At 63.8% G+C, this 45,259-nt stretch carries 47 protein-coding genes and 1 tRNA gene (1 of these 48 running past the window's edge); 14 read left to right on the forward strand and 34 right to left on the reverse strand.

Going from position 1 to position 45,259, the window contains the following annotated elements:
* The 4 genes in view from AC0L3A_RS20770 to AC0L3A_RS20785 are tightly spaced (at most 56 nt apart) and all read right to left on the reverse strand, a layout consistent with a single transcriptional unit that may run on beyond the window.
* Positions 1 to 432: the beginning of a saccharopine dehydrogenase family protein gene (locus tag AC0L3A_RS20770; RefSeq protein WP_473255097.1), read on the reverse strand. The gene continues 744 nt to the left of window position 1, outside the view; 432 of the gene's 1,176 nt are visible here — the first part of the coding sequence; it begins with the start codon at positions 430 to 432; its stop codon lies beyond the left edge, outside the window.
* A 27-nt stretch (positions 433 to 459) separates the two neighbouring features.
* Positions 460 to 1,638, reverse strand: coding sequence for a saccharopine dehydrogenase family protein (locus tag AC0L3A_RS20775; protein WP_473255098.1), 1,179 nt, complete (start codon positions 1,636 to 1,638; stop codon positions 460 to 462).
* Positions 1,639 to 1,652: 14 nt separating this feature from the next.
* The gene (locus AC0L3A_RS20780; RefSeq protein WP_007603460.1) at positions 1,653 to 2,435 is read right to left on the reverse strand and encodes a DUF169 domain-containing protein; all 783 of its coding nucleotides are present in this window, start codon (positions 2,433 to 2,435) and stop codon (positions 1,653 to 1,655) included.
* A gap of 56 nt (positions 2,436 to 2,491) precedes the next feature.
* Positions 2,492 to 3,241 carry a YdcF family protein gene (locus AC0L3A_RS20785; RefSeq protein WP_245286059.1) on the reverse strand — a complete coding sequence of 250 codons (750 nt, stop codon included), beginning with the start codon at positions 3,239 to 3,241 and terminating at the stop codon, positions 2,492 to 2,494.
* 182 nt (positions 3,242 to 3,423) lie between these two features.
* Here AC0L3A_RS20785 and AC0L3A_RS20790 point away from each other — a divergent pair, with 182 nt between their 5' ends.
* The 3 genes from AC0L3A_RS20790 to AC0L3A_RS20800 all read left to right on the forward strand — a co-directional run bounded on the left by AC0L3A_RS20790 (position 3,424) and on the right by AC0L3A_RS20800 (position 5,315).
* Positions 3,424 to 4,365: an acetamidase/formamidase family protein gene (locus tag AC0L3A_RS20790; RefSeq protein WP_473255099.1), complete on the forward strand. Its 942-nt coding sequence runs from the start codon at positions 3,424 to 3,426 to the stop codon at positions 4,363 to 4,365.
* Positions 4,366 to 4,564: 199 nt separating this feature from the next.
* Entirely contained in the window at positions 4,565 to 4,762 is a 198-nt protein-coding gene (locus tag AC0L3A_RS20795) for a hypothetical protein (RefSeq protein ID WP_007603456.1), read from the forward strand.
* Positions 4,763 to 4,835: 73 nt separating this feature from the next.
* Complete coding sequence (locus AC0L3A_RS20800; protein WP_473255100.1) at positions 4,836 to 5,315, forward strand: GcrA family cell cycle regulator; 480 nt, start codon at positions 4,836 to 4,838, stop codon at positions 5,313 to 5,315.
* 295 nt (positions 5,316 to 5,610) lie between these two features.
* Here the strand turns inward: AC0L3A_RS20800 and AC0L3A_RS20805 are convergent, their stop codons facing one another.
* Positions 5,611 to 7,167: a porin gene (locus tag AC0L3A_RS20805; protein WP_473255101.1), complete on the reverse strand. Its 1,557-nt coding sequence runs from the start codon at positions 7,165 to 7,167 to the stop codon at positions 5,611 to 5,613.
* Positions 7,168 to 7,567: 400 nt separating this feature from the next.
* On the opposite strand from AC0L3A_RS20805, the gene AC0L3A_RS20810 reads away from it, so the two are divergent.
* On the forward strand, positions 7,568 to 8,074 hold the full coding sequence (locus tag AC0L3A_RS20810) for a MarR family winged helix-turn-helix transcriptional regulator (RefSeq protein ID WP_027518311.1): 507 nt from the start codon (positions 7,568 to 7,570) through the stop codon (positions 8,072 to 8,074).
* A gap of 10 nt (positions 8,075 to 8,084) precedes the next feature.
* On the opposite strand, the gene AC0L3A_RS20815 is transcribed toward AC0L3A_RS20810, so the two are convergent.
* The 3 genes from AC0L3A_RS20815 to AC0L3A_RS20825 all read right to left on the reverse strand — a co-directional run bounded on the left by AC0L3A_RS20815 (position 8,085) and on the right by AC0L3A_RS20825 (position 11,510).
* Positions 8,085 to 9,197, reverse strand: a complete 1,113-nt coding sequence (locus tag AC0L3A_RS20815) for an alpha/beta hydrolase family protein (protein ID WP_473255102.1) — start codon at positions 9,195 to 9,197, stop codon at positions 8,085 to 8,087.
* Positions 9,198 to 9,484: 287 nt separating this feature from the next.
* On the reverse strand, positions 9,485 to 10,456 hold the full coding sequence (locus AC0L3A_RS20820) for an SDR family NAD(P)-dependent oxidoreductase (protein ID WP_473255103.1): 972 nt from the start codon (positions 10,454 to 10,456) through the stop codon (positions 9,485 to 9,487).
* Positions 10,457 to 10,601: 145 nt separating this feature from the next.
* A complete protein-coding gene (locus AC0L3A_RS20825; protein WP_473255104.1) occupies positions 10,602 to 11,510 on the reverse strand; it encodes a dihydrodipicolinate synthase family protein in 909 nt (302 codons plus the stop codon).
* Between the two features lie 330 nt (positions 11,511 to 11,840).
* On the opposite strand from AC0L3A_RS20825, the gene AC0L3A_RS20830 reads away from it, so the two are divergent.
* Positions 11,841 to 12,080, forward strand: coding sequence for a hypothetical protein (locus AC0L3A_RS20830; protein ID WP_007603449.1), 240 nt, complete (start codon positions 11,841 to 11,843; stop codon positions 12,078 to 12,080).
* 127 nt (positions 12,081 to 12,207) lie between these two features.
* Here the strand turns inward: AC0L3A_RS20830 and AC0L3A_RS20835 are convergent, their stop codons facing one another.
* Positions 12,208 to 13,182: an alpha/beta fold hydrolase gene (locus tag AC0L3A_RS20835; RefSeq protein WP_473255105.1), complete on the reverse strand. Its 975-nt coding sequence runs from the start codon at positions 13,180 to 13,182 to the stop codon at positions 12,208 to 12,210.
* Positions 13,183 to 13,317: 135 nt separating this feature from the next.
* On the opposite strand from AC0L3A_RS20835, the gene AC0L3A_RS20840 reads away from it, so the two are divergent.
* Positions 13,318 to 13,941 carry a TetR/AcrR family transcriptional regulator gene (locus AC0L3A_RS20840; RefSeq protein ID WP_473255106.1) on the forward strand — a complete coding sequence of 208 codons (624 nt, stop codon included), beginning with the start codon at positions 13,318 to 13,320 and terminating at the stop codon, positions 13,939 to 13,941.
* A gap of 271 nt (positions 13,942 to 14,212) precedes the next feature.
* On the opposite strand, the gene AC0L3A_RS20845 is transcribed toward AC0L3A_RS20840, so the two are convergent.
* Positions 14,213 to 15,142 carry a GntR family transcriptional regulator gene (locus AC0L3A_RS20845; RefSeq protein WP_354164018.1) on the reverse strand — a complete coding sequence of 310 codons (930 nt, stop codon included), beginning with the start codon at positions 15,140 to 15,142 and terminating at the stop codon, positions 14,213 to 14,215.
* A gap of 264 nt (positions 15,143 to 15,406) precedes the next feature.
* On the opposite strand from AC0L3A_RS20845, the gene AC0L3A_RS20850 reads away from it, so the two are divergent.
* From AC0L3A_RS20850 to AC0L3A_RS20870, 5 genes are read left to right on the forward strand one after another with little or no spacing between them, the layout of a single operon-like run.
* Complete coding sequence (locus AC0L3A_RS20850) at positions 15,407 to 16,336, forward strand: amidohydrolase family protein (RefSeq protein WP_473255120.1); 930 nt, start codon at positions 15,407 to 15,409, stop codon at positions 16,334 to 16,336.
* A 12-nt stretch (positions 16,337 to 16,348) separates the two neighbouring features.
* Positions 16,349 to 17,704, forward strand: coding sequence for a 2-hydroxycarboxylate transporter family protein (locus tag AC0L3A_RS20855; protein WP_473255107.1), 1,356 nt, complete (start codon positions 16,349 to 16,351; stop codon positions 17,702 to 17,704).
* A 24-nt stretch (positions 17,705 to 17,728) separates the two neighbouring features.
* Positions 17,729 to 18,814 (forward strand): isocitrate/isopropylmalate dehydrogenase family protein, encoded by a 1,086-nt coding sequence (locus tag AC0L3A_RS20860; protein ID WP_473255108.1) that lies wholly within the window; start codon positions 17,729 to 17,731, stop codon positions 18,812 to 18,814.
* A gap of 26 nt (positions 18,815 to 18,840) precedes the next feature.
* The gene (locus AC0L3A_RS20865) at positions 18,841 to 20,217 is read left to right on the forward strand and encodes an NAD-dependent succinate-semialdehyde dehydrogenase (protein WP_473255109.1); all 1,377 of its coding nucleotides are present in this window, start codon (positions 18,841 to 18,843) and stop codon (positions 20,215 to 20,217) included.
* A gap of 35 nt (positions 20,218 to 20,252) precedes the next feature.
* Positions 20,253 to 20,672, forward strand: coding sequence for a cupin domain-containing protein (locus AC0L3A_RS20870; RefSeq protein ID WP_473255110.1), 420 nt, complete (start codon positions 20,253 to 20,255; stop codon positions 20,670 to 20,672).
* 546 nt (positions 20,673 to 21,218) lie between these two features.
* Here the strand turns inward: AC0L3A_RS20870 and AC0L3A_RS20875 are convergent.
* The 7 genes from AC0L3A_RS20875 to AC0L3A_RS20905 all read right to left on the reverse strand — a co-directional run bounded on the left by AC0L3A_RS20875 (position 21,219) and on the right by AC0L3A_RS20905 (position 25,936).
* Positions 21,219 to 21,296, reverse strand: a tRNA-Pro gene (locus AC0L3A_RS20875).
* A 110-nt stretch (positions 21,297 to 21,406) separates the two neighbouring features.
* Positions 21,407 to 21,985, reverse strand: coding sequence for a MerR family transcriptional regulator (locus tag AC0L3A_RS20880; protein WP_007603446.1), 579 nt, complete (start codon positions 21,983 to 21,985; stop codon positions 21,407 to 21,409).
* Between the two features lie 27 nt (positions 21,986 to 22,012).
* Complete coding sequence (locus AC0L3A_RS20885; protein ID WP_018456841.1) at positions 22,013 to 22,354, reverse strand: integration host factor subunit alpha; 342 nt, start codon at positions 22,352 to 22,354, stop codon at positions 22,013 to 22,015.
* Positions 22,355 to 22,487: 133 nt separating this feature from the next.
* A complete protein-coding gene (locus AC0L3A_RS20890; RefSeq protein ID WP_007603444.1) occupies positions 22,488 to 23,468 on the reverse strand; it encodes a beta-ketoacyl-ACP synthase III in 981 nt (326 codons plus the stop codon).
* Positions 23,465 to 24,526: a phosphate acyltransferase PlsX gene (plsX, locus tag AC0L3A_RS20895; protein ID WP_354164003.1), complete on the reverse strand. Its 1,062-nt coding sequence runs from the start codon at positions 24,524 to 24,526 to the stop codon at positions 23,465 to 23,467. Before plsX ends, AC0L3A_RS20890 begins: the two co-directional genes overlap by 4 nt.
* Before the next feature lie 298 nt (positions 24,527 to 24,824).
* On the reverse strand, positions 24,825 to 25,388 hold the full coding sequence (locus AC0L3A_RS20900; protein ID WP_219685261.1) for a YceD family protein: 564 nt from the start codon (positions 25,386 to 25,388) through the stop codon (positions 24,825 to 24,827).
* On the reverse strand, positions 25,385 to 25,936 hold the full coding sequence (locus AC0L3A_RS20905; RefSeq protein WP_007603440.1) for a ubiquinol-cytochrome C chaperone family protein: 552 nt from the start codon (positions 25,934 to 25,936) through the stop codon (positions 25,385 to 25,387). Before AC0L3A_RS20905 ends, AC0L3A_RS20900 begins: the two co-directional genes overlap by 4 nt.
* 98 nt (positions 25,937 to 26,034) lie before the next feature.
* On the opposite strand from AC0L3A_RS20905, the gene AC0L3A_RS20910 reads away from it, so the two are divergent.
* Both AC0L3A_RS20910 and AC0L3A_RS20915 read left to right on the forward strand, forming a co-directional pair.
* Positions 26,035 to 26,520 carry an outer membrane protein assembly factor BamE gene (locus tag AC0L3A_RS20910; protein WP_007603438.1) on the forward strand — a complete coding sequence of 162 codons (486 nt, stop codon included), beginning with the start codon at positions 26,035 to 26,037 and terminating at the stop codon, positions 26,518 to 26,520.
* 86 nt (positions 26,521 to 26,606) lie between these two features.
* Positions 26,607 to 27,608 (forward strand): Bug family tripartite tricarboxylate transporter substrate binding protein, encoded by a 1,002-nt coding sequence (locus AC0L3A_RS20915; RefSeq protein WP_219685262.1) that lies wholly within the window; start codon positions 26,607 to 26,609, stop codon positions 27,606 to 27,608.
* 79 nt (positions 27,609 to 27,687) lie between these two features.
* On the opposite strand, the gene AC0L3A_RS20920 is transcribed toward AC0L3A_RS20915, so the two are convergent.
* The 17 genes from AC0L3A_RS20920 to AC0L3A_RS21000 all read right to left on the reverse strand — a co-directional run bounded on the left by AC0L3A_RS20920 (position 27,688) and on the right by AC0L3A_RS21000 (position 43,833).
* Positions 27,688 to 27,960: an acyl carrier protein gene (locus tag AC0L3A_RS20920; RefSeq protein ID WP_007603436.1), complete on the reverse strand. Its 273-nt coding sequence runs from the start codon at positions 27,958 to 27,960 to the stop codon at positions 27,688 to 27,690.
* Positions 27,957 to 29,435, reverse strand: a complete 1,479-nt coding sequence (locus AC0L3A_RS20925; protein ID WP_473255111.1) for a hypothetical protein — start codon at positions 29,433 to 29,435, stop codon at positions 27,957 to 27,959. Before AC0L3A_RS20925 ends, AC0L3A_RS20920 begins: the two co-directional genes overlap by 4 nt.
* 35 nt (positions 29,436 to 29,470) lie before the next feature.
* Positions 29,471 to 31,021 carry an amino acid adenylation domain-containing protein gene (locus tag AC0L3A_RS20930; protein ID WP_473255112.1) on the reverse strand — a complete coding sequence of 517 codons (1,551 nt, stop codon included), beginning with the start codon at positions 31,019 to 31,021 and terminating at the stop codon, positions 29,471 to 29,473.
* A complete protein-coding gene (locus AC0L3A_RS20935; RefSeq protein WP_473255113.1) occupies positions 31,018 to 32,226 on the reverse strand; it encodes a class I SAM-dependent methyltransferase in 1,209 nt (402 codons plus the stop codon). Before AC0L3A_RS20935 ends, AC0L3A_RS20930 begins: the two co-directional genes overlap by 4 nt.
* A gap of 355 nt (positions 32,227 to 32,581) precedes the next feature.
* A complete protein-coding gene (locus AC0L3A_RS20940; RefSeq protein ID WP_219685265.1) occupies positions 32,582 to 34,702 on the reverse strand; it encodes a sodium-translocating pyrophosphatase in 2,121 nt (706 codons plus the stop codon).
* Between the two features lie 235 nt (positions 34,703 to 34,937).
* Positions 34,938 to 35,936, reverse strand: a complete 999-nt coding sequence (gene thiL / locus AC0L3A_RS20945) for a thiamine-phosphate kinase (protein ID WP_473255114.1) — start codon at positions 35,934 to 35,936, stop codon at positions 34,938 to 34,940.
* Positions 35,937 to 36,112: 176 nt separating this feature from the next.
* Positions 36,113 to 36,610 (reverse strand): transcription antitermination factor NusB, encoded by a 498-nt coding sequence (gene nusB, locus AC0L3A_RS20950; RefSeq protein WP_007603430.1) that lies wholly within the window; start codon positions 36,608 to 36,610, stop codon positions 36,113 to 36,115.
* A gap of 2 nt (positions 36,611 to 36,612) precedes the next feature.
* The gene (gene ribH, locus AC0L3A_RS20955) at positions 36,613 to 37,104 is read right to left on the reverse strand and encodes a 6,7-dimethyl-8-ribityllumazine synthase (protein WP_219685266.1); all 492 of its coding nucleotides are present in this window, start codon (positions 37,102 to 37,104) and stop codon (positions 36,613 to 36,615) included.
* A gap of 122 nt (positions 37,105 to 37,226) precedes the next feature.
* The gene (locus AC0L3A_RS20960; RefSeq protein WP_473255115.1) at positions 37,227 to 37,853 is read right to left on the reverse strand and encodes a demethoxyubiquinone hydroxylase family protein; all 627 of its coding nucleotides are present in this window, start codon (positions 37,851 to 37,853) and stop codon (positions 37,227 to 37,229) included.
* A gap of 14 nt (positions 37,854 to 37,867) precedes the next feature.
* Positions 37,868 to 38,491 (reverse strand): riboflavin synthase, encoded by a 624-nt coding sequence (locus AC0L3A_RS20965; RefSeq protein WP_473255116.1) that lies wholly within the window; start codon positions 38,489 to 38,491, stop codon positions 37,868 to 37,870.
* A complete protein-coding gene (ribD, locus tag AC0L3A_RS20970) occupies positions 38,491 to 39,639 on the reverse strand; it encodes a bifunctional diaminohydroxyphosphoribosylaminopyrimidine deaminase/5-amino-6-(5-phosphoribosylamino)uracil reductase RibD (protein ID WP_473255117.1) in 1,149 nt (382 codons plus the stop codon). The genes AC0L3A_RS20965 and ribD overlap by 1 nt, the downstream gene beginning before the upstream one ends.
* A complete protein-coding gene (gene nrdR / locus AC0L3A_RS20975; RefSeq protein ID WP_007603426.1) occupies positions 39,636 to 40,118 on the reverse strand; it encodes a transcriptional regulator NrdR in 483 nt (160 codons plus the stop codon). Before nrdR ends, ribD begins: the two co-directional genes overlap by 4 nt.
* 29 nt (positions 40,119 to 40,147) lie before the next feature.
* Entirely contained in the window at positions 40,148 to 41,446 is a 1,299-nt protein-coding gene (gene glyA / locus AC0L3A_RS20980) for a serine hydroxymethyltransferase (protein WP_007603425.1), read from the reverse strand.
* Between the two features lie 269 nt (positions 41,447 to 41,715).
* On the reverse strand, positions 41,716 to 41,937 hold the full coding sequence (locus AC0L3A_RS20985) for a hypothetical protein (protein ID WP_473255118.1): 222 nt from the start codon (positions 41,935 to 41,937) through the stop codon (positions 41,716 to 41,718).
* 37 nt (positions 41,938 to 41,974) lie between these two features.
* Positions 41,975 to 42,211, reverse strand: coding sequence for a hypothetical protein (locus AC0L3A_RS20990; RefSeq protein WP_007603422.1), 237 nt, complete (start codon positions 42,209 to 42,211; stop codon positions 41,975 to 41,977).
* A gap of 199 nt (positions 42,212 to 42,410) precedes the next feature.
* On the reverse strand, positions 42,411 to 42,929 hold the full coding sequence (gene ldtR / locus AC0L3A_RS20995; protein WP_007603420.1) for a transcriptional regulator LdtR: 519 nt from the start codon (positions 42,927 to 42,929) through the stop codon (positions 42,411 to 42,413).
* A gap of 406 nt (positions 42,930 to 43,335) precedes the next feature.
* On the reverse strand, positions 43,336 to 43,833 hold the full coding sequence (locus tag AC0L3A_RS21000) for a DUF6163 family protein (RefSeq protein ID WP_007603419.1): 498 nt from the start codon (positions 43,831 to 43,833) through the stop codon (positions 43,336 to 43,338).
* Between the two features lie 122 nt (positions 43,834 to 43,955).
* Here AC0L3A_RS21000 and hemB point away from each other — a divergent pair, with 122 nt between their 5' ends.
* Positions 43,956 to 45,017, forward strand: coding sequence for a porphobilinogen synthase (hemB, locus tag AC0L3A_RS21005; protein WP_007603418.1), 1,062 nt, complete (start codon positions 43,956 to 43,958; stop codon positions 45,015 to 45,017).
* The last annotated feature ends 242 nt before the right edge of the window (positions 45,018 to 45,259 follow it).

Genomic DNA, 45,259 nt, shown 5'->3' on the forward strand with positions numbered 1-45,259 from the left:
CACCGAGTCGAATCCGCAGGAGAACAGGATCCGGGCGCCGCTCGCTTTCGCTGCGGCTTCATGCTTGTCGATCATCTGCTTCAGCCAGATCGGCTCGCCGCAGAGATCCATGTAGTCGGTGCCCGACGCGACGCAGGCGGCAAGCAGATCGGAGCCATAGAGCTGGTATGGACCGACCGTGGTGACGACCAGCTTCGCCTGATCGACCATCGCCCGCAATGACGTAGAATCGGCTGCGTCCGCAACGATGAGCGGCGTGTCGGCAGGCGCGCCGATCGCATCGCGGACCAATGCGAGCTTGTCACTGCTGCGCCCCGCCATCGCCCATGTCGGCGCGCCGTCACCGACGTAATGTGCGGCCAGGTACTCGGCGACGAGCTGGCCGGTATATCCGGTTGCGCCGTAGACGACGATGTCGAATTTTGCGGGCACGGATCGGCTTCCTGGGGATCGTGGGCTTTAAGCTTCCACAGCGAAGGTCAGCCCAGCATTCTCCTGCAGCCGCTTGATCAGCTTGTGCTGCATCGCCGCGCCCGGGGTCCAGAAGCCGGCTGCGACGTCGGTCGTGTCACGCAGCATGCAGATCGCGCATTCGGAGATCATCTTCGAGGTCGACCCGTAGCCGGGATCGCGGTCGCCGGTGACGCCGGCGCGAACCATGCGGCCATCGGGCGCGATCGCGATATAGAGCAGATCGAACAGACCGTTGTCGCGCTCTTCTTTCGACGGCCCCTCGCCGGGCTTCGGTGCGTCGGGGCCGGTCTTGCCCGCATTGGCAGCCATCACGAGCTTGGCGTTGGCCTCGCCCTTCTCGCCGGGACCGGTCAGGACCATCTCGTCGTAGACGAAGTCCTGGCCGTAGGGAAATCCCATCAGCATGTTGGAGCGGTGAACGTTGCGCGTGTTGATCAGCGCCATCATGAACGGCGCCGCCCAGGATTGCAGGTCCTCCTCGAAGGCGGCCCTGTTGCCTTTCGGCTGCTTCGGGCCGGTGAAGCCGGGCGTCAGCGCAAAATGATCGTTGAGAATGGCGACAAGGCTGAGATCCTTGGCCACCGCATCGAAGGTCGCCTTCGCGCTCGCGGCGGTGCCGCCCGAGAGCGTGCCGCGCATGTCGCGCACACGCCCTTTCACCCGCGAGGCCGGCGCGTCGAACACACGTTTGGCTTCTTCCTGGACGAAGAACGTGCCGAGCTCGAACGGCACGGAATCGTAGCCGCAGGAAAACACGATCCGCGCGCCGCTCTCTTTTGCAGCCGCCTCGTACTTGTCGATCATCTGGCGCATCCAGATCGGCTCGCCGCAGAGATCGAAATAATCCGTGCCCGTGGCCACGCAGGCCGCGAGCAGTTCCTCGCCGTAGAGCTGGTACGGCCCGACGGTGGTGATCACCGACATCGTCCGTTCCGCCATCGCCTTCAGCGAGGCCGCATCCCACGCATCAGCGACAATAAGCTCTGTATTCCCGGGCGCGCCGATCGCATCGCGGACCGATTTCAGCTTGCCGAGGCTGCGGCCCGCCATCGCCCATTTGAGCGAATGGTCGCTCTTGTAATGCTGGGTCAGGTATTCGGCGACGAGCTGGCCGGTAAAACCGGTCGCGCCATAGACGACGATGTCGAATTTCGCAGAGCTCATGGTCGGCCTTTGCTTTACTTCTTCGCGTAGCTCACGCCCATGCCGGCACGGACGTCGCTTTGGATACCATAGGGCGGGATCGGATAACGCAGTCCGTTCTTGGCCAACGCCTTCATGCCCACAACCGCCTTGGCGAGATGCTCGGGCTTCAAGGCCATCAGCATCTCCTCGTCCGGCACGCCGCCATAGCGCCGTTCGGCATAGCATGGCAAGGACAGGCTGGGCTCGCCGCTCTTGAGCGCCCTGCCCCAGGAGTCGGCGCAGGCGGTCTCGCCGACCACGCCCCATTCGAACTTCTTGTAGCCGGTATATTGCAGCCCGTTGATCAGGATGATCATCTGCCCCGGCGTCGCATAGACGAGACAGATGTCCGGCGGATCGAGCCGGCCGCTCGCCAGCGGGCTGACCGCAAGCGCCTGATATTGCCCGAACGGAACCACATCCAACGCCTCCTGGCGCTTGCGTGCGTCCTCGGCCGTGCCGTGCCAGACCCCGACATAGTTTTCGCCGGCGAGCCATTTCTCATCCTGCGGTGCAAGACCGATCACGGCGCGGCATTGCGCGCCGACGAGATCGTCGGCGGTGATGCCGACGGTCCAGCCCAGACGCGCCGCCATGCTGACGATCTGGTCGGTGGTGTGGACCGCGTTCGGCCGCCGGATCTTCGGGATTGCCTCCATGTCCGCGGTCCGCGCGAACAGCTTCATGCCGATCACCGTGGTCTTCAGCCGCAACAGGCTGTTGAGATCGGTGACGAGGCCGGCAAGATCGATGCTGTCTGCACTCTGCTGTTGCATGGCGTCCTCCCGGCCGGCCGTCGCGCGCCGGCGCTGTTATTGCTTGTTGAACGGTTCTAGTCCTTCGCCGGTCCCGGGAGCAACTCGCCAGTCCGGCCCATCAGGCGGTAGGCGACGAGCCCGATCCATTCGCGCACGGCGACCTCGGTTCGGCCGAGCCCGTCCGTGCCGACATTGGTGAAAGAGAAGAGATCGTCACGCCCGCCCATTCGCCAGTCTACGGGATAGGCTTCGACGTCAAATCCCGCCTTGCGAAAGATCCCCATCGAACGCGGCATGTGAAAGGCCGAGGTGACCAGGAGCCAGCGTTCGCCCGGTTTCGGTGATACCAATTGCCTGGTGAAGATCGCATTCTCGTAGGTGTTGCGAGAGTCCCGCTCGAGGATCAGGCGCTGCTTCGCGATGCCCAGATTCTCCAGGATCGGCGCGGAGTAGTCGGCCTCCCGGGAGTCCGTCGAAACCAGGTTCGCGGTGCCCCCGGTGAAAACAACGCGCGTGTTCGGATAGCGGCGCGCGAGCTCGGCCGGCGCAAACAGGCGATCGGCCGCGTGCGCCACGACCGGCGTGCGGTGTGCCGCCGACAGATCGGTGTCGACCGAGCCGCCGAGCACGATGATGCCGTCGGGCGCGCCGCGCGACGGATCCCACGGCGGAAAACGCGACTCCAGCGGATAGAGCAAGAGGTTGCCGAGCGGCGAAAACGCGGCGAGCGCCAGCATGATCAGCGTGGCCGCGGCGAGCTTGCGGCCGAAGGCGGCAAAGCGCGTCGCCATCAGGACGACCGAGACGATTCCGAGCTCGATCATCAAGTTGATCGGCAGCACCGCGGCGCCGAGGGTCTTGGACAGGACAAAAAGCAGGGGAGCCTCGCTGGAATGGTCGTGCCTGTTGCGCGCGGGCTTGACCCGCCCGTCGATCTTCAGAAAGCTTCTTGGAAGAGGATCAATTGCCTGGTCAAGCCCGGGCCTGTGAAACGGACGGACGCCACATGACCCATCACCACCTGCATTCCAGCCCCGAGACCTGTCATTGGGGCTTCTTCGAGGCTGCGCTCAAGCCCGTCCTCACCATCGCGAGCGGCGACGAGGTCACGGTCGACACCATCAGCGGCGGTCCGGATATGCTGCCCGACCGCAGCAAGTTTCACATTCCGCCCGAGATGCACGAGGTTCATGCCAAGAACGAGCGCATGCTGCCGGGCCACATCCTCACCGGCCCGATCGCAGTCGAGGGCGCCGAGCCCGGCGATGTGCTCGCGGTCGAGATCCTCGACGTCCAGCTCCGGCAGGATTGGGGCTGGAACATGATCAAGCCGCTGTCCGGCACCCTGCCCGACGATTTCCACGAGACGCGCATCCTGAACATCCCGCTCGACCGGTCGCGGATGGTCGCCCGCATGCCGTGGGGGCTCGACCTGCCGCTCAAGCCGTTCTTCGGCGTCATGGGCGTTTCACCGCCTCCCGCCTGGGGCCGCATCTCCTCGCTGGTCCCGCGCGCCATGGGCGGCAATCTCGACAACAAGGAGCTTGGCGTCGGGGCGACGCTGTATCTGCCGGTGTTCGTCCCGGGCGCGCTGTTCTCCTGCGGCGATGGCCACGGCGTGCAGGGCGACGGCGAGGTCTGCGTCACCGCGATCGAGACCGCGCTCCAGGGCCGCTTCCGTCTGACGCTGCGCAAGGACCTCAGGCTCGACTATCCCCGTGGCGAGACGGCGACGCACTACATGACCATGGCCATGGACCCCGACCTCGACCAGTGCGTGGTGCGGGCACTGCGCGACATGATCGTGCTGCTCGGCGAAAGGCGCAATTTGTCGCGCGAGGACGCCTATACGCTGTGCAGCCTGGCGGCCGATCTGCGGGTGACCCAAACCGTCAACGGCTCCAAAGGCATCCATTGCATGATCGAAAAGGCGATCGTGCACGGCTGAGCCGACCCGCCCACGCCTGACCGGTCGAAGCTACGCCGCCGCCTGCCTGCCGCGCGGCGTGCCTTGTCATGCCTAATTTCCCTCGCGATTCCAACAGGCTGAACACGGGCCGCAGCCTGCATTTGACTTCTGCCTCTAAACCTAAATAGAGTCTTAATCGTAACTTTTATGTACCCGCGTATGAGGCTAGCGTTCGTCCATGGCCACCGAAAAAGCCGAGACTGACCGCATTCCCGTAACCTTGGCGCTCTCGACCATCACCTATCTGGAGAAGCTGGTGAGACAGGGCACCCACGGCACCAGCGTTCCCGGCGTCGCACGTACCTTGATCGAGGAAGGCATCCGTCTCGCCATCAAGGACGGGCTTTTGTCGATCCGCGACAATGGCAGGACGTGAGCGCGCGCCGAACGTGAGGCGGACGGATCTCGAGAGGCGGATTGGCCGACATCTGCAACCTGGGACCGCACCAATGCCTGTTCTCTCACCAACCTGGACCGACGAACGACTTGAACTTTTGAAGCAGCATTTCGAGGCCGGCCTCTCCTGCCGCGAGATCGCCGCCGACATCGGCGTCAGCCGCAATGCCGTGATCGGCAAGCTGTCTCGCCTCAATCTGACGCGCGGCCGGACCATCGACGACCGCAAGGTTCAGGACAGGGGCTTGGCGCCTTCGCGCACGCAGCGGACCGTGCCGCGGCTGCAATACGAGATGCTCGCCACGATCTATGGCGAGACCAGTGCGCCGATGGTCGCCGCTCCGATCGACGACGCCAATCGCTGCTCGCTACTCGAACTTGCCGAGAACCGCTGCCGTTGGCCGATCTCGACGCCCGGCGCAGACGATTTCTGCTTCTGCGGCAACTCCGCGCCCGACGGCCAGTCCTATTGCGCCGGCCACAGCCGCCTCGCCTACCGGCCGAATTCCCGCGCGCGCGTCATGCGCGCTTAGAACCGTATCCTAGAGCCGTGTCCCCGAACGAAAAACCTCCGGCAGGGCATTGCCGGAGGTTTCTGGAGGTTTAGCATCAAGTCAGAGCCGCAACTTTCGTCATCGGCTTCGAGTTATATAGCTTAGTAACTCAGGTAAGTAAATAAATTTGGGGCCGATTGAATCGCATGGCTCGTCTTCGTCGCCCGCACAGGCTGCCGGATTTTCCGAAAGCCATCTTTCGTAAAAGCGCTCATCTCATAACAAAGCCCCGGCGGTGTCCCGCCGGGGCTGCGTCATATCCGAAGACCAAGGCTTACCAGTTGCGCTGGGCGCGAACCAACAGGCTGTAGGTGTCCTGGTCCTTCAGCTCATAGGCCGCCGCAGGCTTGGCAACGCTGGTGAGCGCCGGCGTCGTGATCACGCCCGAGTACTTCTGGTCAAGATGGCTGTAGGTGAAGTCAGCCGAGAAGGTCAGGTTCTTGACCGGGGTCCAGCGGGTGATGACACCGATCTGGCCGATGTTGAAGTCGGGGTTGCAGGTGCCGGTCAGGGTCGCGAACGCGGCGCTGCCGCAGATCATGCCCTTGGCCGTGCCGCTGTAGTTGACGGCAGCCCACGCACCATAGAGCGCCGAGTTCCAGTACGGGCTCCAGTTGTGGGTGTAGGCACCACGGAAGCCGTAGGTCTTGGTCAGCTCGAGGCCGCTGCCGGGTGCGAACACCGCGTCAGACACGCCGGCGAAGCCGATGCTCTGATACGCGCCGCCCGAACCGCCGAACATCGAGTAGCTGGTCGCTGCCAGCTCCTGGAAGTTGTAGCGGCTCGCGCCGTCGGTGTAGACGCCCGAGATGTTGATCACGTCGCCGGCGCCGGTCGGGATGTTCTTGATCGACAGAGCCAGCTGGACAGCCCAGCCCCACTTGTCTTCAGGATGACCGGTGGCTTCGCTCGCGCCGTAATAGCCGACGTGGTTGTCGTGCGCCGCGACCGAGGCCTGGAACAGGCCCCAGGCCTGGTCGACCCGAAGCGTGCCGACGAGATCGGGGGAGCGGGTGCCGCCGAGATCGTTGGAGCCGTAGGCACCGCCGAGAACGCCGGTGGTGGACATGCCGGCCGTGTTCCAGAGCGCGGTCTGGAACACCTGCGTCTGGTCCTGGGCCGAGACGATCGCCGTCACGCCCTGGCCCAAATCGGCGGTGTAGGTGAACTGGGCAACACCGTTGGTGCTGCCGCTGCCGCCGACGAGCTGGTCGAAGTTGTTGCCGGGATAGTTGATCCAGGGCGCGTCGAACTGCGACACGGCTTTACCCATGGTGAAGCCGGCGAACTGGATGAAGGCGTAGTAGACGCCGAGCGCACCGCCCGAGGTGGTGCCGTCGGTGCCGTTGACGGCGCCGCTGGTCGAGCCGATCAGGCCCGTGCCTGCGGCGTTGAGGCCGAGCGTGCCGCTGTACTGGGTGGCACCCGTTCCCGAACCGGCGCCGACATAGTTGCCGGTCGTCCAGGTGAAGACCGCATCGAAATAGGTGCGGACAACGCCGTACTCGGTCGCGGTGCGGGTGTCGATGTTGAGATCTTCACGGGCGCGCATCGAGTAATAGTTCGTCAGGCGGTTGTTCGCCGCGAAGACGTTGTTGTACTGGGCGCTGTAGTTGCCGCCGGCATTGAGCGCCACTTCGGCACGCAGATAGCCGCCCAGCTTGATGCAGGTGTCGCTGCCCGGGATGTAGTAGAAACCCGCGCCGTAGAGCGAGCAGACCTTCACGTACTCGACCGCCTTGGCCTTGACCGGAAGATCAGCCGCCTGAGCTCCACTGACGGCGATCAGACCCGCCGCAGTGCCGAGCAAAAGGCTCTTCACCACTTTCATATTAAAAACCTCCAAGTTGCTCATGTTACGAAGACCGGACCATGAGGTCCCCCAGATCCCCGTCTTTCAAATCCGCTCGGCCGCTTTGCGCACACACCCGCTTTCGACGCGAGGGACGTGGGCGAACCAGCTGCAACGGGACGATCGAGTACCCCCCACCGTCACGACGCAATATGCCCGCGCCGTTCACTAATCAAAATACCTTATTTGGTAAGCTTTGTGGTTTCGCTAAACCTGTGCCCCGCACGCAACACCATTGCGAAGCGATTCCGTGAGCTGATCATCTTTGTAGTTTTAGTGACAAAATTACCCTGCTCTGCACTTGCGTCAGAGCAGGCTTGCGTGGACTATGGCTTGCACGACACCGGCCGCATACAAATCAGATCACGGGAGTGACGCTGTGTCAGCGACGAGGAAAGAAGGGGCGCGCCTCCGCTCCATCGGCAATCTGGATATCATCAGGCGCTTCACCTGGGAGATATCGTCGATCAACATGTACCTGGAGGAGCTGCGTCAGTTCTGGGCGAGAACGCTCGGCATCAGCGGCCCGCAATGGCTGATCCTGATGGCGATCTCCGACCTCGACAAGGACGACGGCATTCCGGTCAACGTCGTCTCGAAACTCCTCCACGTCGATCCGTCGTTCGTCACCACCCAGTCCAAGCTGCTCGAGAAGAAGGCCCTGTTGCGCCGTCGCCCCTCGCCGACCGACGCAAGGGTGGTGCGGCTGTCCCTGACCGAGAAGACGCAGAAGCACCTGGCGAGCCTCAACGAGCAGTACAAGACGATCAGGGAATTCGTCTTCCAGGAGTTCGACGAGAAAGAACTCACCGAATTCACCACCAAGCTCGCGATGCTGAAGACCCGTCTCGAAAAGGCCTGCGTCCGCCTGACCCTCGACTTCTGACGCAGACGCTCTAGATGCGCCCCGCGGCGCCGAGCCGCGATTCCAGCCAGTCGAAGATGTATTCGTTGGCGAGGCTCGGATTGTCCGCATGGGCCTGCGCCGCGCCGGTTTCGGCCGCGGTGAACACCTTCAACATGACATCCGAACTGCCGAGCCGGGACGTCTGGACGATCTGACGCGCCCGATCGGCCTTGAGCCAGCCGTCCTCACCGAGCGTGATCAGCACCGGACAATCGGCGCTGGCGGCCATCAGCGGAGCGTGCGGCACCGGAACGATGCTGACGTCGCTCATCGCGAATCGGCTGGCAAAGAAGGCCCGCTCGTGCAGGTCCCACAGGCCGCCGTCGCAGACGGCGGCGGCAAGCCGCGGCTCCTGCAGCACCGCGCGCGCCACGAAGGAAGAACCCCAGCCATCGGCGACGATCGCGACGCGCTCGAAATCGACCTCGTTGCGCGTCTCCAGATAGTCCATGACGCACGGAATCGCACTCTCGAGATCCCGGCGCCGCAACAGCGCGTCGAGATGATCGTCGCGCTGGTCGCCGAACAGGTCCAGCGCCAGCAGCGAGAAGCCGCGCTCGCGCGCATGCGGCGCGAGCTTGAACAGAAACTCTTCCTTGCGGTGGCCGGGCTCGCCGATGCAGATCACGGTCGGGGCTCGCAGACGTCCCGATGGCGCGGGCAGGAAATAGCCCTGCAACGAATGGCCGTCGAGCCAGGGGATCGTCATGACTTCGCCGGCAGGCTCGCGCGCGGCGAGGAAGCGGCGGGCGCAATCCTGCATCGCGAGGACCGCGACCCAGCGGCGCTCGTCCGCCTGATCGAGCGGCATTGCGGCCGCACTGTAGTAATTCATGGCGCGGAGCCAGTTGCGCTGCGCAGTCGCCCTGTGACCTTCCGCGAACGCGGCCTCGGCACGAAGTCGATTGGCTTGCGCCAGATTCTTCCACTCACGATGCCAGGACTGGTCTTCGCCCCGCTTCAGCCGCCGCGCGATCATCAGGCATTCCGCGATCGTGGCGCCGCCCTCCTGGGCCGCGGTGAGGAGCCGCGTGAACTCAGCGGAGATGTCCTCTCGCTCCGGGCAAAGGATCCAGTCGTCGGAGAGGCATGCGGGTATCATCGGGAGCTACGCTCTGGTCATCGCCTTACAGATGACTGACTAAACTATTTTGGTTCCCTGACCAAGCTGCGGTGCGCCGAATGAGAGCCGTTCGAGATCACCATCGCTTGAACGCAGGGACGTCTCGCATGCGTGACATTCCAATTCGTCATGAGTGACTGAACACTGGCAGGAAGAATGGCGGCGAACTGGCAAGAGAACTGGCAAGAGGTGGCACGCGAAATTGCCTGCGCGCCTCTTGCCATGATGCTCATCATACCTATATCCGCGCTCGCTCGGCGGCCGCCTCAGCCGAGCCGCCAGCCGACCTCCTGCGTAAAACTTTCGTAGAACGCGCGGTCGTAGGCCTGCTCCGGCGTGGCGCGCACGCGCTGGTCGAGGCGCTTTGCGTCCTCGCCCACGAGAATGCGCCATTGCTCCGCCTTGACCCCGTCGAGGATGATCCTGGCGGCCTGCGCCGCCGTCGTCGGCGCATCCTCGAGGAAGCTGCGGGCGCGCTCAGCGAACGCCGCCTGGATGTCCTCGTCCGACATCTTGTCGGCATCCGGCACGCCGGCCGCGACCATGCGCTTGCGGGTCAGCGCAACCTCGTCGGCATTGAGCCGCTCCGAGCCGTCGGCGCTCTGCACCTTGCGCGAGTTGGAGACGATCGAGGTGCCGATATGGCCGGGCATCACCACCGAGCATTTGACGTGCGGCGCGTGCAGGCGGAGGTCATTGATCAGCGCTTCGGTAAATCCCTTCACGGCGAACTTCGCCGAGCTGTAGGCGGTGTGGGACTGGGTCATGCCGATCGAGGCCCAGAAGCCGTTGACGCTCGCGGTGTTGACGATGTGGGCCTCGTCGGCTGCGACCAGCATCGGCAGGAAGGTGCGGACGCCGAGATAGACCCCGCCCCAGCAGATGTTGAAGGTGCGCTCCCACTGCTCGCGCGTGTTGGTGAACAGGCTGCCGCCGCCGCCGATGCCGGCGTTGTTGAACAGAAGGTGGATCCGGTCGGTCTTCTGCTGCTCGGCGAGCTCGTCGCGGAATCGCTTGAGATGATCCTCGATCGAGACGTCGGCGACGTGGGTCGTGACGCGCAGGCCCTGCGGCAGCTTCTCGACCTCGCACAGCCGCTTGGTCTCGGCCATCGCGGCTTCCGAGACGTCGCACATCGCGACATTGCAGCCCTCGGCGACGAGCTGCCGCGCGAGCTCGCGTCCCATTCCCGTGCCGCCGCCGGTGATGACGGCGATCTTTCCTGCAAAATCCTTCATGGGACTTTCGGCCCCTCCCTTGTCGGTATGTTTCTTCACAGCTCGCGCCGCGCGCATCTGAGCGCGCGCAAAATGTAGCAGCGCCGCATCCGCAGGTAAAAGCGGATCGGCGCTGCCATGGTCATCAGTTATTTCGGGGCGTGGACTATTCGGCCGCCTCGACGCGCCGCCCGTTCAACGCGCCGAGCCCGTCCAGCGCCTTGCGGATCGCCGCCTGCTGCGCGCTTGATGCCTCCGGCATCGGCGCGCGCGGATAAGTCCTGGGCAGGCCCTGCAGCGTCTGCGCATAGCGCGTGCAGGCCGGTAGATTGTCGGCAATGACGGCGTTCCACAGCGTCAGCAACTTCTTGTGCAGGTCGAGCGCGCGCGGATGGTCGCCCGCCTTCACCGCATCCCACAGCGCGACGGAGGCATGCGGCGCCGCGGTCAGGATCGCGGCGATCGAGCCATGGGCCCCCAATGTGTAGGACGGATACATCAGGGCATCGACCGCGCTGTAGATCAGCTTGTCGGGAGCCATCATCATGAGGTCCGCGAACAGTTTCAGGTCCCCCGCGCTCTGCTTGACGCCGACCACCAGCGGCACCTCGGTCATGATCCGCGTCAGCAGCGCCGGCGAAAGATAGGACCACGGCACCACATTGTAGATGATGATGGGCATGCCGGTCTCGTCAGCCATGGCGCGGAAATGCGCCACCATCGCCTCGTCGTCCGGCTTGAACAGATAGTGCACCGGCGTGACCTGGAGTGCCGCGACATTCATGTCGCGCACCAGCTTGCCGCGGCGGATCGCATCGCGCGTGGAATCGACGATGATGCCCGCGATCACGGGAATGCGTCCCTTCACCGCCGCAACGGTCGCCTCCATCAGGTCGCGATATTCTTCGTGATCGAGCGTGTGCCCCTCGCCGGTCGAGCCGCCCGCCGCGACGCCATGCGCGCCGGCGCCGATCATCCAGTCGACCTGTGGCGCCACAAGAGTGTAGTCGATCTCGCCATCCTTGCGGAACGGCGTCGTCATCGGCGGAATCACGCCGGTCGGTCGTGTCTTCATGGTGTGCCCTCGCGTTTCCATATCCCTTGTGGCGGCCCCGCTCTTTTGGGGGTGGTCACGGTCCTTCCGAGCCTACTGGCTGCGCGCGGCCTGTGAAGCGCCACCGGCGCGGCACTGCCCCCACAATCGATCATCCCTGCGCCTCACCCCCGCCGGTTCCCCGTATTTGTCCGGCTTCGGTTTAAGGGGAATTTTTTTACAATCCGAATCGCTAAAGGGAGTCCAGGCGCTGGGTCGAGTCGGCCAGGCCAGCGTGTTGTTTGCGTCACAGGCTCTGGCACTCCGCTTGCATCCTCTTCGTGGTCAGAAACTACCGATGAGGTGACTGGAATGTTCGTGACCGTCGTTGCCGTGCTCTGCCGGCTGAGTGCAGCCAGCTCAGGCAGTTGCATCGAGGAAATCGTGACCGACAGCAACATGACGCCCGAGATGTCGATGATGCAGTGCGCGATCGGCGCACAGGCCCCCCTGGCGAAGTGGATGGGCGAGCATCCGATCTACCACGCCAACTGGCGGCTCGATCGCTACAAATGCGTTCCGGGTCGCTACGAGATCAAGGGCCACGCCTAAGGCCCCGCAAAACTACGTCTATCGAGGAAACGCCCGGGGGCCCTGCCTTGTCGCTCCGCATGGGCACCGTTAGCGCCAGCCCCCATCGTGGTGCCGCCGCGTCCTGTGACAACCGTCACGCTTCCCCTCAAGCCACTGCACGAAGAATCATCGCACGCGCTTTGCGCCCCTCCGGTGTCGGCATCAGCGCATAATTGTGCGGCTGGTCGCGCAAGAGATGCAGCTCCGCCGGCACGTTGACCGCCCTTGCCCTCTCCGCGAGACCGACACTGTCGGGATAGAGCAGATCGCGCGTCCCGGAGAAGATGAGCATCGGCGCGAACGCGCGAAACCCGCCGTTGAGCGGGCTGACGAAGGGATGGTCGATATCGAGCTCGCCGGCATAGAGCCGCCCTGCTTCGAGAATCCCGGGAATGTCCTGGATCGGATCGCGCGCGGCGATCTCGACCTGCTCCGGACGGCTGACCGACGCATCCGCCGCGGGAGAGATCAGCACGAGCCGGTTCGGCTGCCGATGCCTGCGATCACGCAGCCACTGGCAGGCGGCGAGCGCAAGGCCCGCCCCGGCCGAATTGCCGACCACCGTGACCTTTGCGGGACCCGCATCCTCCAGCAGCATCCGCAACAGCTCGGCTGTCGCCGGCACGACGTCCTTCGCGGTCGCGCGCGGCGCAAGCGGATAGATCGGCACCACGCAGACGATGCCCGCCTTGCGAGTCATCTGGCCAACGAAGCGCCAATGCGCCGGCACGATCTCGTTGATGTAGCCGCCGCCATGCAGGAACATGACGTAGTTGCAGCCCTCATGGCCCGATGACGGCGCCGTGTAATAGACCGGCCACCCTCCCATCTTGGTCAACGTCGCCTCGACGCCGCGCCCGAGCCCCGTCGGCTCAAACGAGGCCGGCTCCAGCGCGAGCTTCTGCACGTGCGCCTGCACCGCCTCGGCGGACGCGAGCTGCTCCTTGTACGGAAGCTGCCTCAGCAGCATGTTGAAGGCGCGGCTTTGCAGGCTTGGTGCGGGTTCGCGCCGGGACGGCGCACTGAAGACGCAACCGCCCGGACAGAACTGCAAGGCCGACACAAGTCTTGCAACGCTCATCTTGCAACGCTCATGGCCACATCCCCATCTGGCACTTTCGACAGGGCGACAAAGAGGCTTGCCGGCCCGCCGCCATTTGCCGCTATATTGCGAGCATTCACTCGCTTTTCCTACTCGCATTCAGATCACAAGGCCGTGGCCCGTAAACCACCCACAAAGCCGCGGAAGAACGCCTCGCAGGAGCGATCCCGCGTCACCGTCGACGCCCTAGTCGAGGCAACCGCTCGCATTCTGGCCAAGGAAGGCTTTGAGAAGGCCAGCACCAACCGCATCGCCGAAGTCGCCGGCGTCAGCGTCGGCTCGCTCTACCAGTATTTTCCGGGCAAGGAGGCGCTCGTCGCCGCCGTGATCGACCGTCACAACGAGGAGATCATGCAGGTCGTGCGCGCCGCGCTGACTGAGGTCGCCGAGATGCCGATCGAAAAGGCCGTGCGTCGCCTCGTCACGGTCGCACTCGAAGCTCACCGTATCGACCCAAAACTGCACCGCGTGCTCGCCGAGCAGATTCCCCGCACCGGGCAGCTCGCCGACGTCGAAGTCTTCAACCGCGAAGTCCACACCCTCGTCCGCGCCTATCTCGAAAGCCGCCGCAAGGAGATGCGCAAGATCGATCCGGGGCTAGCCACGTTCATTTGCGTCAGCACGATCGAGGCCGTCGCACACAACGCCGTGCTGAATCAGGCGGAGCTACTCTCAGAGAAGATGGTGCGGACGCTGGTGGACGAGACGACGCGGATGGTGGTGGGGTATTTGAGGTAGGCTTGGCGCTGCAATCACAACTGTGCGGACATTATCAGGCAGTTCCGTCGCGAGCCGGGCTGCGCCACGGTTCGGAAGGCCGCCAAAGCCCTTGAGGCGCAACGGACCGAAGCCAGCTGCCCTATAGCTGTTTACTTGCAAGCGTGAATCGATCGCAGATCGCATAGATGCTCGAAGCAATGGCGAGGCACTGCGGTTGGAAGCCCTTGGTGGTCGTCAGGAGGTCAGCTGGGCGAAACATTCTGGCGCACTTTCACGTTAGGACAAAGAGTCAATCGTCAGCCGAGGATGTACGTTGAGTGTTCGTTCCGCTTCTCAGCACAATCTTCTCGACGCTCACCGAGGAGAGATGCCGTCTCATGAATTCGGACGCATCTTGGCGGCGTTGCTCGAGCAGAAGATCGATCAGCGCGATATGCTCGCGACAACGAACGGCGGCGTAGCGGCGGTCGAGAGACTGTCTGTATTCCATCAGCCGGCGGAGCCGGTCAACGCGCTTGAGACTGTCAATGAAAAACGAGTTCCGGCTGCAATCAATGATCGTCTCATGCAGCTTGCTGTTCATGTCGAACAGCGCCGGGCTGGACACAGACCATATCTCCCCGTCTACGAGCCGCTGCTGCTGGTCGCGACACGCCTCCAATGAGGCCCTGTCGAGCACAAACCCTGGCTCCAGAATGGCCGCCGGCTCGATGACCAATCTGAATCGATAGCTGTCCTTGTAGGCCTCAATCGAGGTGAGCATCGGAAGGAAGGTCCAGCCGTGTCCAGGCAACCGTTCGATCCAGCCCTCGCTGAGAATGCGGCGTAGCAAGCGGGCGAGTTCACCGCGCGTTAGCTCGTAGCGCCGTTGCAGCTCGTTCTCGGTAACACGTTCCGGCAGCAGACCTTCAAGGCGGTCCTGCGCCATGCGCAGATACAAATCCTCATCTCTCGGGACCGCACCAGCGTGGTCAGGCCAACGGGCCTTGCGAACATCGACGGTGATGAAGCCACCGCTTCCAGCAACACCGAGTACCCCCTGCGCGTGCAGAAGGCGAAGCGCCGAGCGGATCGGGGAGCGCGAGACGCGGAATTGCGCCGCAAGCTTGCGCTCGACAAGTCGAGTCCCAGCGGAAGGATTCTCGGCGCGCAGATGCTCCGCAATCTGCTTTGCGAGCTCGTTGATGAGCGGAGTCGGCTGCATCTCGGTCCATTCCATAGAGCGTCGGCGTTTCCTTAGCGAAAGCGGCAACGCGGAGCCAAGCACCACGAGGGCATTTAAACAGCAACGCTCGTTTCCGCACCGGAAACGCGAACTCGGATCTCGCCCGATTGGTATTTTGCTATTGCAAAGTACCACAAAACCGGGTACGAGCCGCCCATCCCTCGAAAGAAGGGGTCCAGGGAGGCGCTCATGATAGTGCAAGACGACCGGTTGCGGAGCCGGAGAGACCTGCTCGGCGAGGTCGCTGCGGCACTCGCGATGTCCACCGCGAGCTCGGCAATAACGACCCGGGCACGGGCCACCGGTGCATCTCCAAAGCTCCCGTTTCCACCGTCGGGCTCGACCGACTGCCACGTCCACCTTTTCGAGCCCGACCATTTTCCTTACGCGGAGCCGCGGGCCTACACGCCCCGAACAGCTTCCGTAGAGCAGCTTCAGAGCTTCAGACGAAATCTCGGAATTGACCGTGTGATTCTGGTGCAACCCAGCGTCTATGGCGATGACAATCGCTGCATGCTGAATGCACTGCGTGTGCTCGGCCATGACGTCGCCCGCGGCATCGCCGTTATCGATCCGGCTCGCACCACGGATCCCGATCTGCGCACCCTCAAACAAAGCGGCGTCGTTGGTGTGAGAGTGAACCTCAACGTCAAGGGTGAGGACCGCGCTACCGCCGCGATTGCTGCCGTTTCAAGCGCCATGTCCCGCGTTAAGGCCGTCGGGTTGGCTGTCCAAATTTATGTCGATCTGCCGTTGATGGAGTCCCTTTCCCACACCATTGCGGCCTCGCCCGTTCCGGTCATTCTCGATCATTTCGCCGGGGCCGAAGCGGCGCGTGGTCCCGAACAGCCGGAGTTCGCCGCGTTGCTGCGCTTACTCGACACCGGGAAAGTGTGGGTCAAGCTGTCCGCCGCCTATCGAGCCTCGCGGCGCGCTCCCGACTATGACGACGTCGCTCTCCTTGCACGCGCTCTGATCGCGGCAAATCCGGACCGCCTCCTATGGGCTTCGGACTGGCCGCACACTGGGGGTGGCGCGGAGCGACGCGAGCGCAAGTCGGGAGAGATCGAACCTTTCCGGCAAGTCGACGATGCCCACCTGCTCTCGCTACTGGCGTCATGGACCGACGAGGCGACCGTGCTGCGAAAAATTCTCGTCGACAATCCCACCCGCCTCTACGGCTTCTGAGGAGCGAGACGGATGGCTGACCAAGCGATGGCACTTGCAGGGGATGAAACGAAGCCGGATCGCGCACCCACGGCTTTCGGCCGGTTCTGGCGCTCCTGGATGGATACCGATATCGGCATCATCCCGGTGCCCGTCTACGTCCTCCTCGTCGGATTGCTCGTCACCTTCAACGCGACCGGCCACCTCGGTGGCGAGATCGCGATGGTGATCGGAATCATGGCCGCCTTTGCCTTCACCTTAGGTGGAATCGGAAACCGCCTTCCCCTCATTCGTCATATCGGCGGCGGCGCAGTGCTGGTGACCTTTGTCCCATCCTATCTTGCCTACAAGGGGTGGATTCCGGCTGCTGCGATCAAGGTCGTCGGCGACTTCTTCAGATCCACCAATGTGCTCAGCCTGTTCATTGCCGTCGTGATCGTCGGCAGCATCCTGAGCATGGATCGCACGATCTTGATCAAGGGCTTTGCGAAGATCTTCGTGCCCCTCGCCACGGGCAGCGCCGTCGCAGCAGCCGTCGGCACGGGCATCGGCAGCCTTCTTGGATTGGGAGCCTTCGACAGCTTCTTCTTCATCGTCGTCCCCATCATGGGCGGCGGCGTTGGCGAGGGGGCGATACCTCTTTCGATCGGGTATGCTGGGATCACCGGTACCGCCCAGGGCGAGGTCCTCGCGCGCGTGCTGCCGCCGATTTTGGTTGGCAATCTCACCGCGATCATTCTGGCGGGAGCGCTCAACCATCTCGGCAAGATGCGGCCCAGCTTGACGGGCGACGGACAACTGCAGCCGGTCCGTGATGCCGATCTTGCCGACCAAGTAGAGGCGACCAAGACCGACGGAAGCATGCAGAACCTCGCCGCTGCCGCGATGGTTGCCGTCACGCTGTATCTCTGCGGCGTGCTCGCCTTCCATTTGCTGCGGTTCCCCGCGCCGGTTGTGATGCTGTTCATGGCCGTTGTCCTGAAGCTTGCTCATGGGGTCACACCGCGCATCCAGGCCGGCTCCTATGCCGCCTACAAGCTCTGCCTAACTGCAGTCGCCTACCCCATGCTGTTCGCTTTCGGCGTGGTGCTGACTCCATGGGACAAGCTGGTCGCGGGCTTCGCGCCCGCCAATCTCATCACGATCGTGGCGACCGTCTCGTCGATGGTGCTCACGGGCTTTCTTACCTCGCGTTTGGTGAACCTCTACCCGATCGAAAGCGCGATCGTCACAGGAACCCATAGCGGCATGGGCGGCGCCGGCGATATCGCCATTCTGTCCGCCGGCAACCGCATGCGGCTGATGCCGTTCGCGCAGATCGCGACGCGCATCGGCGGCGGCATCACCGTCACCGTTGCGCTCCTCGCAATGGCCTATTTCAACCGCTAGCCCTCAAGTCAAGACAGGAAATTCATGAAGATCATCGTTCTCCCAGGCGACGGAATCGGACCCGAAATCACCGAAGCGACCCTGCGCGTGCTTGATGTCGCCGACCAGGCTCTTTCGCTCGGCCTTGAGTTCGAAACGCATCAGATCGGTCTCGTCGCGCTCAAGGAGCAGGGGACGACTTTGCCGGACCACGTGATGGCGAGGATACCGCAAGCCGATGGCGTCATTCTCGGCCCCGTGTCCCATTACGACTATCCGGCGCGTGACAAAGGCGGCATCAACCAGTCCGGCGAATTGCGAGTGAAGTTCGACTTGTATTCGAATATTCGTCCGTGCCGCTCGCGGAAAGGTCTCAGTGTCCTGCGCAAACCTATGGACCTGATCCTCGTCCGTGAGAACACAGAAGGCTTCTACTCCGATAGGAACATGTTCGCGGGCTCCGGCGAATTCATGCCCGATCCCGATATGGCGTTGTCGGTCCGGAAGATCACAGCCAAGGCCTCGGCGCGCGTCGCCCGAACGGCATTCGCGCTGGCACGCGGTCGCCGCAAGAAGGTAACTGCCGTGCACAAGGCCAATGTGGTCAAGATGTCGGACGGGCTGTTCCTCCGCGAAGTTCGTCGCGTTGCGACCGACTTCCCCGATGTCGAGCTCGAGGAGCTCATCGTCGATGCAACCGCGGCGCTCCTGATCCGGACACCGGATCGCTTCGACGTCATCGTCACCACCAACATGTTCGGCGACATCCTGTCCGATGAGGCGTCCGAACTGTCCGGCAGCCTGGGACTCGGAGGGTCGATCAATCTTGGCGACAGCATCTGCGTTGCCCAAGCCCAGCATGGCTCCGCTCCCGACATTGGGGGCCAAGGTATCGCCAATCCGACCTCGCTTATCCTGTCCGCGGCGATGCTGTTGCAGTGGCGGGGCCAACGTGACGGAAACGCGCGGATACTCTCAGCCGCGCAACTCATCGAACGAGCTGTCGATCAGGTTCTCGATAATCCAGCGACCCGCACCCGCGACGTCGGCGGTGGACTAGATACACGAGCGTTCACAGACGCGGTGATCGCAAGCCTGACCAATGTACTGGCGAACAACGCCGCAGCCTGATCCCTCAAGCATTTCCAGGACGTCGGATGCCTATCGTCTCACGCAATCCATATGACGGCACGGAGCTTGCCCGCTTTGCAGCCCACACCCCGCAACAGGTCGATGGAGCGTTGACCGCCGCTGCGACAGCGCAGCGCCGGTGGCGCAGGGTCCCTATCGAAGAACGCGTCGAAATCCTGCGCAGATCTGCTCGCGTGTTGCGAGCCGGCAAGGTGGGCTTCGCTGAACTGATCACGCACGAGATGGGGAAGCCCATCGTCGAGTCCGAGGCCGAGATCGAGAAGTGCGCGGTCACGTGCGAATACTATGCGGAACATGCGCCGCGCTTCCTGGCTGACGAACCGGTCGCCTCGAATGCCAGCGAGAGCGCCGTCGTCTTTGACCCGCTCGGCGTCGTGCTCGCGATCATGCCCTGGAACTACCCGTTTTGGCAGTTCTTCCGGTTCGCCGCGCCGGCTTTGGCGGCCGGAAACGGCGCCATTCTCAAGCACGCCAACAATGTGCCGCAATGCGCGCTTGCCATCGAGGACGTCATTCGGAAAGCTGGCGCGCCGGAAGGTTTGGTTCGCGCACTGCTGGTCGAGGCGACCGCGGTCGCAAGCCTCATCGCGGATAACCGAATTGCCGCGGTGACCCTCACCGGTTCGACGCAGGTCGGCTCCATCGTCGCAAGCCAAGCCGGCCAGGTGCTGAAAAAGCAGGTCCTCGAGCTCGGCGGCTCGGACCCGTTCATCGTGCTTGCCGATGCCGATGTCGAGACTGCCGCGACCGTCGGGGTAAAGGCTCGGTTCATCAATGTCGGCCAGAGCTGCGTCAACGCCAAGCGCTTTATCGTGGAAGAAGCCATCGCGGACAGGTTCGTGGCTGCTTTCGTCGACGGGGCGAAGAGGCTCAAGATCGGTGACCCGATGGCCCGCGACACCCAGATCGGGCCGATGGCACGGGCGAACTTGCGAGACGAATTGCATGGGCAGGTTGAGCGGACGCTCGCCGCCGGAGCCTTTCTCAAGCTCGGCGGTCGGCCCGTCGAAGGGCCTGGCTTTACCTATAAGCCGACAGTCATCGACCATGTCGGCACCGAGATGGTTGCCTTCTGCGAGGAGACCTTCGGCCCGGTTGCCGCAATCACTCGGGTCAAAGACGCGCAACAAGCGGTCGCAGTCGCGAACCAAACCGAATTCGGCCTCGGCGCCGCGTTGTGGTCCGGCGATCTCGAACGCGCCCGCAGGCTTGCTCGCAGCATCGACGCAGGTGCCGTCTTCATCAATGGCATGGTCGCGTCTAATGCCCGACTGCCTTTCGGCGGCATCAAGAAGTCAGGGTACGGCCGCGAACTCGGTGTCTACGGCATCAAAGAATTTACCAACATCAAGACTCTCTGGATCGGCCCCGCCAAGGCTTGAAGCAATCTCCCTCCTTTAAAGGACACATGATGACAATGACGTCTGCAAAGCCCGCCGTCCTGCGACCCTCTGAAATCCCCGCACGGCAGCGCGGCGGCGGCGCCAAGACGATCCCGCTCGTCACTCGCCGTACCGGCTCGAGTAGCTTCATTAACGGTATCACGATCTTCGAACCGGGCGCAGCGATCCCTATGCACAAGCACAACTGCGAGGAGAGCGTCCTGCTGCTCGAGGGAACCGCGGTCGCGGAGATCGACGGGGTCGAGTACCCTATCGAGGCTGGCGATGTTACGTTCATTCCGGCCAACATTCCGCACCGCTTCCGCAACGTCTCGCTGAGTGAGGGCATGAAGATCCTGTGGACCTACGCTTCGGTGGATGCGACACGTACTTTAATCGAGACGGGAGATGTCCGCTCCATCGACGACGAGCACAAGGCTGAGGTGGTGACCTGAATACACGAGAAGGCATCTGGAGATGCGCACGCGGACAAGTTCTGAATCGGATCAAAGCAGCCGCCCGAATGGCTCTTTGATCGGCCAACGGTTAGTCCCTTTCATTGCGCGGTAGAATTCAGAGTTGCGCCGGTCTACCGACGAAGCGAGGGGCTGTCTCTCACGGTGATCTGCCAAGGATGAACCTGCCAGATCTCGCCTGCAGGACCCTCGCCTCGCAGCCCGCTGGTCAGCCTGGCGGTCTCCTCTTGGCTGCTGAAAGCCCCGCAAGCTCCTCCCCGGTCTCGTCGGTCAGAGCCTTTCCGCCTAGATCCTTCCGACCGCAAGCCGGCACCATAACACTATGCACCTGTTTTGCCCGACGCGTCAAATCGCTTCGGAAAAACGGTATCGCGCCAATGACTTCGCTACTGTGCATGGGGTTGTTTTCGGCATTTTGGTTTGCCGGAGGCCGAAGCGGCCACGCGCTCCAGATCGGTGCACGCGCATCGCGGCGGGAGCAGGCTGCACGCCGCCGTCAATCCGCCCGACAGATGATTTGAAAAATGGTCGGAGCGAGAGGATTTGAACCTCCGACCCCTAGTCTCCCAGACTAGTGCGCTAACCGGGCTGCGCCACGCTCCGAACGTCGTTCCATTAGCTAGGATCGCCGGTTTGCGCAAGGCGAGGTGACACCATTTTGCTGCCCCTGCCGAAACGCACCGGAACTGCCCCAAAGCCGGGGAGATCCGGCCTCAGGCGTCCTTCAGTGCCTGATCCAGCATCTCGCGGCAGGCGATGAGCTCGGCGAGCACCCGTCCGAGGCGCTCGCGGTCGATGGCGCTGGGGCCGGCGGGCGCGGCGGGGGTGCCGCCCTTGCGGAAGGTGGTGAGGATTTCCTCGTCGTCCGTCTCGGAGAAGCGGAAGTCGATGCCCTCCTCCTCCTCGCCCTGGTAGTCGTCATCGTCGCTGTCGCGGGCGCCGCGGACGCCGGTCTCCTCCTCGGGCTCCATCAGGCTCGCGCCGACGGCGTCTTCGATGGCGCCGAACGAGACCGCGGCCGCACCGTCGGCTAGGCCCTGCACCGATTTGATGCCGTGTTCTTTCAGGATCCGCTGCACGCCGCGGATGGTGTAGCCCTCCCCGTAGAGCAGACGGCGGATGCCCTTGAGCAGATCGACGTCGTCAGGGCGGTAATAGCGGCGGCCGCCGCTGCGCTTCATCGGCTTGATCTGGGAGAAACGCGTCTCCCAGAACCGCAGCACGTGCTGCGGAATGTCGAGTTCCTGCGCTACTTCGCTGATGGTTCGGAACGCATCCGGCGCCTTGTCCAAATGCCAAATCCTTATCCGGAAGGCGGATTACGCCTCGGGTTGCGCCTTGCTGGCGTCGCCATTAGTGCGGTGCTGGGCGTTGATCCGCTGCTTCAGGATCGCCGACGGCTTGAACACCATGACGCGGCGCGGCGAGATCGGCACCTCGGTGCCGGTCTTGGGGTTGCGACCGATGCGCTGACCCTTCTTGCGGACCATGAAGGAGCCGAACGAGGACAGCTTCACCGTCTCGCCTTTCTCAAGGCAATCGGTGATCTCCTTCAGCACGAGTTCCACGAAGGCAGACGATTCCGTGCGCGACAGCCCTACCTTCTGGTAGACGGCTTCGCACAGATCGACACGCGTTACGGTTTTACTTTGATCGGTCATCGCCCTGCCCCACATCACGGCGAACAATTGTTGTCTGAAATTATGAGCTTACGATACAGCGGTCAACAGCGCTCATCAATGCAGGCGCATCGATAATCCGCGCTGATTCGGGCAAAATTTTACCGACTGTGGCTTACCAGCGCACCAGCGCGGAGCCCCAGGTGAAGCCGCCGCCCATGGCTTCGAGCAGAACCAGGTCGCCACGCTTGATACGGCCGTCCTTGCGCGCCACCGACAGCGCCAGCGGGATCGAAGCCGCCGAGGTGTTGCCGTGAAGGTCCACCGTCAGCACCACCTTCTCCGGCGCGATATGAAGCTTATGCGCGGACGCGTCGATGATTCGCTTGTTGGCCTGGTGCGGCACGAACCAGTCGATGCTGTCGGCATTGAGCCCGGTCGCCTCGAAGGCGTCGACGATCACGTCGGTGATCATGCCCACCGCGTGCTTGAAGACCTCGCGGCCCTCCATGCGCAGATGGCCGACAGTCTGGGTCGAGGACGGGCCGCCGTCGACGAACAGCTTGGCCTTGTGGCGACCGTCGGAGCGCAGATGCGTCGTCACGATCCCGCGGTCGGTGGCGGCATTGCCCGGCTGCTCCTGCGCCTCCAGCACTACCGCGCCGGCGCCGTCGCCGAACAGCACGCAGGTACCGCGATCGGTCCAGTCGAGGATGCGCGAGAAGGTTTCCGCTCCGATCACCAGCGCGCGCTTGAAGGCGCCCGTGCGCAGGAAATTATCGGCCGTGGCGAGCCCGAACACGAAGCCCGAGCACACCGCCTGAAGGTCGAAGGCGGCGCCATGGTTGATGCCGAGCCCGTGCTGCACGGCGACCGCGCTGGCGGGGAAAGTGTTGTCAGGGGTCGAAGTCGCGAGCACGATCAGGTCGATCGACTGCGCGTCCAAGCCGGCATCGGCGAGCGCGGCCTGCGCCGCCTTCAGCGCCAGATGCGAGGTGAACTCGCCCTCGGCCGCGATATGCCGCTCGCGAATGCCGGTGCGCTGCACGATCCACTCGTCGGACGTGTCGATGCGCGCCGCCAATTGGGCGTTGGTCACCACCTGCTCCGGCAAATAAGAGCCGCAGCCCAGCACGACCGAACGAATTTGAGTCACGAAACAGCCTCCTGCGCGGCCTGCACGGAATTGAGTGCACCACCTTCGCGGTTGAGCATCTGATTGATCTTGTTGAGGAGATCGAATTTGACCATCTCATAGCCAACATCAATCGCATAGGCAAAGCCTTCGGCGGCGATTCCGCCATGGCTCTTGACCACGATCCCGTTCAATCCCAGCAACACGCCGCCGTTGGATTTGTTCGGATCCATCTTGTTTCGCAGGGCCTGGAAGGCGTTCCGCGCAAAGAGATAGCCGAGCTTTGACAGCCAGCTGCGCTTCATCTCGTCCCGGAGCAATTCCGCCATCTGCCGCGCGGTTCCCTCCGCGGCCTTCAGCGCGATGTTGCCGCTGTAGCCCTCGGTGACGATGACGTCCGCCACCCCCTTGCCGATGCCGTCGCCCTCGACGAAGCCGAGATAGTCGAGCTCGGGCAGGTTCCTGGCGCGCAGGATTTCGCCGGCCTCGCGGATCTCCTCGTGCCCTTTGATCTCCTCCACCCCGATATTGAGCAGGCCGACCGTGGGACGCTTCTTGTTGAACAACACGCTGGCCATCGCTGCGCCCATGATGGCGAGCGACACCAGATGGTGGGTATCGCCGCCGATGCTGGCGCCGAGGTCGAGGACCACGGAATCGCCGCGCCTGGTCGGCCACATGCCGGCGATGGCCGGACGGTCGACGCCCGGCAGCGTGCGCAGGTGGAAGCGCGACATCGCCATCAAAGCGCCGGTGTTCCCGGCGGAGACCGCAACATCCGCCTCGCCCTTTTTCACCGCATCGATGGCAAGCCACATGGAGGAGGTCCGGCGGCCGCGCCGCAGCGCCTGGCTCGGCTTTTCCTCGCCGCTGACCGCGACATCGGTGTGAATGATCTTCGAGGCGGCCTTCAGGGCGGGGTGGCGGTCGAGCTCGGGCTCGATCTTGGCGCGGTCCCCGATCAGCAGGAATTCGATCTCGCGATGCCTATCAAGCGAGATGGCGGCGCCTGGGATGACCACGGCTGCGCCGGCGTCGCCCCCCATGGCGTCAAGCGCGATGCGAACCTTGCTTGGCATAAAAGTCCTGGAAACCTGGTCTGGTGCGGTCTTGAACGAGCGGGGCCGCAAATGGGTCCGCCACGAACATGGCGGTCGGTCAAGCGCCACGCCGCACCCGGACCGGGGCGCGACAATAGCGTTTTGTTATCCCGAAACAACCTCTTGCCCCCAGCCTTTTGCATCCGGGAGCATCGGGCTGCGGACGGACTAATTCACAAGAAACACATCAAAATCAAACAGATAATTCGACCTTTCAAACCACGATCGCAAACACCTCGCGCCCCGTAGCAAAGCGGTCCTCTGGGGGAGACGGCACCTATTGGTCTTTCTTCTTGTCCTGGAGTGCCTTCAGGACCGCAAAGGGATGGTCCTCCGGATCGGGGGCGATGATTTCGGGCTCAAACACCACCCCCGGTTTCCGCGGATAGGGATCGACCGCCAGAAACAGGGCGTCGGTGGCGAGCCGGCCGAGGTCGATGATGCCATTGACGATCGCCTCCGGGGGGTCGGCGACCTGCTCCTGATCGTCCTGCCCCTCCTCCATCAGGTCGGCCAGGCGGCGGACCTCGGCCTCGGGGGCAAATATCAGGTCCACCTCCTCGTCGATCTCGCTCTCCATCGGGTCAAGCGTGACCACACAGGTCTGGCCGATCCGAGCACGAACGTGGCCCGTAACCTGGATCCGGTTGCCGCTTTTCGGCACGACATCGAAGTCGGCCTGGACCGAGACAACCTCGCGCAAGCCTGCCGTCTCGGCCATGGCCTGCCGCTCGGCGGCCGAGGCCTCGAGCTTGCGATGCAGGCCGGTATCCGGGATCTGGGCAACGATGACGGGCACCCGCCAGGGATCGGGCCCGGATGCTGGTATCGGTCGGGTCATGGCGTGACATCCTCAGGAAGCGCTGGAGGAAACTTGAAGGACGCACCCAGCAGTGCGGCCTCGCCGGTCCGGCCGAGCTCGGCCTCGGCAGCCCTGGCATAGGCCGCGAGCCGCTGCGCCTGGTCCATGCCGGCCCCATTCAAGATATTCTTGCAGATCGCCGATGCCAGCGCCTCGCCGCCGCTTTCCATGGCCTGATCGTAGGCCTGGACCCGGCCGTAAAATGCCTCGCCGAAGGCCCGCATCCGCTTCGGCACGGTCTGGTCGCCTATCCCCATCTCGCGCAGATTGTCGTCCATGTCCTCGCAGAAGCGGTCGAACAGCGCCTGCGACAGCTCGGTGGCGCCCTGAACCGTGCGCAGACGGCGCAGCAGCAGCCAGAGGTGCAGCAGCAACAGATCGAAACGCCCGTTAACGCTATCCGGCACGCCCAAGTCTCGGTAAAATATGGGTTCTCGCGCCTGCGTCACGATCATGCCATAGATGGCTTCAATGGTGCCCGGCGAGGCTAGGCGGGGTTTCCTGAAGTGATTGAACGGCCAAAGCATTGTGGTTTCCGCAAGCGGGCGCGCGCGTGTTGCATTCAGAGCCCCCGCCCGGTACTTCAGCGCCTCGCGCGACGCAAGGGGACGGAATCAGTTCCGCTATGACGATAACGAACCAGACCAGCCTACGTGCAGACAAGCGGCGCGGCCTTCAAGCACGTTGGCGCGGCTTGCGCCTGTTCGCGGCCGCGGCCCTGGTGGGCGCTGCGCTTGCGGGCTGCACCGGCGAGCAGTTCCAGAAGGGTTACATCCTGCCGCCCAACGCGCTGGAGCAGATCCCGATCGGCGCGAGCCAGGATCAGGTGCTGATCGTGATGGGCACCCCCTCCACCGTCGCAACCCTCGACGGCGAGGTGTTCTATTACATCTCGCAGCGCTCCGAGCGCATGGTCGCCTTCATGAACCAGAAGGTGGTCGATCAGCGCGTCATCGCGGTCTATTTCGACAAGAACCGGCGCGTGCGCCGGCTTGCGAATTACGGCCTGCAGGACGGCAAGATCTTCGACTTCGTCAGCCGCACCACGCCGACGTCGGGCCAGGAGATGAGCTACCTTACGCCGATCTTCAAACTGCTCAGCTTTAACTGAGCCTTCAGCCTGCGGCCTCGTGCGGCTTGCCGTTGCGCGTCCGGTTCCATACGCTCCCCGCAAAACAAGACCCAGGGAGTGGATTCGTGCCCAATCAATTGCTGTCCCGCCGTCGCGTGCTCACCGGTGCTGCCGCCATCTCGGCCGCAGCAATCCTGCCGCGATCGAGCCTGGCGGACTGGAAGCCCACCGAAAACGTCCGCCTCGTCGTGCCGGCTGCCGCCGGCGGTTCGACCGACGTGATGGGTCGGCTTCTGGCGGCGCATCTGCAGACCGCCTGGGGCCAATCGGCCGTGGTGGAAAACCGCTCCGGCGGCGGCGGGACGATCGGCACGGCCGAGGTGGTCCGCGCCAAGCCGGACGGCCACACCATCCTGATCGGCAATCCCGGCCCGAACGCGATCGCCTACAGCATCTTCAAGAACCTCACTTACAAGCCGGACCAGCTCCAGCCGGTCTCCAACATGATCCGGATCCCGAACATCGTCTCGGCGCATCCCAAGACCGGCATCAAGTCGATCGCCGAGCTGGTCGCCTATCTCAAGGCCAATCCGGACAAGCTCAGCTACGCCTCCTCCGGCGTCGGCCAGAGCCCTCATCTCACCGGCGCCTGGTTCCTGCAGCTCACCGGCCTGAAGATGACGCACATCCCGTTCCGCGGCGCCGGTCCCGCGCTCCAGGCGGCGCTCGCCGGCGACATCCAGATCCTGTTCGACAATCTCTATCCGAGCCTGCCGCAGGTGCAGAACGGCACCCTCACCGGCCTCTGCGTCACCACGACCGAGCGCAGCGACCTGGCGCCGAACCTGCCGACCATGCGCGAGAGCGCGCCGGAGCTTGCGGCCTTCGACGTCTCGTCGTGGTTCTCGGTGTTCCTGCCGAAAGGTGTGCAGCCTGCCGTTGTCGAAGCGCTCAACCTTCAAGTAAAGGCGATGCTCGAGCGCGACGACATCAAGAAGAACATCGTCGCCATGGGCGCCCGCGCCGACTACGGCACGCCCGACCAGTTTGCCGCCTTCGTGGACGCCGAGACGAAGAAGTTCGCCGGCATCATCCAGAAGGAAGGGCTGCAGATGGACGTGCAGTAGCCTTCGCATCCGCGGACGCGGCCCAACATGCATCGCCGGGCCGCGCTTTCGGGTTGAGCGCGTGGCGACACATCGGTTGCTATGCAAGCTCGGCCGACGGCTGTCCCACCAAAGCAGCAATCGCCGAAATCGAGTCCAGGCGCGTCAAATCGAAGCCGATGTCGGAGAAGTTGATCCCGTGGTCGGTCTCAATGCTCATGATCAGCTCGACCGCGTCGAGCGAATCGAGGCGGCCGCTGGTGAACAGCAGATCGTCGTCACCTAGCGGCGCGCTGTCGCCCTTCATCAGCAGCCGCTGCACGATGTAGCGTCGCATCTGCGATCTGACTTCAGGGCCGGCTTTCGTGGTCATGTCGAGACTCCCAGGAGATAGAACAGGAATTCGGCGCGTTGCCCGAGCGAATGCTCGCGGTCGAGCGGCGCATCGAAGACGTGAATGAGACAAAAGAAGCTCGACACCCACAGGCAAGGCAGCAAGTGGCCACGCACCCATCCTCGCGGCGCGAGCCGTGGGGCGCGGCGCATCTGCGAGAGCCCGACGCTGACGGCCAGGACAAACGTGTAGAACGCGTGCGATTGCTGACCGACCACGGCCCGCCAAAGGCCCATTTCGCCGACGAAATGAATATCGCGAATGAAGTGAAACAGCAGGTTGCCGACACAGGCCGCGGCAAAGGTGGCGAAGAACATGCGAAGCCGGCGATGGCCGCGGAGGCAGCGAACAAAGGTGGGGTAGAAGAAATGATCGACGAGCAGTTCCTTGTAGTAGAAGTAGTAGCGGTTCCAGAATTCCGCGAGCGTCGTTGACTCCAGAGGCCGGTAGGTGTTGCGCAGCAGGCGAAAGCCGGCAAGCCGCGCCGTGGCGATGATGACGCCGCCGAACACGGTCATGCTCAGCAGGTCCTCGACGAAGAAGCTGACGAGGCTCGCCCATCCGACGAAACGCGACCAGGGATGGCCCGTGAGATATTGCGGCAGGTTGTCGTCGAACATTGGAAGCTGCAAACGCCCGTGGACGAGCTCGACGAGACAGATCCTGATGATGGCGAGCACAAGGATCCAGACCGCAAGCTTGACGCCCTTGAGCTGCGTCACCGCAAGCTCCTCGGGTGTCTTGGCCTCGAAGCGGTCGAGATACGACAGCCCCTTCCCGAACGGCGTCAGCGACGATCCCCAGAAGGGGTGGAAAACGCTCAGATGCCGCCACACGGGAGATCGCTTCCTGCCCGCATCGGCCAGACCATAGGCAAGAAACCACAAATAGGGCTGGAACGTCATCAGAAATGACCACAGCAGAACGCGCGGCAGGCCGGCCATCATCGTGGCCTGTGTCAGCGCGACGAGTGCCAGGAACGCCAGCAACAGGCTGAGCGTCGGGCGGCGGAAGACCACCGTCCCTGCGCCCTGCATGATCAGCAACCCCGCGAACAGCGCAAACACGACGGCCACCATGACCGCTTCCAGCAGCGGCTGATGGAGCCGGTCGCCAACGCCTTCGTCGATCGCCAGCCGTTCGAGAAAACCTCGGTCGATCAGGAAGCCGCTGCGATAGAGCAGCAGCAAGGTTGCGAGCAGGATCAGGACGCGCCGGTACCGGCCGGCATAGGCGCACACCAGCGCGAATCCCGCCGCTGAAAAATCGATACCTATCTGCCGAAACAAAACCACGAGCAGTCCGACCGCGCAGCAGAGCAGCACGCGGCCACCGATGTCCTGGACCCCCGCCACGAGCCTTGGGTCCCGATCGATCTTGGGGATCAACCGCCACGACGGCTTCCCATGAGGACCCGACGGCGCGTAGCCGTAGGACTGGCTTTCAACACTCATCGGACAACGCGCGCGATCACGACGAGCTGTTGCATCTAAGAGGCCCTTGCAACAGCTTCGCCAAGCAGTGACACCACGGAGCGCCGGTCCGCCTTGCCATTGGCGTTGATGGGAATGTCTTCCATCCAGATGAATCGGCCCGGCACCATGTAGGCGGGAAGGTGCGCCGCGCAGTGCTGGCGCAGATCGCTTTCCGCCATTCTTGCACCCGAATACGCGGCCAGCAGCCGACTGGCACCACTGGCGTCGCGCTGCACCACGGCAAGCGCACGGGTTATTCCCCTGCACGCCATCAGCGCGTGGTCGATCTCCTCCAGCTCGACCCGATACCCCCGAAGCTTGACCTGATTATCCGCGCGACCGCGGAAGCGCAGGACGCCGGTTTCAACGTCGGCCTCCACGAGGTCGCCGCTCCGATAGAGGATCGACCGATAGCCGTCGATTAGAGGGTCCTGACAGAAACGGCGGGCCGTCTCTTGCGGGTTGTTGATGTAGCCGAGCCCTACCCCAGGGCCTCCCAGCCACAACTCGCCGGCGGTGCCCCCGGGCACCGGCTTCATCTCTTCGTCCAGAATCCGGTAGCTGAAATTGGGATTGAGCCGTCCCAGAGGAGCCAGCCCGTCCGTGGTCTCGAAAACGGATTCGACGATCTCGAAACCACTGCAAATACAGCTCGTCTCGGTCGGCCCGTAGCAATTGATCAGCTTCGCCTTGCCGGCAAACGCGTCGTGGAACCGACGAAGCCGGGCCAGCGGAAACCCCTCACCGCCGAACATGAACCGGCTGATGCTCGGCAGCCAATCCGGGCTCAGAAGGTGCATGGAGTCCAGGAACATGAAGAGGGTCGGCACGGCGAAGAAGAACGTGCACTGATGCTTGGTGATCTCCGACACCAGCTCTGCGGGGGGCCGCCCCTTCAGCGCGTCCAGCGCGACAACCGCCGCTCCGTTCAGCAAGCCGGCATAGATGTCGAAGACCGAATTGTCGAAATAGATCGGGTTGACATTCGTCAGCCGGTCACCGGGTCCAATTCCAAGATCGTTCTTCGCCCAGGCGACCAGGTGAAGCACCCCTTGATGGGGGATGACCGCGCCCTTCGGTTCGCCCGTCGATCCCGAGGTGAACATGACATAGGCCGGATCGGCCCCGGTGATCAAGGACGTCAGCGGCAGATTGTCGTCTTCAAGCTGCGACAGGGCATGATGCAAGGCAGCCCGGGCACTTGCATCGCCGATCAATGTCCGCGGTCCAGCACCCTCGCGCACGCTGACGATCAGCGCGGGCCGGCATCGCTCCAGCATCAGCCGGGTACGTTCCTCGGGGGCCGCGGGATCGAGGAACGCATAGGGTGCTCCGATCTTGATGCAGGCGATCGCGAGCGCATAGGCCTCGGCGATTTTCGGCAATTCAAGGCACACCACGGCGCCCTTGTTGACGCCCCGCGATGTCAACCAGCGCGCCAACCGGTTTGCCAACTGGTTGAGCTCCGAAAAGGCAAAGCTATCGCCTTCGCAGTACAGGGCGACGACGTCCGGCGAGGACGCAACGACCTCTTCGAAATGCAGAGCCAGATTATGGGCGGTCATACCGACGCCTCGATCATTTCATTGTCGCCGGGATCGCCCGGCGCGTTCGACGAGGCCTGCACGATCTCGGCAAAATCTCGCTGGTTGAGCGCGATCACGGCCGCGGGCAATCTCGCCTCCGGAAACTGGGCCTGCAACACGCCCCCGAGCTCCATGCCGAGATGCTGAAGGAACGCGGCGGCCATCGGATCGGTCGCCAGCGGCCTGCCCTCACTTGCTCCCTGGTTCATGTCGGGCACGAGGCTGCTGTTCTCGCTGCCAGCTGAAGCAGCTTCGCGATCGACACGCAGCACCACGTCATAGCGATAGCGGGTCAGCTCGTAGCTTGATCCGCGCTTGAGCAGGATTTCCGCACCCGATATCCGCGAGATGGATCCGGAAATGCCCTGAAAATAGCGGGGATGGATCACCAACTCGCGCTCCTGGGCGATCGACAGGAAGATCTTTCGCGCGAGTGCGGCATCGATGGCACTCGAAACTTTCGCGGATTGAACTTCGCGATGGAACACCGGCAGGAGCTCGAGGTTACGAACGTCGCCGACGAAGATGCGCCCCCCAGGAGCCACCAGGCCCGCGGCTTGCTCCAAGACTGCGTGCAGGTATTCGATGCCGGGAAAGTATTGCACGACCGAGTTGAGCACCACTGCATCGAACGAATTCAGCGACAAGCCGCTCAAATCGGTGGCTTCCCGCTCGAGAAATTCGACATGCCGAAGCTCGGGCTTCGACTGTGCGAACGCACGCAGCCGCTGAACCGCTACCGGCGAGAGGTCGGTGCCGCAATATACGTCACAGCCGGGCGCGAGCTTTTCGACGAGCAAGCCGACGCCGCATCCGATCTCCAATACCCGCCTTGCACCAAGAGCACGAATCTGCAGGACCGTATGATCCAGCCAATCGATCATGTCGGGTTCGGGAATGGGCCTGTTGGTGAAGTTGCTGGTCCAACCGACGAATGACGGCACAACACCATCGGCATCATGGCGATACGCTTGATCGAAAGCGCGACGCCATTGCGCAACTCTGCGATCTGTCTCGGCCTGAAGACGCTTCGCCTTGCCGGCGCTCAGATAATCGGGGTCAATTGCGATGAAAGCGACCTCGGACTGGCCGCCGTGGCCAGGCTCGGCGCTGAAGAATGCATCCGCCACGCCCGGATGCGCCATCAATGCCCGTTCAATCTCGTTCACAGGCCGTGCAGGCAATGGAAACCTCCCTCGTGCGGGCGGCAAGCAGCGAACCCCTGAACATACCGAGAGCGCGCCTCGCGCGCGGAGCATCCCCACGCGTGCTGCGGAACTCGCTAAAATGCCGCCGACAATCTCTCGTATTTCTAGAGCTCGGCCGGTTAAGCAACCTTAAATGCGTCGCACGCATAGGATGCACATTTTCGGGCGGCTTACGCTCTCGGCATCGATGGATGGCCCTGATGACCGGATTGTTGCAGTCCACGTCCCGCCGGGCGGGTTCCATGTTCGGATGATGCGGCGGCCCCGGCATGCACGCAAAGAAAGACCCCGCAGGCCTGCGCCGCGGGGTCTTTGTTCAGCAATGTCTACCTCAGTGCGCCAGGATCGCCAGCAGCAGCAAGGCAACGATGTTCGTGATCTTGATCATCGGGTTCACCGCCGGGCCGGCCGTGTCCTTGTAGGGATCGCCGACGGTGTCGCCGGTCACGGCCGCCTTGTGGGCGTCACTGCCCTTGCCGCCGAAATGACCGTCCTCGATGTACTTCTTGGCGTTGTCCCAGGCGCCGCCGCCCGAGGTCATGGAGATCGCGACGAACAGGCCCGTCACGATCACGCCGAGCAGCATCGCGCCCACGGCCGAGAACGCCGCCGACTTGCCGGCCGCCCCGCCCCCCGCGATCGCATAGATCACGAAGTAGACGAAGATCGGTGACAGCACCGGAAGCAGCGAGGGGATGATCATTTCCTTGATCGCCGCCTTGGTCAAAAGGTCGACCGCCTTGCCGTAATCCGGCTTGTCGGTGCCTTGCATAATGCCCGGCTTCTCGCGGAATTGTCGGCGGACCTCCTCGACGATCGCGCTCGCCGCGCGGCCCACGGCGGTCATGCCCATCGCGCCGAACAGATACGGCAAGAGCCCGCCGAACAACAGGCCCACCACGACGTAGGGGTTGTTGAGCGAGAAGTCCGGTTTGACGCCGGCGAAGTAGGCGTGGTGCGCGGAGTCCGCAATGAAGAACTTGAGATCCTCGTTGTAGGCCGCGAACAGCACCAGGGCGCCGAGACCGGCGGAGCCGATCGCGTAGCCCTTGGTCACCGCCTTGGTGGTGTTGCCGACCGCGTCGAGCGCGTCGGTCGATTTGCGAACCTCCTTCGGCAGGCCTGCCATCTCGGCAATGCCGCCGGCGTTGTCGGTGACCGGACCGAACGCGTCGAGCGCGACGACCATGCCGGCGAGCGCCAGCATCGTGGCGGTCGCGATCGCGATGCCGAACAGGCCGGCGAGGCTGTGGGTGACCAGGATGCCGGCGATGATCACGAGCGCGGGTAGCGCGGTCGATTCCATCGAGATGGCGAGGCCCTGGATCACGTTGGTGCCGTGGCCGGTCACGGAGGCCTGGGCGATCGACTTCACCGGACGATAGTCGGTGCCGGTGTAGTATTCGGTGATCCAGATGATCAGCGCGGTGACGGCGAGGCCGACCACGCCGCACTCGAACAGCGCCATGCCGGTATAGTCGACGCCGGCGAGCTTGCCGAAGCCGATCAGGTAATAGATCACGCCGGCAATGCCGACCAGCGACAGGACGCCGGTTGCGATCAGGCCCTTGTAAAGCGCGCCCATGATCGACTGGCTCGGCCCGAGCTTCACGAAGAAGGTGCCGATGATCGAGGTGATGATGCAGATGCCGCCGATGGCGAGCGGCAGCGTCATCATGTCGGCGAGGATCGGCGTCTTGGCGAAGAAGATCGCCGCCAGGACCATGGTGGCGACCGCGGTCACCGCATAGGTTTCGAACAGGTCGGCGGCCATGCCAGCGCAGTCGCCGACATTGTCGCCGACGTTGTCGGCGATGGTGGCCGGGTTGCGCGGATCGTCCTCGGGAATGCCGGCCTCGACCTTTCCGACGAGGTCGCCGCCGACGTCCGCACCCTTGGTGAAGATGCCGCCGCCGAGACGGGCAAAGATCGAGATCAGCGAGGCGCCGAAGCCGAGCGCCACCATGGCGTCGATGACGACGCGGCTGTCAGGCGCAAGCTTCAGCGAATGGACCAGGAAGCCGAAATAGAGGGTCACGCCGAGCAGCGCGAGACCCGCCACCAGCATGCCGGTGATGGCGCCCGCCTTGAAGGCAAGCTCGAGACCACCCGCGAGCGACGTCGTCGCCGCCTGGGCGGTGCGCACATTGGCGCGGACCGAGACGTTCATGCCGATGAACCCGGCCGCCCCCGACAGGATCGCGCCGATGGCAAAACCGATCGCGACATAGAGCCCCAGGAAATAGGCAAGCAGCACGAAGATGACGATGCCGACCATACCGATCGTGGTGTATTGACGCCGCAGGTAGGCCTGTGCGCCTTCGCGCACCGCTGCCGCGATTTCCTGCATGCGCGGAGACCCCGCATCCGCGCTCAACACTGAAGACGTCGCCCAGATCGCGTAGACGACGGAAAGCACTCCGCAGAGCACAATCAACCATAATGCTGTCATGTGATTTTTTGCCTCAGATCCTTGATGAACGTACCCCCGGCGCCTTTTGTTTTTCCGTCGTGCGGTGCGGCGCCTTGATTTGAAAAAGGCCGCCCCTTGCCCGAAGGCGCGGCCTTAGTCGGTCACGACCTTGCCAAAATCAAATTGAGGGTGCAACGCCAGATAAGGCCGAAAAGCCGATCTCGGCAGGTATTTAGCCGGTCTTGGCAGCCCGGACGCCGGTTTGGAGCATTTCCTAGAAGTGGCTGTAGGACAGTCGCTTCAAGACCAGCTCCTGGCCCTGCCCGTCCAGGAAGCGCGGCCGCTCATGGCCCGCGACGATCGTGCCGATCGCCGTGACGGCAAGGCCTGCCGCCCGCCCCAAGGCAATCAGTGCGTCACCTTGCGCCGGCGGAACGGTGCACAGCACCTCGTAATCGTCACCCCCGGCCAGCAGCGTCTCGACGCCAACGACCTTGCCCGCGATCAGGCCGGCGGCTGCTGCCGAGAGCGGCACGCTGGTCACGTCGATCGTGGCCGAGACGCCTGACGCCGCACAGAGCTTGGTCAGATCTCCGGCCAGCCCGTCGGAGACATCCATCGCAGCCGTCGCATGCTCACGCACGCCTTGCGCGAGAGCATTGCGGGGCTGCGGCACGCGATAGCGCGAGATCAGAGTCTCGCGCGCGTGCGAATCGGAGGCCAGCGCATTCGCCACCGCGCCGCCCTTGAGCACATCGAGGCCAAGCGCGGCGTCGCCGATCGTTCCCGTCACCAGAATACGGTCGCCCGGTTGGGCGCCGGTGCGGCCGACCATCCGCCCCTGCGGCACGCGGCCAAAGGCGGTGATCGAGATCATCTGCGGCCCCGGCGTCGACACCGTGTCGCCGCCGAGCAGCGGACAGGCGAAGGTTTTCGCATCCTCGCCGAGCGCGTCCGCGAACGGCCTGAGCCAGGCGTCTTCCTTGCTGCGCAGCGCCAGTGTCAGCACGAAGCCGGCCGGCACGGCCCCCTTGGCAGCGAGATCGGACAGGTTCACCCGCAGCGCCTTGCGCGCGATGGTATCGGGCGGATCGGTGGCAAGATAATGCACGCCCTCCACCACCGCGTCGGTGGTGACGACGATATCGCTGCCGAGCGCCTGCAGGATGGCGGCATCGTCCACCAGCCCCAACGCGCCGGGATCAGTCGCCAGCGGCTTGAAATAGCGCGCGATGAGGGAGTCTTCGGCGGAGGGATTGTGCGGGCTGGTCATTAGCGTCCGCCACATACATCGCTGTCATCGCCCGGCTTGACCGGGCGATCCAGTACGCCGAGCCGCCTCTGCTCAAGCACCACCGCCGCGGCGTACTGGAGCACCCGCCTTCGCGGGTGATGACAGCGGAATATGGGGCAGCCACATCGCATCAATTCACCGCCCTGCGTCTCAATCTACCCCCGCCCGAACTCGTCACCGCGAAACTGGCGGCCGATCTGGTCGAGCACCGCGTTGACCATGCCGGTCTCCTCGCGGTCGACGAAGGCATTGGCGACGTCGACATATTCGGAGACGACGACGCGGCCCGGCACGTCCTTGCGGTGTTCCAATTCGTAGGCCCCTGCCCGCAGCACCGCGCGCAGGATCGCTTCGATGCGCTTCAACGGCCAGCCCTTCGACAGCGCCTCGTCGATCAGCGGATCGAGCTTCTTCTGGTCGCGCACGACGCCGGAGACGACGTCGCGGAAGAACGCCGCTTCCGCAGGGAGATATGTGTCGCCCTCGACCTCGTTGCCGAGCCAGTGGCTCTCGAACTCCGCAAAAATGTCGTTGATGCCGGCACCGCCGATATCCATCTGGTACAGCGCCTGGACGGCTGCGAGCCGCGCCGCACCGCGCCGATTCGCCTTCTTCTCCGTGCCAACCGGCGGCTTCTTGTTGTTATCGGCCATGATCAAGCCCGCGCCAGCCGGCGCTTTATGCGCAGCATCGCAATCGCGGCCCGCGCGGCGTCGCCGCCCTTGTTCAGCTCGCTGGCGCGCGCCCGCGCCCAGGCCTGCGCCTCGGTGTTGACGGTGAGGATGCCGTTGCCGAGCGGCAGCTTGCGCGCCACCGCCAGGTCCATCAGCGCGCGCGAGGATTCCTGCGAGACGATCTCGAAATGGATGGTGTCGCCACGGATCACGCAGCCGAGCGCGATCGCGGCGTCATACGGCTTGCCATTGGCGGCCGCGGAATCGATCGCGATGGCGATCGCCGCAGGAATCTCCAGTGCGCCGGGAACCGTGATGACGTCGTGGGTCAGACCGGCCGCCTTCAGCTCGGCCACCGCGCCTTCCAGCATCGCGTCCTGGAGATCGTCGTAGAACCGCGCCTCGACAATCAGCGCGCGCGCGCCGGAGATGTCGGTCTGGTCCTTCAGGGGTGCGCGCCGCGCGTCTGCCATTGCTCGATCCGTTGGAGTTTATCGACAGTCGCAGCAGCGGCGGCCGGAAATTTGAAGTCTTTGTAGTCGCCCGAACCGTCAATTCCAAGCAGGAAGTCGGGCAAAATGGCTCAGCGAAGTCCTCAGATGGACCCGGTCTCGGCCGCTTTCAATGCACGGGCCATACGCGTTGAATCGCCCCATGTCGACAACCAGATCAGCATATCGGTCAGGACGGAAATGACATCGCGCAACAGGCGCAAATTCGCCCGCCTCTCCCGCAAACTATCCTCAGCATGCCTGAGATGCGCGAGCTCCTCGGCCCTGATCGATAGGATCACGCGATACAGTTCTGGATCGCGCGCTGCGAGGAAATAAAGCTGATCGTCGAGATGGCGGTGAACCGCAGCCTCGACGGCCGCCGTGCAGGCCCATATTCCGGTGCGGCCGAGACAGGCGGTCAAGAATCCCAGCGCCCAGCCACCGCAGCTCCACAATTGCATGACCCGGCACGGCCGCGAGTTGCGCGGTGGCATTGCCGCTCGGAAAATCGCGCAATGATTACGCTCGTCCTGCAGCATTTCCGCGAGGGCAGGACAGCAATCCGGGACGAAGTGTCTGGCCATCCAGAGCTGCGCCGAATAGATCCTGACGGCCCCAAACTCGCCAGCATGGTTGACCCGCAGGATACGTGCGATCGTCCGTGCATCGCGCGCGGCGGGTCGTGAAAATTCCGAATGCTCTGGAGCCGTCGACACCACCGCCTCCATGGGCTTCGCCGCGCCTATGTCATTTCCGTCAGCCGCGCCGCATAGCGGGCCATCAGATCGACCTCGATATTGACCGTATTCCCCGCCTTCCAGCCGCCGATCGTCGTGACCGTCAGGGTGTGCGGGATGATCAGCACCGAAAAGCTCACGTCCTTCACCGTATTTACCGTCAGCGAGACGCCGTCGAGCGTGATCGAACCCTTGGTCGCGATGAACCGCGCCAGCTCCCGCGTCGTGGAGAGTTCGAACCGCGCCATGTCGGGCAGGTCCTCGCGGCTGACGAGGGTCGCGATGCCATCGGCATGGCCGGCGACGATATGCCCGCCAAGCTCATCGCCGATCTTGAGCGCACGCTCGAGATTGAGCCTGGTGCCGACCCTCCAGTGCTTGGCGGTCGTCAGCGCCAGCGTCTCGGCCGCGGCATCGACGTCGAACCAGGTTCTTTGAGCAGAGTCTTTGCCGCCTTCGACGCCGGACGCAACCACCGTCAGGCAGACGCCGTTGCAGGCGATCGAGGCGCCGTCGGCAATGGTGGTCTGGTCGTAGCGGCAGGCGATGCGCAGCCGGTGCAACTGGCCCTGCGCCGTCGGCGTGAAGCCGACGATCTCGCCGATATCGGTGACAATGCCGGTGAACATTACGCGCGCTCGTAGATGGTGAGAGTATCCTTGTCGAAGCTCTCGCTAGCATGAACCTTGTAAGCCTGCGACTGCGTGATTTTCGACAGGGGCAATGCAGCGAGCGCATCCACCCCGTCGACGCCCACCGCCTCCGCGCCGCGGAACAGCCAGATCTCGTCAACGAGGTCGGCGGCGATAAAGGACGCCGCGACGCGGCTGCCGCCCTCGACCATCAGCCGCGTGATGCCCTTCTCCGCCAGCGCATGCAGCACGGCCGCAAGATCGAGTCCCGAGGCGTTGCCGGGTGGCACGCGGATCACCTGGGCGCCGGCGGCACCGAGCCGCGTGGCGGCCGCGGCCTCCGCGAGCTCAGAACCCACCACCCAGAGCGGAATCTCGCGCGCGGAGCCCACGAGCCTGCTCGCGCCGGGAATGCGCAGGCTCTGATCGAGTACCACGCGCACCGGCGAGCGCGCGGCCATGCCCGGCAGGCGGCAGTCGAGCTGCGGATCGTCCGCAAGCACCGTGCCGATGCCGACCAGGATGGCGTCGCTCGAGGCGCGCAGGAGGTGCACCCGGTCGCGCGCCGCTTCGCCGGTGATCGCGACCGGCTTGCCCCCGGCCGCGCCGATCTTGCCGTCGGGCGAGACCGCGAGCTTCAGGATCACATGCGGGCGGTAATCCCTGATGCGACGGAAATGCCCGGCGTGGTCGAAGGCGGCTTCGCGCGCGCACAGACCCACATCCACCATGATGCCGGCCGCGCGCAGGCGTGCGTGGCCTTGACCTGCGACTTCTGGATTGGGATCCTCGATCGCGGCCACCACCCGCTTGATGCCGGCGGCGATCACCGCGTCGGCACAAGGTGGCGACTTGCCGAAATGCGAGCACGGCTCCAGCGTGACGTAGAGCGTGGCGCCGCGCGCGGCATCGCCTGCGAGCCGCAGCGCTTCAGGCTCGCCATGCGGCCGTCCACCAGGCTGGGTCCAGCCGCGGCCGACGATCACGCCGTCCTTGACGATGATGGCGCCGACGGCGGGATTGGGCCAGGTCCGTCCCTGCCCGCGCCTGCCGAGCGCCAGCGCAAGCTCCATGAAGCGCCGGTCGGCATCCCTGGACTCGCGCGCCTTCTGCGCGAATTGATCCTCCAGGATGCGGAAGATCATTTGCGGATCGCGGCGAGCCGCGCTTCCTCCTCACCGGAGAGCTCGCCGAGCACGTCGGCGAAATCCTTGGCCTCGCGGAAATTGCGGTAGACCGAGGCGAAGCGGACATACGCGACGTCGTCGAGCGTGCGCAGATGCTCCATCACGGTCTCGCCGATCACCTCCGAGGAGATTTCAGCCTCGCCCCCGGTCTCGAGCTCGCGCACGATGGTGGAGACCATCTTCTCCACCCTTTCCGGCTCGACCTGCCGCTTGCGCAAGCTGATCGACACCGAGCGCATCAGCTTGTCGCGGTCGAACGGAACGCGGCGGCCGTTGCGCTTGATCACCGTGAGCTCGCGCAGCTGCACGCGCTCGAAGGTGGTGAAGCGGAAATTGCAGGCGACGCACACGCGCCGCCTGCGGATCACGGAAGAGTCCTCGGTCGGACGCGAGTCCTTCACCTGCGTATCGAGACTGTTGCAGTTCGGGCAGCGCATCCGTTGACCTTGACCGGTTTTCTTGAGCCTTACTGATAGATCGGGAAACGGTCGGTGAGCGCCTTGACCCGTTCCTTGATCGCGGCTTCCACCAGCGGCGCCTTGCCGTCGGAAGATTGCGCGATCGCGTTGAGGACTTCGGCGATCATGCTGGCGACCTGCTGGAATTCAGCGACGCCGAAACCGCGGGTGGTCGCCGCTGGCGTCCCCAGACGAATACCGGAGGTGACAAACGGCGACTCGGGGTCGAAAGGAATGCCGTTCTTGTTGCAGGTGATGGCGGCGCGAACCAGCGCCTTCTCCGAGGCGTTGCCCTTCAGGCCCTTCGGCCTGAGGTCGACGAGCATCAGATGGTTATCGGTGCCGCCTGAGACAATGTCGAACCCGTGGCTCTTCATCGCTTCGGCCAGCGCCTTGGCGTTCTCGACGACGTTCTTGGCATAGACCTTGAAGTCCGGCCGCAGCGCCTCGGCAAAGGCGACTGCCTTCGCCGCGATCACATGCATCAGGGGGCCGCCCTGCAGGCCCGGGAAGATCGCCGAGTTGAATTTCTTGGTCAGCGCCTCGTCATTCCACAGCATCAGGCCGCCGCGCGGACCGCGCAGCGATTTGTGGGTCGTGGTGGTGGTGATGTGCGCGTGAGGCACCGGCGAGGCATGCACGCCGCCGGCGACGAGACCAGCGAAGTGCGCCATGTCGACCAGCAGGTACGCGCCGACGCTGTCCGCGATCTCGCGGAAGCGCTTGAAGTCCCAGGCGCGCGAATAAGCCGAGCCGCCGGCCACGATCAGCTTCGGCTTGACCTCCTCCGCCTGCTTGGCGACCGCGTCCATGTCGATGATCTGGTCCTCGCGGCGCACGGTGTAGTGCGCGGCCTTGAACCACTTGCCACTCATGTTGACGGGGGAGCCGTGGGTGAGATGGCCGCCGGCCGCAAGATCGAGGCCCATGAAGGTGTCGCCGGGCTGGAGCAGCGCCAGAAACACCGCCTGGTTCATCTGGCTGCCGGAGTTCGGCTGCACGTTGGCAAAGTTGGCGCCGAACAGCTTCTTGGCGCGATCGATCGCAAGGTTCTCGGCGACGTCGACCCACTCACAACCGCCGTAGTAACGCGCGCCCGGATAGCCTTCCGCATATTTGTTGGTCATCACCGAACCCTGCGCTTCCAGCACGGCACGGCTGACGATGTTCTCGGAGGCGATCAGCTCGACCTCGTGACGCTGGCGGCCGAGCTCGCCCTTGATGGCGGCTGCGATTTCCGGGTCAGCCTGCTCGAGCGAGGCGGTGAAAAACGAATCGGGCGCGGAGGCGGTTTTGGCGAAGGTCATCTTGCGAATATCTCCACCGCCGCAGCCTTTTGGCGGGCTACGGGCGGGTCTGGTGTGGCGATCGGAAGCGGCGTGCGCGATCTACCACATTGCCCGCAACAGGCCAAGGGTTTGCGGGTCGGGCCTGTGATTTATGCAAGATATGGTGGGATTGGAAATTTGGACGACCGGCCGGCATCCGGTCGTCCAATGCTCCCGAAAGGTCCGGGAAGGCCCGCTTTGGGCTCGAAACGCCGCGCGGTGCGACCGTCTGACTGGCCGGCCGAGCTCTAAAGCCCGGTATACCCCGCCTTCACGTGGTCCACGCTGCCGTCGAGCTGCCGCAGATAGGTCAGGCCGCAAACCGTCAACCTGTGGGTGTCCTTCTCGCCGGCTTCCATCAACGTGTTGAGGTAGTTCGTCACCTTTTCCCGCGCCTCCGCGCTCGCCGCAGACGTGCGGTTGGCGAGCAGGTCATAGGTATGCATGATCCGGTCGATGGCAGCTTCCATGGCACCCTCTGGTTCTTGCCGCGTTTGGGAGTTGAGATCAGGCAACCGCTTTGGCCTCGGACTGCGCCTCGAACCTCACGATGGCCTTGTTGGCCAACCTGATCTTGTTGAATTCGCCGAGCTGGAGCAGCTTGATGACGATCTCGAGCAGGCGTTGGTCGGTGACGAGGGTGTCCCGGATCGCGCCGGAGCGGCGAAGATAGTTCGCGGCGATGGCGTAGGCCTCGCTCACGAGTTCCACGTTCATCACCCCAACGCCACGCTCGACCAGCATCGTCAGCCTCCGATCCGGAGGAGATAAGCATCGAACCGGGAACTCGTTCCCTGGTGTCGGGGAATTTTTTCGCAACCGCGAAATAAAAACGCACCGGTCCGGACACAGCCGGGCCGGCGCGCTTGGGGAAGCTCAGGCACGTTCGGGAGGCTTGCCGGTCTTGTTGTGGGCCGGCTTGGCCAAATCCCGTCGAAAGAGCTCAGAGACGATACAGGATCTGGTCGGTCCAGAACCGCTCGAGGCGGTGCAGCGACTTGTTCAGGGTCGAGAACTCCTCGCCCGAGATGCCGCCGACCTGCTCGACCGTCTTGACGTGCTTCTGGTAGAGCGAGTCGACGATGCGGCGAACTTCCTGGCCCTGCGGCGTCAGGCGGATGCGCACCGAGCGGCGATCAACGCGCGAGCGCTGATGGTCAAGGAAGCCGAGCTCGACGAGCTTCTTCAGATTGTAGGAGACGTTGGAGCCGAGGTAATAACCGCGCGTGCGCAGTTCGCCCGCGGTCAGCTCCTTGTCGCCGATGTTGTAGAGCAGGAGCGCCTGCACCGAGTTGATGTCCGCACGACCGCGGCGATCGAACTCGTCCTTGATGACGTCGAGCAGCCGGCGATGCAGCCGCTCCACCAGAGTCAAAGCTTCCAGATAGAGCGTCTGCACCGAACCCTGCTGGCCGGAGACGCGCTCTGCGGTATCTGCCGCAGTTGCGACGGCTTTCATCATGACACTTCCCCTGTTGTCGTTTTTATCGACACTCATTCGACGAAACTTGTGTCCCGTCTGATAGGTGCAACTTAAGGGGCTCGTTTGAAGATCGGCTTAAATAAGAGAATAAAGAGATCATGAATTTAAGACAGTGAATTGCGGATTAAGCCTGTGCCACAAGCACTTTTCGCAATAGTCTGTTGACTCTCGCAAGGTCCTGTTCACCCTCCGTCCGCCCCGATTGTCGCATTCCAGAACAGCCCCGCCCCGTTTCGAAACGGCCGCGTAAGAGCTGTGGCGGAACACGCTGGTTAGCGAAAACTTACGTCGAATTTTACGCAACCAACCGTCAACCAAGCGCGACATTCTCGTGTCCCGGACCAGCACAGCGAAGCGGCGCGCAGAGCCGGGGCACGAGAGTTTGCTATGGCGGCCGTTCGCGTGCGGCCATCCAGGCCAGTGCGAGATAGGCAGCCAGCATGAAGGCTTCGACCCCGACCACGACCAGGCTGCCGCCGTAGATGCCCGGGAACATCAGCTCGATCACCGCCATCGACACCACGGTCGTGAGCCACACCACCGCGCCCCAGGGTGTGGCGAGCCAGAGGCCAACCGCTGCAACGAGTTCGATCACAGCGAAGTAGATGGTCGAGGCCTGCCACGCCATCGACTGGTTCTCGAAGGCCTCGTCCTCGCCGCCGACGAAGCCCGTCACCTGCGCCCAATGATAGAGGCCCTTGAGGATCGAGAGCAGCGCCATCACCCGCAGGAACAGCACGAGCCGGCGCGTCCAGACATTATCGTCGGATTCAGCCCGCTCCGACGAGATCGCCGCCACCGACATTGCGCTGTCTCTGGCATTGTCTCGAACGGCGTCCCTGGCACTGTCGCGGGCCGCATCGCGGGTGGAGATCTCGGACATGCCCCCTTCTGGCTGCTTTGCCCCGCAAAATCAATCGGCTGCCATCTTTTGCGGCACGTCAAGCCGCGGTGACGGGAACCATGCGAGCTGGTATAAGAATAATTCCAGCCGGAGGAAGAGTGATGGCGATCAAATACGGACGTCCGATCGAATTGCGCGAGGTCTCGCGCCGGGATGGCACTGGGGCCTCCCCTGCCCTCGATCTGACCGTCCGCCCGCGCCGCAACCGCAAGGCCGAATGGGCCCGGCGCATGGTGCGCGAGAACGTGCTCACGACCGACGATCTGATCTGGCCGCTGTTCCTGATCGACGGCAACAACAAGCGCGAGCAGATCGCCTCGATGCCGGGCGTCGAGCGTCTCAGCGTCGACCAGGCCGTGCGCGACGCCGAGCGCGCGATGAAGCTCACCATCCCCTGCCTCGCGCTGTTTCCCTATACCGAGCCGTCTCTGCGCGACGAGGAGGGCTCGGAAGCCACCAACCCGAACAATCTGGTCTGCCAGGCGGTCCGCGCGATCAAGAAGGAGTTTCCGGAGATCGGCATTCTCTGCGACGTCGCGCTCGATCCCTTCACCAGCCACGGCCATGACGGCCTGATCTCCGACGGCAAGATCCTGAACGACGAGACGGTCGCCGTGCTGGTGCGTCAGGCCCTGGTGCAGGCCGAAGCCGGCTGCGACATCATCGCGCCCTCCGACATGATGGACGGCCGCGTCGCCGCGATCCGCGAGGGCCTGGATCGCACCGGTCTGCTTGACGTGCAGATCATGGCCTATGCCGCAAAATACGCCTCCGCCTTCTACGGCCCGTTCCGCGACGCCATTGGCTCGGCCAAGACGCTCACCGGCGACAAGCGCACCTACCAGATGGACAGCGCCAACACCGACGAGGCGTTGCGCGAGGTCGAGCTCGACATCGCCGAGGGCGCCGACATGGTGATGGTCAAGCCCGGCATGCCCTATCTCGACGTCGTCCGCCGCGTGAAGGACACGTTCGCGATGCCGACCTTCGCCTACCAAGTGTCCGGCGAATACGCGATGATCGCGGCCGCCGCCAACAACGGCTGGCTCGACGGCGACCGCGCCATGATGGAGAGCCTGCTCGCCTTCAAGCGCGCCGGCGCCGACGGCGTGCTGAGTTATTTCGCACCGAAGGCGGCGGAGAAGCTGCGGGCACAGGGGTAAGCCCCAATGTCGTCCCGGCGAAGGCCGGGCGCCCCTGTCTCTTATCGTCGTCCTGGCGAAAGCCAAGACCCATACCGCGTGATCTATCAAGAGCACGCGGTATCGACACCGGCGAACGTACCAACCTCCAGCCTTCGCCAAACTTCTCCCTGGGGTAATGGGTCCTGGCTTTCGCCAGGACGACACTGAGGGGTGTGGCGCCAGCTCCCTCTCTCCCGGCTACCGCCGCCCCCGAATCGCCG

It is taken from the genome of Bradyrhizobium sp. MI1.3 (genome assembly GCF_055811695.1).

Excerpts from the sequence above, each read along its gene's own strand:
- AC0L3A_RS20855 (WP_473255107.1), top strand. The coding sequence starts at position 16,349 with ATGGCTGACCAAGCGATGGCACTTGCAGGGGATGAAACGAAGCCGGAT.
- AC0L3A_RS20835 (WP_473255105.1), bottom strand. The coding sequence starts at position 13,182 with ATGAGCGTTGCAAGACTTGTGTCGGCCTTGCAGTTCTGTCCGGGCGGT.
- AC0L3A_RS20920 (WP_007603436.1), bottom strand. The coding sequence starts at position 27,960 with ATGACCACGAAAGCCGGCCCTGAAGTCAGATCGCAGATGCGACGCTAC.
- AC0L3A_RS20815 (WP_473255102.1), bottom strand. The coding sequence starts at position 9,197 with ATGATACCCGCATGCCTCTCCGACGACTGGATCCTTTGCCCGGAGCGA.
- AC0L3A_RS20905 (WP_007603440.1), bottom strand. The coding sequence starts at position 25,936 with ATGCTTTGGCCGTTCAATCACTTCAGGAAACCCCGCCTAGCCTCGCCG.
- plsX (WP_354164003.1), bottom strand. The coding sequence starts at position 24,526 with ATGCCAAGCAAGGTTCGCATCGCGCTTGACGCCATGGGGGGCGACGCC.
- ldtR (WP_007603420.1), bottom strand. The coding sequence starts at position 42,929 with ATGATGAAAGCCGTCGCAACTGCGGCAGATACCGCAGAGCGCGTCTCC.
- AC0L3A_RS20790 (WP_473255099.1), top strand. The coding sequence starts at position 3,424 with ATGACCCATCACCACCTGCATTCCAGCCCCGAGACCTGTCATTGGGGC.
- hemB (WP_007603418.1), top strand. The coding sequence starts at position 43,956 with ATGGCGATCAAATACGGACGTCCGATCGAATTGCGCGAGGTCTCGCGC.
- AC0L3A_RS20930 (WP_473255112.1), bottom strand. The coding sequence starts at position 31,021 with ATGACCGCCCATAATCTGGCTCTGCATTTCGAAGAGGTCGTTGCGTCC.
- AC0L3A_RS20805 (WP_473255101.1), bottom strand. The coding sequence starts at position 7,167 with ATGAAAGTGGTGAAGAGCCTTTTGCTCGGCACTGCGGCGGGTCTGATC.
- ribH (WP_219685266.1), bottom strand. The coding sequence starts at position 37,104 with ATGGCAGACGCGCGGCGCGCACCCCTGAAGGACCAGACCGACATCTCC.
- AC0L3A_RS20820 (WP_473255103.1), bottom strand. The coding sequence starts at position 10,456 with ATGAAGGATTTTGCAGGAAAGATCGCCGTCATCACCGGCGGCGGCACG.
- AC0L3A_RS20900 (WP_219685261.1), bottom strand. The coding sequence starts at position 25,388 with ATGACCCGACCGATACCAGCATCCGGGCCCGATCCCTGGCGGGTGCCC.
- thiL (WP_473255114.1), bottom strand. The coding sequence starts at position 35,936 with ATGACCAGCCCGCACAATCCCTCCGCCGAAGACTCCCTCATCGCGCGC.
- AC0L3A_RS20845 (WP_354164018.1), bottom strand. The coding sequence starts at position 15,142 with ATGGAATGGACCGAGATGCAGCCGACTCCGCTCATCAACGAGCTCGCA.
- AC0L3A_RS20960 (WP_473255115.1), bottom strand. The coding sequence starts at position 37,853 with ATGGAGGCGGTGGTGTCGACGGCTCCAGAGCATTCGGAATTTTCACGA.
- nrdR (WP_007603426.1), bottom strand. The coding sequence starts at position 40,118 with ATGCGCTGCCCGAACTGCAACAGTCTCGATACGCAGGTGAAGGACTCG.
- AC0L3A_RS20885 (WP_018456841.1), bottom strand. The coding sequence starts at position 22,354 with ATGACCGATCAAAGTAAAACCGTAACGCGTGTCGATCTGTGCGAAGCC.
- AC0L3A_RS20910 (WP_007603438.1), top strand. The coding sequence starts at position 26,035 with ATGACGATAACGAACCAGACCAGCCTACGTGCAGACAAGCGGCGCGGC.
- AC0L3A_RS20795 (WP_007603456.1), top strand. The coding sequence starts at position 4,565 with ATGGCCACCGAAAAAGCCGAGACTGACCGCATTCCCGTAACCTTGGCG.
- AC0L3A_RS20780 (WP_007603460.1), bottom strand. The coding sequence starts at position 2,435 with ATGCAACAGCAGAGTGCAGACAGCATCGATCTTGCCGGCCTCGTCACC.
- AC0L3A_RS20860 (WP_473255108.1), top strand. The coding sequence starts at position 17,729 with ATGAAGATCATCGTTCTCCCAGGCGACGGAATCGGACCCGAAATCACC.
- AC0L3A_RS20825 (WP_473255104.1), bottom strand. The coding sequence starts at position 11,510 with ATGAAGACACGACCGACCGGCGTGATTCCGCCGATGACGACGCCGTTC.
- AC0L3A_RS21000 (WP_007603419.1), bottom strand. The coding sequence starts at position 43,833 with ATGTCCGAGATCTCCACCCGCGATGCGGCCCGCGACAGTGCCAGGGAC.
- AC0L3A_RS20870 (WP_473255110.1), top strand. The coding sequence starts at position 20,253 with ATGACGTCTGCAAAGCCCGCCGTCCTGCGACCCTCTGAAATCCCCGCA.
- AC0L3A_RS20775 (WP_473255098.1), bottom strand. The coding sequence starts at position 1,638 with ATGAGCTCTGCGAAATTCGACATCGTCGTCTATGGCGCGACCGGTTTT.
- ribD (WP_473255117.1), bottom strand. The coding sequence starts at position 39,639 with ATGATCTTCCGCATCCTGGAGGATCAATTCGCGCAGAAGGCGCGCGAG.
- AC0L3A_RS20865 (WP_473255109.1), top strand. The coding sequence starts at position 18,841 with ATGCCTATCGTCTCACGCAATCCATATGACGGCACGGAGCTTGCCCGC.
- glyA (WP_007603425.1), bottom strand. The coding sequence starts at position 41,446 with ATGACCTTCGCCAAAACCGCCTCCGCGCCCGATTCGTTTTTCACCGCC.
- AC0L3A_RS20800 (WP_473255100.1), top strand. The coding sequence starts at position 4,836 with ATGCCTGTTCTCTCACCAACCTGGACCGACGAACGACTTGAACTTTTG.
- AC0L3A_RS20990 (WP_007603422.1), bottom strand. The coding sequence starts at position 42,211 with ATGCTGGTCGAGCGTGGCGTTGGGGTGATGAACGTGGAACTCGTGAGC.
- AC0L3A_RS20925 (WP_473255111.1), bottom strand. The coding sequence starts at position 29,435 with ATGAGTGTTGAAAGCCAGTCCTACGGCTACGCGCCGTCGGGTCCTCAT.
- AC0L3A_RS20940 (WP_219685265.1), bottom strand. The coding sequence starts at position 34,702 with ATGACAGCATTATGGTTGATTGTGCTCTGCGGAGTGCTTTCCGTCGTC.
- AC0L3A_RS20965 (WP_473255116.1), bottom strand. The coding sequence starts at position 38,491 with ATGTTCACCGGCATTGTCACCGATATCGGCGAGATCGTCGGCTTCACG.
- AC0L3A_RS20785 (WP_245286059.1), bottom strand. The coding sequence starts at position 3,241 with ATGATCGAGCTCGGAATCGTCTCGGTCGTCCTGATGGCGACGCGCTTT.
- AC0L3A_RS20830 (WP_007603449.1), top strand. The coding sequence starts at position 11,841 with ATGTTCGTGACCGTCGTTGCCGTGCTCTGCCGGCTGAGTGCAGCCAGC.
- nusB (WP_007603430.1), bottom strand. The coding sequence starts at position 36,610 with ATGGCCGATAACAACAAGAAGCCGCCGGTTGGCACGGAGAAGAAGGCG.
- AC0L3A_RS20985 (WP_473255118.1), bottom strand. The coding sequence starts at position 41,937 with ATGGAAGCTGCCATCGACCGGATCATGCATACCTATGACCTGCTCGCC.
- AC0L3A_RS20850 (WP_473255120.1), top strand. The coding sequence starts at position 15,407 with ATGTCCACCGCGAGCTCGGCAATAACGACCCGGGCACGGGCCACCGGT.